The organism is Ruegeria sp. BG3 (assembly GCF_056538485.1).
This window is the reverse complement of sequence record NZ_JBQFTE010000002.1, coordinates 1-57,030: the sequence shown is the minus strand read 5'-3', so window position 1 is coordinate 57,030 and position 57,030 is coordinate 1. Positions and strand designations below refer to the sequence as shown.

Below are 57,030 nucleotides of genomic sequence, written 5' to 3'. Positions count from 1 at the left end.
TCAGCTCCGTCACCCGGTTGCCCTCGCGCGCGGTGACCTCAAACCGGAACCCGTGGAAGGAAAACACCTGACCGACAACAGGGATCATCTGCGCCTCATGTATCACAAGGCCAGCGACGGTGTTCGCCTCTTCATCCGGCAGGGACCAGTCGAGGGCGCGGTTGACGTCGCGGATGGTCATGGCCCCTTCGACCAAAAACTGGCCGTCCTCGGTACGAGTTACGGGAACCTCTTCCTCGATATCGAACTCGTCGGCGATTTCACCAACGATTTCTTCCAGAATGTCCTCGAGAGTGATCAGCCCACGCAGCGAGCCGTATTCGTCGACCACTAGGGCAAAGTGGCTGCGAATGCGCAGGAACTCTCGCATCTGGTCGTCCAGAGTGGTGGTTTCCGGCACGAAATAAGGATCGTTGGCGACTTTGGTGATGTCGAACCCGGCCAAACGGTCCGAGTTGCTTTCGGATCCGCCGACTTGCGCGTACATCGCGCGGAACAGGTCTTTGGCGTGGACCACACCGATGATGTTCTCGGGCTCGTCACGGAAGACGGGCAGGCGGGTGTGGCGGCTTTGCAGGCATTGCTCCAGAATGGCATCCGGCTCTGCATCGGCGTCGATCATTTCGATGTTCGAGCGGTGGAGCATGATCTCCTCAACCGCACGGTCGCCCAGATCAAGCGCGCCTAGAATTCGGTCGCGGTCTTCTTTCTCGACCACGCCTTCGGAATGGCCCAGCTGCAACGCGCCGGCGATTTCCTCGCGCACGGCGAGGATGTTGCTATCGGGGTCGATCTGGACACCGAAAATGCGCAAGACGCCGCGGACCAACAGGCGTACCGCAGCCACAATGGGCGAGAACACGGTGACGACGACGCTGATGATCGGGGCCACGGCAGAGGCGGCTTTTTCCGAATTGGTGATGGCATAGGTCTTGGGCAGAACTTCGGCAAAGATCAGAACCAGTAGGGTCATGACCAGCGTCGCCAACGCCACGCCGCTTTCGCCGAACAGTCGGGTGAACAGGGCCGTCGCCAACGAGGCCGCGAGGATGTTAACCAGGTTGTTGCCTAGCAGGACCGAGCCGATCAGCCTCTCATTGTCATCGGTGATATCGAGCGCCTTTTGCGCCCCGCGAGAGCCTTTGTCGGCCTGTGCCCTCAGCTTTCCTCGGGACGATGCGGTCAGCGCTGTTTCTGAGCCTGAGAAAAAGCCCGAAAGGACAAGCAAAAGCAGGATAGCGCCAGTGGTAAACCAGAATGCGCCGTCGATCAGAGAGGATGTGGGTTCCATCGGTCCTTGGTTGTTCGTGTTTCTGCACCCGTTATGGGGATGCGGACCCTTGCAATCAAGGGGTTAGCCCTTGCTACCCTTGTCTTTCGCCAGCGGGTGATGTTCCAGCACCAGTTCTGACAGCCGTTCATCCAGCACGTGGGTGTAGATCTCGGTCGTCGCGATGTCTGCGTGACCCAATAAGGTCTGGATAGAGCGCAGGTCGGCCCCGTTTGCCAACAGATGGGTGGCGAAGGCATGGCGCAACGTATGCGGTGTGACCTTTTCGGGCGAGACACCGCCCTGAACCGCCAGTTCCTTGACCAGCAGAAAGAACCTGTGCCGGGTCAGGTGTCCGGACTTGCCACGCGACGGGAACAGGAACTTCGAACGGGAACCGCCTTTTTCAACACTTGCATCCTCGGCCTTGTCCCGTTCTTCAAGCCAAACGGCCAGTGCATCGCGGGCCGGAGGAGACAAGGGAACCATCCTCTCTTTGCCGCCCTTGCCCAGCACCAGCAACATGCGGGGATCGCCGCGCGCCGACGAGACGGGCAGGGAGACCAGCTCCGTCACCCGCATACCGGTCGCGTACAGAAGCTCCATCAGGCAGGTGTTACGGATACGGTCGGCCGGGCTGCGTCCGGTCTGGCGGGCGGCCTCCAACAAGCGGTCGACCTCTGGGACGTCCAGCGTTTTGGGCAGCTGCTTTTTGCGACCCGGGCCTTTGATCTGAATGGCCGGGTTCGCTTCGCGCCAGCCTTCTTCGAACGCGAACCGGTAGAGTTGTTTGATCGCCGACAACCGCCGGGCGCGGGTCGCGCGGGACAGGCCCTGCGCATCGCAATCGATCAGATAGGCTTCAATCCTGTCACGATCGGCCTGCTCGAAACTGGTTTTGCGATGCTCCAGCCACGCGGCAAAATCCTTCAGATCGCGCCCATAGGCCAGCAGAGTATTGGTGGCCGCGCCCAATTCGGCGGCCTGCGCCTGCAGAAAGGTCGAAATCCACAGCTCATCTGATGCCGGGCCGCTCATCATCCGCGCTCGTTCAGGATCAGCAAGTTCAGTGCAGCGCGGCGGGCGGTTTCCTCAAGCCCGACACGGCGGAAGGCGGCGATAGCGGCGGTCATGTCGACCAGATTGCCGCGGGCACCGTGGGCAAACAACTGCATCGCCTCCAAAATCGCCTCACCGAGTTGGCCATTGTCCAGCAGGGCCTCGATGTCCGACGGCACCGGCGCGGCCCAGGCGAACCCTTGCGCGACCGCATCTGCCAAAGGCGATGGCGAAACAGCGCGACCAGGATCACCCTGCGCCAAAGCTGCGAGGAACTGCGTCTCAACCGCTGTGTTCGGCGCCTGCATCGCTGCGCGTTCATAGAAATCCGAGAGCATCAGGATACGCCAGCGCAGGGCTTCCACATCGGCCCCCTGCAATTCGACCCTATAGAGGCGTTCGGAAAAGAGATCGGCAAAGGGCACTTCAAGCCCGACGCTGCGCATCTGTTTCCAGACGAGGGGGAGGGTCTTGCTAATCGCCTCGATATTGCCGGTTTCAAGGGCGGTTTCGAACTGCTGCACAGCGGCCACCCGATCCCAAACGGCACCCGAAGCTGCCGGAGAACGTTCGGTGTAAAGACCAAGCAACTGGTTCGGGGTCAGCGCGCCAATTCGGGTCAGGCGTTCGGCGGCTTCAATCTGCGCCTTCCAGCCTGCCACATCGCGCAGGTCGGCATTGGCGAAGGCCCGTGGCAGAGGGGCTGAGGGCAAACGCTCCCCAATGGCCTCAAACAACCTGAAGCTCAGCGGATCCGGGTCCTCGGGCTGGGGCAGGTAAGGCGCGTCCTCAAAAATGTCGGGGTTGAGGAAACGGTCGAGCAGGTCCAGCTCCTCGGGCGGCAACAGCTCTAGCGCATGGGCGGCCTCAAGCGTCAAAGCGGCAGAGGGCCAATCCCCCCGGCGGGCCTTGCAGAAGATCTGGGCCGCATAGTCCTTGGATAGGTTGGGCTGGGCAATCAGCGCCGTGCAGCTGCGATCTTCGTCTCCAGTCAAAAGCGTTGCATCAAACCAGCGTTCGAACCGGGCTTGCGTGTCCGTTGGACCGGCGAGTTGTACCAGTGACTGCGCCGGGTCCGCCGCGCCGAGCTGCATCAGTCGGTCCAGACGCGCCAGCAATAGTGTTTCTTCCCCAGACGCACCGCCGGGCGCGCGGGCCTCGGACAGAAGAAGGGTGAACAGCAGGCGCTGCATGGCCGGGTTGTGCTTGACCGGGATGCGAGCAATCAGTTCTGAAATCCGCTCGGGGTCGCTGCCATGCCAGAGGTCGACGGGTAGCCCGGTTACACTCGACGACACCAGACCGATCGGTTGCGACAGCGCGTCCAGTGGCGTGACCTCAACCGCAGGCTGGCCTCCGTTCTGCGCGACCGGAGGCTCCAGCAGCACCGTGCCCGGCAGGTTCTCGGGCGGGTCGTTCAGCCAATCAATCGCAGTCAGCGGCTGCTGCGCCTGCGCTGCTCCGGCCAGAGACAGCGCGACCAACACATGCTTAATCGACATCCAACGTGACCGGTTCACGGATTTCGCTTTGCGGGGCCGAGAAATCGGCGCCGAAATATGGACCCACATAGGCGTAGGCCACCAGCCCGATGAAGGCCAGGCAAACAATATATATCAGGAACTTGATCAAACGGCCCATGGCGCCACGCTGCCTCAATTTTTGGTTTTGACCAAGTTATAACTGGCATTTTTCTTAAGATCACGTCATTCACGGTGAAATGAGCGAAATTAAGCATAACACACACGCGGCAGGCACACAGGGCGGGTTTGATCTGCACAAAACCGTTGTTCTTGTGGGCATGATGGGGGCCGGAAAGACCGCTGTGGGCCGCGCACTAGCGGCGCGGCTGGGTGTTCCTTTCCTCGACAGCGACGGCGAGATCGAATCAGCCGCCAATATGACCATACCTGAGATTTTCCAGCGCGACGGAGAGCCGTTTTTTCGCGCCAAGGAAACCCAGGTTATCGGTCGCTTGCTGGATGAGCAGAAAGGTATTCTATCGACGGGTGGTGGCGCCTTTCTGTCCGAGGGAAACCGCGATATGATCACCGAACGGGGTGCCTCGGTCTGGTTGCGGGCGGATCTTGACGTGTTGTGGAACCGGGTACGCCACAAGGATACCCGACCGTTGCTGAGGACGGACGATCCCTATGCGACGTTGAAGGCGCTGTACGAGGCGCGTGTGCCGGTCTATGCCGAGGCCGATCTGACGGTGGCCTCGGACGGGGAGACCTCGATCGACAATATGGTAGACCGCGTGGTCGACGCCCTGCTGGCCCGACCCGATGTTTTGGAACGAAAATAAATGCATCAGACCGTACATGTGGAATTGGGCGAACGCTCGTATGATGTCGAGATTGGCCCGGACCTGCTGGCGCAATCCGGCGTACGGATCGCGCCTTTGCTGCACCGTCCGAAGGTTGCGGTTCTGACTGACGAGAACGTCGCCGCTCTTCATCTAGAGGCCCTGCGCGACGGTTTGGCGGCTTCGGGGATCGAGATGTCCTCACTGGCCTTGCCAGCAGGTGAGGCGACCAAAAGCTGGCCGCATTTTGAACGTGCGGTCGAATGGCTTCTGGCCGAAAAGGTCGAGCGTCGGGACATCGTAATTGCCCTTGGTGGCGGTGTGATCGGAGACCTTGCAGGTTTTGCCGCTGCTGTGCTGCGCCGTGGTGTGCGCTTCGTTCAGATCCCGACCTCGTTGCTGGCGCAGGTCGACAGCTCGGTTGGTGGCAAAACCGGGATCAACGCGCCGCAGGGCAAAAACCTGATCGGAGCGTTTCACCAACCCTCCTTGGTGCTGGCCGATACCTCGGTTCTGGGCACCATGACCCAGCGTGATTTCCTGTCGGGTTATGGAGAGGTGGTCAAATACGGGCTGCTCGGCGACGCGGATTTCTTCGAATGGCTAGAAGGGAACGGCACCGATGTCTCCTCAGGCGATATGGACGCGCGGGTGCGTGCTGTCACGCGATCGGTCCAGATGAAGGCAGATATCGTCGCGCGTGACGAGACCGAGCAGGGGGATCGCGCGCTTTTGAACCTCGGGCACACGTTCTGTCACGCGTTGGAGGCCGCGACGGGGTATTCTGATCGGCTGCTGCATGGCGAAGGCGTTGCCATCGGCTGCGCGCTGGCCTTTGAATTGTCGGCACGACTGGGCCTGTGTTCGCAGGAAGACCCAAGCCGAGTGCGGGCGCATTTGAAGGCTATGGGGATGAAAACTGATCTGGCCGATATTCCCGGTGATCTTCCCGGAGCCGAGGCCTTGGTGGACCTGATGGCACAGGACAAAAAGGTGATCGACGGTCAGTTGCGTTTCATTCTGGCGCGAGGGATAGGTCAGGCTTTTGTGACTTCGGATGTCCCGCGTGAGGCCGTCCTGTCGGTGCTGGAAGATGCGTTGGCAACCGCCTGACGAGGGCGGTCAGCGTCCTCGGATCACCATCAGTTCACCGATGTTTTCACGGGTGATATAGCCGATCATAAGCCCGGTGCGATTGATCACGCCGACCGCCGGCGCGCCTTTGTGCAACCCGTCCAAAACCTTTGCCAATCCAGCGGTCAAGCCGACCTGCGGGATGTTACGCTCCATGATCGAAACGGCGGGGTCAGAGCGTGGGTGGTCGCCGGCCAGCGCCTTGAATAGATGATCGCGGGTTACGAAGCCCTGAAGGTGGCCTTTGTCGTCCAAAACCGGAAACTCATGTTGCGTTGTATGGATCACGGCCTGCGCGGCTGTGTTCAACGTGTCCTGAGGCGATAGCGCGTGGAATTCTGTAATCATCGCGTCGCGCGCCAAAACATGCCGCGTGGCCGAGCGAAGCGCCACATCCTGACTTTCTGCATTGGCCGCGAAGAACACAAAAACCGCAATCACGACGAGGATCGGATTGCCCGAGCTGAGTCCATAAAACCCAAGCCCAACGGCAAGCATTTGACCGCTCAGCGCCGCGACGCGCGTGGCTGTAACGCGGTCCAGGCGAAGGCAGAGGAGGGCTCGGAAAACGCGGCCACCATCCATCGGGAAGGCAGGGATCATGTTGAACGCGGCCAGCAGAAGGTTGATGTAGGCGAGACGGTCCAGCATCCCGATATTTGCGGAATCGATCTGGCTGATCGTCTCAAAGGGCATCCCGGCACCAAACCCCACCAGAACCAACCAGATCGCGACATTCACGGCCGGACCGGCGAGGGCCACCCAGACCTCTTGCATTGGTTTTTCCGGCATACGCTCCAACCGGGCCAGACCGCCGATGGGCAACAGGGTGATGTCAGGGGTTTTGATACCGAAGCGGCGCGCCATGAGCGCGTGGCCGAATTCATGCGCCACAACGCAGGCGAATAGCGCCAAAACGAAAATCAGGTTCTCGATCGCGGCGGGCCAACCTCCGCTGGAATAGGCCGCAAATCCGACCCAGGCCAACAACAGGAAAAAGGTGACATGGACCCTCAGTTCGGACCCGAGAAGACGGCCGAGAGCGAAGGACCATGCCATGTTGTGTCTCCGTTTCGTTTAGAACGGAATCTCGTCGTCGTCGATTCCGCCAGATGCAGGGGCAGGAGAGCTGGACGGTGCGCCGTAAGGATCGCCATAGCCGCCACCGGCCTGACCACCGCTATAGCCGCCCGACTGACCGCCACCATAGCCGCCGCCACTGCCTTCGCCGCGGCTGTCCAGCATCGTCAGTTCGCTGCGATAGGGACGCAGGGCAACTTCGGTCGTGTATCGATCCTGGCCCGACTGATCCTGCCACTTGCGGGTTTCAAGCTGGCCTTCGATGTAAACCTTGCTGCCTTTGCGCAGGTATTGTTCTGCCACCCGAACCAGCGGTTCAGAAAATATGGCGACCTGATGCCATTGCGTGCGGTCCCGGCGTTCACCGGTGTTGCGATCTTTCCATGTCTCGGATGTTGCAACGCGCAGGTTGCACACTTTCCCGCCATTCTGGAACGACCGCACCTCAGGGTCGGCACCAAGATTGCCGATCAGAATGACCTTGTTGACTGAACCCGCCATGTAGTTCCCCGCTTTGTTTTCACTTGAATGCGCCGAATCTGGCGCTGAATATGCCAGAGACCCTATACGGCCTGCATCAGGGTGAAAACACGTTGATGACACAGTGTCGGACAAGAATCTGCTTGCCCCGTTCTGCACACTTTTAATTCAAGCGGCGGGACCATATACTCCGCTTGTTTTCGGATCGGGCAGGATAGGCATTTATGCGGTCTTTGGTTTTAGGTTTTGTCGGTGTGTGTCTGCTGCTGACCACGGCCCCGGTGCAGGCCCAGACGCTGTCTACCAAGAATAGAAAAGACATATTCCTCAAGCAATCCAAAGTGTTGGATTCGCGCGCGGCGACGCAGTATCGCGGGTCCGAGCGGCTTAAGCCGAAAGTGGCGCAGGGGCGTTTCGACAAGCGCTATACTGGGAAGTACCGGGGTGAATACCTGACACTTGCCCGTCAGGCAGCCCGCCAGCATAACATCCCGGAAGAGCTGTTTTTGCGTCTGGTGCAGCAGGAAAGTGGCTGGAATCCCACAGCGAAATCTCACAAAGGGGCTTTGGGTCTGGCGCAGCTGATGCCTCAAACGGCCCAGCTTTTGGGCGTCAACCCGCATGACCCCAAGCAGAATCTTGAAGGGGGCGCGCGGTATCTGTCGTGGCAGTATCGCAAGTTCAAGTCGTGGCCATTGGCACTGGCGGCTTACAACGCGGGCCCCAAGGCCGTTGAGAAACACGGCGGCATTCCGCCCTACAAGGAAACCCAGAACTACGTGAAGGTCATCTGGGGCGGCTAAGGCGCTGGTTAGCGCACTTGCGAATTCAAAAAAGGCCGGTCAATGACCGGCCTTTCAAGTTTGTACAAACGCCTATTCCGCAGCGATTTTGATCACAGGCTCCATTCGGGCCAGAACATCTTCGGCCAGGTGACATTTGACCTGATGGCCGTCGGCCAAAGTCTTCACAGGCGGGACATCTGATTCACAACGCCCATCCGGCACCTCGGATTTCCACCGGCAACGCGTCTGGAACGGGCAACCCGGCGGTGGGTTCATGGCCGACGGAATATCGCCCTCCAGCACGATATGCTGCTTCTCGATTGAGGTATCGGCAATCGGAACCGCGCTCAGCAGCGCTTCGGTATAGGGGTGATACGGGGGCGAGAAGACCTGATCGGTTGTGCCCAATTCGACCACGTGGCCGAGATACATCACCATCACCCGGTCGCTGAGATAGCGCACGATCGACAGGTCATGGCTAATGAACAGCAAGGTGGTCTTGTGTTCGCGCTGGATCTCCATCAGCAGATCGGTCACGGCCGCCTGCACGGACACATCCAAGGCCGAGACCGGTTCGTCCGCAACCACAATCCGAGCATCACCCGCAAACGCGCGCGCGATACCGACGCGCTGTTTCTGACCACCAGAGAGCTGTCGCGGCATCCGGTCCGCGAAAGCGCGGGGCAGTTTCACCAGGTCCAAGAGCTCCAGCATGCGCTTCTTACGCTCAGCCTCGGAATTGCCGACCCCGAAAATCTCAAGCGCCCGGATGATCTGACGCCCGACGGTCATCGAAGGGTTCAGAGTGTCAAACGGGTTCTGGAACACCATCTGCACTTCGCCCACGGTCTTTGCGTCGCGTTCCTCGATCGGAACGGCCTCGATATTGCGGTTGTCCAGCAGGATTTGCCCGTCGGTCGCCGTTTCGAGCCCCATAAGAACCTTGGCGAAAGTGGATTTACCGCAACCGGATTCGCCAACGATGGCCAGTGTCTCAGACTCATGGGCTTCGAAACTCAGCGTCTCGTTGGCTTTGACCACTTTGGTCGTACCGCCTCCAAACAGAGCGTTGGCCGCCACCTCATAGTATTTCTTGAGGTTGTCCATCTTCAGAACGGTCCGACCGATCTCGCCCTTTTCCTTTTGCTCTCCAACGGTGATCGGCGCGTTCCAGTCGATCTCTTGGAACTTCAGGCAGCGCGTATGGTGGCGATCATTGCCGGGCACCGCTTCCATGAGGATGTTCTGAGCGTCACAGCGACCTTCTTCGAAATAGTCGCAACGCGGGCCGAAATTACAGCCCGGTGGACGTTCATGCGGCAGAGGGAAGTTCCCCGGAATGGCTACCAGGGGTCGAGCGTTCTTGTCGGCACCGGGCAGGGGGATCGACCGGAACAGCGCCTGCGTATAGGGGTGCTGCATCTCGTCGAACACATCGTGGATCGATCCGCGCTCGACAGCTTCGCCCGAATACATCACGCACAGTCGGTCGCAGGTTTCCAGAACCAGCCCCAGATTGTGTGAGATGAACAGCATCGAGGTGCCGTATTTCTTGCCCAGATCCTTGACCAGTTCGACCACGGCGGCCTCAACGGTCACGTCCAGCGCTGTTGTGGGTTCGTCCAAAATCAACAGGGCAGGCTTCGACATCAACGCCATCGCAATGACGATCCGCTGCTGCTGACCGCCGGACAACTGGTGCGGGAAAGAGTTCAGCATCCGCTCGGGGTCGGGCAGGCGCACATCCGTGACGACCTCCAGCGCGCGCGCATAAGCCTCTTCCTGACCAACGCCTTCATGGATCATCGGCACTTCCATCAGCTGCTTACCGATCTTCATCGCCGGGTTCAGCGAGGCCATCGGCTCCTGATAGATCATCGCGATCTCATTGCCACGAATGTCGCGCAGTTCCTCGGTGGTCATTTCACCCAGATCACGCCCCTTGAACTTGATCGAGCCGCCAACGATGCGCCCGTTCTTGCCCAGATCCTGCATGACACCCAACGCCACCGTAGACTTACCGCAGCCGGATTCCCCCACCAGCCCGACAGCCTCACCTGGCTGCACGCTGACCGAGAAATCCATAACGGCGGGAATTTCCCTCAGCCGGGTGAAAAACGAAATCGAAAGCTTGTCGATCTCTAGAATAGGCCCGTCATAGTCCGCCAGTTTGTTCATCTTGTTACTCCTCGCGAGAGTCCGGGGGTATCCCCTTCATCTGGCTAAAAATACCTCGGGGGTCCGGGGGGCAGAGCCCCCGGCCTTGATCACATCAGTCCTTCAGACTTTCTTCGCGCAGACCGTCTGCCAGCAGGTTCAACCCCAGAACCAGTGACAACAGGGCCAAAGCGGGCGGAAGGGCAGGGTGCAGATAGATCGACAGAAGCTTGCGCCCTTCGTTGATCGTCGAGCCCCAGTCCGGGCTTTCGGGCGGCAAGCCCAGCCCGAAGAAACCCAAGGTCCCCAGAAGGATGGTTGTATAGCCAATTCGCAGACAGAAATCGACGATCAGCGGACCACGCGCGTTAGGCAGGATTTCCCAAAGCATGATGTACCACGGACCCTCACCACGCGTTTGGGCCGCCGCCACATAGTCGCGGGTTTTGATATCCAACGCCAACCCGCGCACGATGCGGAACACCGTGGGAGAGTTCACGAAGACCACCGAAACGAACACGACCAGAATACCGCCCGGAATGTCGAACAAGTCCAGATAGGTCGGCAGACCCCAGACGCGGTAGCTGTCGGTGCTGATGATGTAGCCTCCGGTCGAAATCAGTGACAGGTAGAACCACAGCGCCACGCCCAGAACCCCGATCAGCAGAGGTGTTCGGAAATTCGGACGCGTGTAGTAGCGCGAATTCAGCAGGACACCGAGGAAGATGATCGGGAAGACAAACAGGATGGCTGCCATATAGTTTGGCACACCGGTCGCCACGATCTCGGGTGTCACCAACAGGTAGAACAGCAGAATCACAGGGAAGGCGAGGATCAGGTTCGCCAGGAACGACAAAAGCGTATCCAGACGACCACCATAGTACCCGGCAGGCAGGCCCAGTGTGATCCCGACCATAAAGGCAAACATTGTGGCAAGCGGAGCGATCTGAACCACGATCCACGCGCCCTTGACCATGCGGCTGAATACGTCGCGGGCCAGATTGTCTCCGCCCAGAAGGTACCAGGCGTATTGGCCGTCCTCCAGATTGGGCAGCGGCGTTCCGGGCACCTTGTTCTTCATGCCCGATATCTGCGCAAGTGGGTCATGGGTCACGATCAGATCAAGCGCGCCAAAGATGCCGGTGAAAACCCAGAACATCACAAGGCCAAAGCCGATCATGCCAATAGGGCTGTCGAACAGCTTGCCATAAAGACCAAGCTTGCGTTTGAACGCGATTGACATCGCATACAGGATGATAAGCGACAGCCAGACTGGTAGAAACTGCTGCGAAATCGCACCAATGATCCCGGCGCTGGTACCCATCAGGATGCCCAACACGACATAGGCGACCGCGATCGCGACGCTGGCCATAAAGCTATAGCGCAGCGCGGCCTGTATCATGTTCCGCAGGCCCGAGCTTGAGGTTAAAGTACCGTCCGGGTTCACCGTCATTTGATCCTCGGGCAGCACAATGCTGGCCAGCATCCAGACAACGATGGACAGGGCCATGATCCCAAGTGCCAGCGCGAGTAGCGGGTTGAGGAAGGCGATAGAGCCGGTCCAGGTAAGTGGTTCCATGATCTGACCCTCCCTTATGAAATTCGAATGCGCGGGTTGAGGTAGACGTAGCCGATATCCGAGATCAACTGCGTCACCAGCACCACAAAGACCGACACGACCGAGATCGCCAGCAACAGCTGGATGTCATTGTTCCCCGCCGCCTGCACCAGCGCCCAGCCAAAGCCCTTGTAGTTGAACAGGGTCTCGACGATCACCACACCATTCAGCAGCCATGGGAACTGCAACATGATAACGGTGAACGGCGCGATCAGAGCGTTCCGCAGCGCGTGTTTCATGACGATGTTCGGGAACGAGACACCCTTCAGGCGTGCGGTGCGGATATATTGCGCTGTCATCACCTCGGTCATCGAGGCGCGGGTCATGCGGGCGATATAGCCCATCCCATAAAGCGCGATTGTCAGCACCGGTAAGAAGAAGTTCTCGAACGTCGGGTTCTCCATCGCTTGCGTCGCCGTGCCCTTGAACCACTTTAGGCCCACAGCAGATGACGTGAAGATCGCGATGAAGATCACGCCCGAGACGTATTCCGGCGTCGCGGTGGTTGTAATAGCAAAGGTCGACAGCGTCCGGTCCGTAGCCGACCCCTCTTTCATCCCAGCCAGAATGCCAAGGATCAGGGCCGAGGGGACCATCAGCAGCATCACCCAGAACATCAGCCGCCCGGTCAAGGCCAGACGGGTGCCGACAACGGTGCCGACTTCTTCCTTAAAGACGGTGGAATAGCCCCAGTAGCCCTGAAGGATGCCGCAGAAATTAGGAGACTCTTCAGCGGTTTTGCCCGGTAGAATGCATCGGCCCTGAACTGTGCCGTCCTCATTCGTGTGCCGGTATGAGGGCAGAACGCCCAGCCATTCACCGTATTTTATGGGCGTCGACTGAAGGTATCCGCCTTTTTCCAAAAAGCTCTCGACCTGCTCATCCGACATCCGGAAATTGCCCTGCGTTTTCGCAAGCTTTTCCAGGTTCGGGTAGAGATTGGTGAGGAAAAAAACCAGGAATGTCAGGCACAATGCTGTCAACAGCATAATCCCCACACGCCTTAAAATGAAAAGTCCCATGTTAGCCCCTGTTGGTCGGCTGGCGTGGACGGCATTCCGCCTCACGCGTTGCTATTCTTATGGTCGCCGTATTGAGGACGAAGAGCCGCGCCAGTGCGGCGCGGCCTTTGTGTGTTTTGGGTCAGGAGGTCAGGCCGAACTTGTAAAGCTGCGGCAGGTCCGCGATGTGCTTTTCGACACCGACCATGTTGTCGCGATGATGGCGCATTGCCGTCCGCCAGTATGGCTGAATGACAACACCTTCTTCGATCATGATCGCCTGCAGTTTCGCCATCACCTCGCGGCGCATGTCGACATCAGCGAGCGAGTTTGCCTCGGCCAGAAGCGTGTCGAACTCTTCGTTGGAGAAACCGGATTCGTTCCAAGCGACGCCCGACTTATATGCCAGCGCCAGGATTTGCGTACCCAGCGGGCGGTGGTTCCAGTTGGTCGAGGAATACGGGTACTTGGTCCAGTCATTCCAGAAAGTCGAGCCCGGCAGAACCGTGTGCTTGGCCTTGATTCCTGCGTCGTTCAGCTGGGCCACAACGGCAGCAGTCGTGTTCCGGCGCCAGTCATCGTCGATGGACTGCACTTCGTGCTCGAAATCACCCATCCCCGCTTCGTCCATAAGCGCCTTCGCACCAGCCGGATCATAGGGTATGCGGGTGATCGACGAGTCATATTCCGGATGCATTGGTCCGACATGGCTGTTTTCAGCTGGGATGCCGTAGCCGGACATGCCGAGTTCCAGACAAACCTCGTTATCCACCGCCATGGCAAGGGCCTGACGGACCCGTTTGTCGGCATAGATCTTGTTGCCGTCCGCATCTTCAGCCAGCTGGTTCGGACGGATGACGATTGTAAAGCCCGACGGGATTTCCGAGCGGACAAGACCGATGCCGTCGAAGATGTCGACGAATTCACCGACCGACTCCCAGTTCATGTCGATCTCTTCGGCCTCATAAGCAGCCAAGAAGGCGGCAGGGTCGGTGCCGTAGTCGATGAATTCGATCCGATCGATGTAACCGCCTTTGCCCGCTTCGTAGCCCCACCAGTCGAAGCCCTCGTTGCGGACCAGAACGCCTTTTACGCCGACCTCGTGGCTTTCGGGGATCATGAAGCCTGTGCCAATCGGGTTCGACAGCATGTCATTCGGGTCAAAGCTGCTGTGGACGATAGCACCAGGATAGTCCGCCATGCCGGGGATGATGGTGATGTCCGGCGTGTTGCACTTCAGTTTAACGGTGTGCGAATCGACCACGGTAATGGCGCCATCAGAGGCTTTCTGGGTGCTTTCATCGACCAGCGACGCCATGCGCGAGGCCATCGAGTTGCCTTCTAGTGTCGCGTCACACCAGCCTTCGATGTTGCGTGCCACATCTTCGGCAGTGAAATCGTCACCGTTGTTCCACTTGACGCCTTTGCGGACGTTCAGCGTGTATTCGGTGGCGTCATCATTGGCTTCCCAGCTTTCCAGCAGCATGGGCTTGAACGTACCGTCGTTGTTATACTCGACGAGATACTCCAGCCAGCCCGCGGTGAAGGTCGCAATCTGCGTCCAGTCATAGGTGCGCGGGTCTTTAAGTGCGCGGACTTCCATCTGATAGCGGATGGTACCACCTTGTTGCGGCTCAGCTGCGGCTGCAGGTGATTGCAGACCGATCATGCCGTAGGCGACCGGAGCGGCAACGCCCAGTGCGGTGACGCGGGCCATAAACTCGCGGCGGCTCAGATTGCCGTCGCGGTATTCCTGGGCGTGCATCTCTGCGGCCCAGTGCACCGACGTTCCCTTTGTTGTATGGTTAGTCATGAATGTCTCTCCCTGTGACATATTTGTTTTTTGCATGGAATGAACGAACCTAGCCGGCGTTTTTCAGGCCAAGGCGAAGGTCGAAGGGTTCGGTTTTTTGAACGTTGGAATTCCCCATGTCGGTATTCGGCAACAGAATCCGAAGGACGTCAATGTTCGAATGCGGCATGAAGAGCAAAAAAACGACATGTCTGGGCGGTTGTTGCGCGTCACTTGCCCAGTGTTTCTTACCTATTATCGACGCGGGGCGCGACGCCAACTCATGGAAGCCAAGCGCCGTAAGTACTGGAAATATTGGTTCATTTCGACGGGCGGCCAGATTGGATAACGAGAATCAACCGCGTTTCGTATCAGTTTGATAAATCAAGGTGATTCCACGCTTTCATGCGCGCCCGGAACCATGTGCGCTGGCGTTTGGCAAACTGACGGGTCGAGATCGTGGCCCGTTCGCGCGCCTGCTCCAATGTCATTGAGCCATCCAGATAGGCCATGAGTTCCGGCACCCCGATGGCCTTGCAGGCGGGTAGCAACGGATCATAGCGGTCGCGCATGGCCGCAACCTCGTCCAAAGCGCCGCTCTCTAACATGTGATCGAACCGACGGGTGATGCGGTCCAGCAGCCATGACTTGTCGACGTCAAAAACAATGGGCACTGTTTCCTGCAGGGCCAGCACAGGCGGCGGAGTGTCGTCCTGCCAGGATGCAAGGCTGCGACCGGTTGCCTGCTGAACCTCCCACGCGCGCTGAACGCGGGCGCGGTTGTTGGTGTCCAGCCGGGCCAGGGTTTCGGTATCCACACCCGCCATCAGCTGGGCCAGATCAATCTCATCGGCATCCTGACGTACATGCGGGGGTGTCGGCGGTATCTCGGCCATTCCTTCCGTCAGAGCGTTGAAATACAGCCCGGTTCCACCGACGATAATCGGGCGCCGGCTGCCCGTCAGCAGCGGTGTGACCTCACGCAGCCAGTGGCCCGTGGAATACTCCTGATCAAACGCGACGTGACCATAGAGACGATGCGGGGCGCGGGCTTCCTCGTCCGGCGAGGGACGGGCCGAGATCACTTGCCAGCAGTCGTAAACCTGACTCGCATCCGCGTTTACGATCGCCCCTCCGAACCTTTCAGCAATGCGCAGCGCCAGCTCGGACTTGCCCGAGGCTGTCGGGCCAGCGATCAGAACCGGCTTCTCATCCGGTATCTCGGGGAGTCGGTCCCAAATCGATGCGTTGGGGTGATTGGTCATGGTCCCTCAGTATCCGCATTGAACCTGCGGTCGTTTTGCTTCATTTTGCGCCGGAAAATAAACCCGTGCCAGCCCGGAGCGCAATATGAGCCTGACCTCGTCCCCCGACACCCAAAAAACCAAATATGATCGCGTGATGCTGAAGATTTCCGGCGAGGCGTTGATGGGTGATCAGGGATTCGGCCTGCACCCGCCGACCGTCCAGCGCATCGCGCAGGAGGTGAAATCGGTCCATGATCTGGGCGTTGAGATTTGCATGGTGATCGGGGGCGGCAATATCTTCCGCGGCCTTAGCGGCTCGGCCCAGGGGATGGAGCGGACGACGGCGGATTATATGGGGATGCTGGCTACCGTTATGAACGCGCTAGGGATGCAGTCGGCGCTGGAAGAGATCGGGGTGTTTACCCGCGTGATCTCGGCCATCCGCATGGATGAGGTGTGCGAGCCGTATATCCGCCGCCGCGCCGTGCGCCACCTTGAAAAGAAACGGGTTTGTATCTTTGCCGCTGGTACGGGCAACCCGTATTTTACCACTGATACGGCCGCGACCCTGCGCGCGAATGAGATGGCCTGTCAGGCGATCTTCATGGGCAAAAACGGCGTGGACGGGGTGTATGACAAGGACCCGAAAGAACATGCCGACGCCAAGCGGTATGACACGGTTTCTTACGACGACGTACTGGCCAAACGGCTGCGGGTCATGGATGCTTCGGCCATTGCGCTGGCGCGTGACAACAACCTGCCGCTGATCGTGTTCGGTCTGGATGAGCCGGGCGGTTTCCGGGGCATTCTGGCCGGTGAGGGGACCTACACCAAGGTTGAAGGCTGAGACGCGCACTCAGCTATTGCCGTTCTCTCAACTCATCGAAAGGCCTGGTCATGACAGCGTTGGATATTGAATTCGTTCGGGCTCAGTTCCCGGCCTTTGCCGAACCCAGCCTTCAGGGGCAGGCCTTTTTCGAGAACGCAGGCGGCTCCTACACCTGCCAACCGGTGATCGACCGGCTGACGCGGTTTTACACTCAACGCAAGGTGCAGCCCTATGCACCCTATGAGGCCAGTCGTCTTGCGGGTGCCGAGATGGACCAAGCCCGCGCCCGGATGGCCGCGATTCTGGGGGTTGAGACTGACGAACTGAGTTTTGGTCCGTCGACTACCCAGAACACATACGTTCTTGCACAGGCCTTCCGGCAATGGATGAGCCCCGGCGAAGCAATTATCGTTACCAATCAGGATCACGAGGCCAATTCCGGCCCTTGGAGACGCCTTGTCGAGGCCGGGATCGAAGTGCGCGAGTGGAAGATTGATCCCGAAACGGGATCTCTGAACCCGCAGGATCTGAAAAACCTACTGGATGAAAAAGTTCGGCTGGTCTGCTTCCCGCATTGCTCGAACGTGGTGGGTGAGATCAACCCGGTGACCGAGATCACCGCCATTGCCCACGCGGCGGGTGCGTTCGTGTGCGTCGATGGCGTGTCTTACGCGCCGCACGGTTTTCCGAATGTGGGTGATCTGGGGCCGGATATCTATCTGTTTTCGGCTTATAAAACCTACGGCCCGCATCAGGGCTGCATGGTCATCCGGCGCGCTTTGGGTGAGTTGCTGCCCAATCAGGCGCATTATTTCAATGGCGATACTCTGTACAAACGGTTCACCCCGGCAGGGCCGGACCATGCGCAAATCGCTGCCAGCGGGGGGATGGCGGATTACATCTCGCTGCTCAGTACCCACCATGGCGGCCCAACTTATGGTGCTGCCGCGCAAGGCGCTTTCGCCCATGACCTGATGCGCAATCACGAGGTCGCGCTGCTGCAACCGGTGCTGGATGCCGTCAAAAACCGAAACACAGTACGACTGCTCGGCCCCTCCGAGGCAACGCGGCGCGCGCCCACCGTTGCCTTGGCTTTGGGGCGACCGGCCGCTGCCGTGGCGGCTGAGCTGGCAGAGCATGGCGTCATGGCCGGCGGCGGTGATTTCTATGCCGTGCGCGCCTTGCAGGCGATGGGGGTCGATCCGGATCAAGGCGTGCTGCGGGTTAGCTTTACGCACTACACGTCCCAACAGGAAATTGATCAGTTATTGAATGCACTTGACCGGGTTTTGTGATCCAGTTTTCGATATGCTCCGTAGTGGAAAGAAAACGGCGGGGCGAAAATGGAAGACGGGCAACCTCCGATCATTTTGTGGTTCAGGCGTGACCTGCGGCTAAGCGATCATCCGGCGCTTGCTGCTGCGGCTGCGACCGGTCGCCCTGTGGTGCCGGTGTTCCTGTGCGATGATTTGGTGCAAACCCTCGGCGCGGCCCCGAAATGGCGGCTCGGGCTGGGGCTTGAGGTCTTTGAACGCGCGCTAAACGACATTGGCAGCCGTCTGATCCTGCGACAGGGCGAAGCGTTGGCACAGTTGCAGCGGCTGATCTCTGAAACCGGCGCGACGGATGTGTACTGGTCGCGCGCTTACGATCCGGTCTCGATTGCGCGGGATACAAAGATCAAAACGGTGCTGATAGAGCAGGGGATCGAGGCAAAATCCTTTGCCGGTCATCTTCTGTTCGAACCCTGGACGGTTGCGACCAAGGCCGGACAACCGTTTCGCGTCTTCACCCCGATGTGGCGCGCTGTGCAAGGGCGTGACGTTCCTCTGCCCGAGGCCGCTCCGACGCGATTGGCCGCCCCCGCGCACTGGCCCGCCTCGGACGATCTGGCGACATGGCACCTTGGCGCGGCGATGAACCGAGGGGCGAAGATCGTCAGACACTACGTGCAACCCGGCGAACAAGCGGCGCTTGAACATCTGGAGGGGTTCCTGAACCGGATCGCGAATTACGGCGCTGACCGTGACAGGCTGGATTTGGACGGGACCTCGAACTTGTCCGAATACCTCTCATTGGGTGAAATCGGTCCGCGTACCGCCTGGCATCGCGTGCAACGCGCGGCTTTCGAAGGGACCCAAGGCACGGGTTCATTTCTACGTCAGCTTGTCTGGCGCGAGTTCGCCTATCATCTGATGTACCACACGCCTCAGCTAATTTCGGGCAACTGGAAGCCCGAATGGGACGCTTTTCCGTGGAACGAGGCCCAAGATTCGCCCAGGGTGCAGGCTTGGCTCCAGGCCAGAACCGGCATCCCGGTTGTGGATGCGGGTCTGCGGCAGATGTATGTGACCGGGCGGATGCACAACCGCGCCCGGATGATCGTGGCAAGTTACCTGACCAAGCATCTGATGACCCATTGGAAAATCGGGATGGAGTGGTTCGAGGATTGCCTGATCGACTGGGATCCGGCCTGCAATGCGATGGGCTGGCAATGGGTCGCGGGGTCCGGACCGGATGCGTCTCCGTTCTTCCGCATTTTCAATCCCGATACTCAACAGGAAAAATTTGACCCCAAGGGTGTCTACCTAAAGCAATGGATCGCCGAAGGCAGGCCAAACCCGTCTGCGACGGCCTTGTCCTACTTTGAAGCCACGCCCCGTTCCTGGGGACTGAACCCCAAGGCGGATTACCCGCCACCGGTGGTCGATCTGCCAACAGGTCGCGCCCGCGCGCTGGCCGCGTATGAACGCCGAAAAAACCAGTAAGGAACTGAAAACTTGCCACAAACACAATTGCGTCCTAGCCTGCATCAACCACCGCAGAGGGGAGAGCGGATGATCTTGACAACGACCGAAGGCCAAAAAGGTCTGCCCAGATATTTCGCGCAGGTTTTCAAGATGCTGAGCAAAATGGAAGCCGGGCGCTTGGATATTACTTTGTCCGACGGACGGACCTTCCGTGTTGAGGGCTCAAAGCCAGGACCGGTTGCCGAGGTCGAAATTCACGATCCCGACGTGTTTGCCCGCCTGATCCGGGAAGGTGAGCTTGGATTTTCCGACGCTTATCTGGAAGGCCATTGGAGCACGCCTGATTTGCGCGCCTTCATGGATTTGGTCCATATGGGCAGTGAGACGGCGTACGATGGGTTCACTGGCAAGTTTCTCGTGCAGGCCTATGAGCGTCTGAGGTTTTGGCTGCATCGGAACAATCGTAGACAGGCCAAGAAGAATATCTCGTATCACTACGATCTGGGGAACGATTTTTACGCGCTCTGGCTGGACGATACGATGACTTATTCCAGCGCCATTTTCGAGACAGGGCAGGAAAGTCTCGAGAAGGCGCAGACCGCCAAATACGCCAGCATGGTCGATGAGATGGGCGTCAAACCCGGGGATCACGTGCTTGAGATCGGCTGTGGCTGGGGGGGGTTTGCCGAATATGCCGCGAAAGAGCGTGGCCTGCGTGTGACGGGTCTGACGATCAGTCAAGAGCAGTTGAAGTTCGCACAACAACGCATTGATAAGGCAGGTATATCCGATCTGGTTGATCTGAAACTTCAAGACTATCGCAACGAACAAGGGCAATACGACGGCATTGCCTCGATCGAGATGTTTGAGGCCGTGGGTCAGAAATACTGGCCGGTCTACTTTGATACCGTGCGGGATCGGTTGAAGCCTGGGGCGCAAGCCACGTTGCAGATCATCACCGTGGGCGATCATCGCTGGGACTACTACAAGAACGGCGTTGATTTCATTCAGAAATACATCTTTCCGGGGGGAATGCTGCCATCGCCTACGATCTTGCGACAGCAGATTGATCAGGCGGGGCTGAATGTCGTGCGCTCGAAGGAGTTCGGCAAGAGCTATGACCTGACCCTGCGTCGTTGGTTTGATACGTTCAACGACAAGTGGGACCAGATCTCGGAAATGGGATTTGATGAGCGTTTCCGCCGCATGTGGAATTATTATTTGACGGCCTGCGGCGCAGCCTTTGACACGGGCAATTGCGATGTGACACAGATCACCATAGCAAAGCCTAGTTAACGAACGGAATTCATACATGCCCACCGCCAGTCGCCTTGTCGCCGCCGCTTGTCTTGTGGTGTTGGCGTTCATCGTGTCCAGCATGGTTATCGCAAACGGAGAAGAGGGGAAGGACTACGGGTATTTTACCTGGGTCAATATCGCCTTGGGTTGGATTTGCGGTTGGAAGATCATGGGCAAGCGGGCCGGAAGGGGTTGGACGGCCGGCATCAACAATGGTCTGACTGGCGTGGCCTCATTGGTTTTTTGGGGTCTTTTCGTTCAAGGCACCTATGAAATGTTCCGGCTGGCCATGCGCCACCGCTATGATGGTCCTTTTGAGGCGCTGATTGCCATCTTCAAGATTAGCGTCGAATTCGGCGAACAGCTACTCGCGCCCGAAATCCTGATCACCTTGGGTGTTGGGGCCGTTGCCACCGGTTTGCTGACTGAAATAGCAAGCCGCCGCTGGCGCTGAATGTAAACACTTAACGAAAGCCTGTACTCTCGTGTCCGATTTGTTCTTCTATGGAACCCTGCGGCATGTGCCGCTGTTGGAGGCCGTTCTCGGGCGCTCGTCTTCTGAGCTGTCGCTGACATCTGCCATCCTGCCAGACCACATCGTTTCTGCGGTTCAGGGGCAGGACTTCCCAATGATTCAATCTGAAAGCGGTGAGCAGGCCTTGGGATTGTTCGTGCAAGGCCTGACGCAAGCGGATTTGGATCGACTGGCCTACTATGAGGGCGGGTTCGACTATGATCTGAGGCCGTTGGCAGTGACGCTAGAGGGTGGAACCCAAGCGCAGGCTCAGGTGTTTTTTCCTGAACCGGCGGCTTGGGTTCCAGATGGGCCTTGGTCTCTGGACGCGTGGGTTGAACGCCTCGGTGACGTCACCGCGCTCGCCGCCGAGGAGGAAATGAGCTATTTCGAGCGGGTTGCGCCTTCGGATATGGCGCGCAGCATGCGGGCGATTCAGACACGGGCCTGGGCAAAACTCTTCGCGCGGCAGCGGCAAACGGGGGATGCGCGCGATGTGTCCAAGGACGTGATCGTGCATCGCCATCACCGCGCCTATGTCAACTACTTCGCGATGGAAGAGATCGACCTGCAACACCGCCAGCATGACGGAACCATGGGGCCGGTTTTGCGCCGGGCCAGCCTGATGCAGGGCAGCGCTGTGGCGGTTTTGCCCTACGACCCCGTGCGCGACACGGTTCTGCTGGTCGAACAATTCCGCCCGCCGGTGTTTTTGCTGGAAGACCCCGAACCCTGGCTGTGGGAGGCCGTGGCCGGAATGATCGACCCCGGCGAAACCCCTGAGCAGGCAGCCCATCGCGAGGGGATGGAAGAAGCGGGGATTACGTTCGACGTGTTGCACTATGCCGGTGGTGGCTATTCTTCCAGCGGCTCCTCGACGGGTTATCTGTATTTCTATGTGGGGCTGGCCTCACTGACCGAGACGACAATGGCCGGAGGGTTGGAGACCGAAGGCGAGGATATCCGTTCTCAGATCCTTCCGTTTGAGACCTTCATAGACATGGTGGATCGCCATGTTTTCAAAGATTTGCAACTGTTGAACCTGGCCCATTGGCTGGCGCGCCATCGCGACCGCCTGCGCGGGTGACTATCGCGCTTGTGGTTGGCGCAGAGCGGCTGTAAATCTGCAGTGTTACGTAATGAAATGAGGGTGCCATGCGCATTGCACGAGATCTTGCCGACGCAGTCGGAAAAACGCCGCTGATCCGGTTGAAGCGCATCAGTGAAGAAACCGGGTGCGAGATCCTCGGCAAGGCTGAATTCATGAACCCCGGCCAGTCGGTCAAGGACCGTGCTGCTCTCTACATCATCCGCGACGCGGTTGCGCGGGGTGAGTTGAAGCCCGGTGGCACCATAGTGGAAGGCACCGCAGGTAATACCGGTATCGGTCTTGCTCTGGTTGGTGCGTCGATGGGATTCAAGACGGTGATCGTGATCCCGGAAACTCAGTCGGAAGAGAAGAAAGACATGCTGCGTCTTGCAGGCGCGCAATTGGTTCAGGTTCCGGCGGCACCGTATCGCAATCCCAACAACTTCGTTCACTACTCGCGCCGTCTGGCCGAGGAACTGGCGCAAACCGAACCCAATGGCGCGATCTGGGCTAACCAGTTCGACAATGTTGCCAACCGTCAGGCCCATGTGGAAACCACCGGCCCCGAGATATGGGAACAAACCGGCGGCAAGGTCGATGGTTTTGTCTGCGCGGTCGGCTCGGGCGGAACACTGGCGGGCGTGGCCGATGCGCTGCAGCCCAAGGGCGTGAAGATTGGCCTGGTCGATCCGATGGGTGCGGGGCTGTATTCCTATTACACAACCGGCGAAATCGCGATGGAGGGCGGCTCGATCGCAGAAGGCATCGGACAGGTGCGGATCACCAAGAACCTCGAAGGGTTCAAGCCGGACTACACTTATCAGGCGACCGACAATGAGGCCTTGCCTTACATCTTTGATCTGCTGCGCGAAGAAGGTCTGGTCATGGGCGGTTCGACCGCGATCAACATGGCTGGTGCGGTGCGTTTGGCCAAAGACCTTGGGCCGGGGCATACGATTGTGACCATCCTGTGTGACTATGGCACACGCTATCAGTCCAAATTGTTCAATCCCGAGTTCCTGCGCGAAAAAGAACTACCGGTGCCCGATTGGATGACAGACGCCCCGCGTAAGATACCGGGCGTGTTCGAGGACGTCTGATGCTGCGACAGGTCCGCCTGTTTCTGACAATTGCTGCGCTTATCTTAGTCGGGTTGGCGGGGGTAGCCTCGGCGCAACTGACTGATCGACAGAGCGAGTTCTATAAGGGCTGGCTCAGCACTGCGGACCGTGCCGAAAGTGTAGTTGAAGCCGACAGGGCGTCGGACGCCGCGATGGAGCAGTTGCGAACCGAGATCGACGGTTATCGCAACACGTTCAATTCGGCTCGCAACGCAAACGCCGACCGCATCCAGACGCTGGAAAGCCAGGTCAAGGCGCTGGGTCCCAAGCCTGAAGAAGGGGTCACGGAGCCGGAGGATATCGCACAACTTCGCGAGCATCTGGACGAACAGCTCAACGCCTTGCGGGTGCCGCGGATTATCTCCGAAGAGGCCTTTAGCCGCGCCAACGGTCTGATCAGCGAAATTGATCGTATCCTGCGAGAACGTCAGAGAAAGCAGTTTCTGGAACGTGGTCCATCGCCGCTGAACCTGTCGACATGGCCCGCCGCATGGTCAGATATCCGCGAGGCTCTGTTCGGATTGTTCAACGAGACGTCGGCCAATCTGACATCGGACGTCACTAAAGAGCGCGTGCAAAATCAGGCCCCCGCGATACTGGCCTTGGTGGCGCTGGCCGTCATCCTACTGGTTTACGGGCGCCGTTGGTCTGAACGCGGAGGCGACTATCTGCGTCGTTTCGGTGGGCGCGGAACCGGTGCGTGGACCTTTGTGATTTCCTTGCTGCGCATCATCCTTCCCTGGATTGGTGTGGTGGCTCTGACGGCTGCGATTGACCTGACTGGTGTACTTGGGCTGCGCGGCACGCTTTTGCTGCAGCAGGTGCCGTATTGGGCGGCGATCGTGCTTGTTTTCGACTGGGTGGGACGGCAGGTCTACCTGATGGCCGCGGCACAGAATTTCCGAAGATTCTCGGCGGGGCAGATCACCGAGATTCGTATCTACGTCGATATTCTGGCAGTGATGCTGATCCTGCATGACTTGATCGGTCTGTTCGAGAGGATTGAGAACATAGCGGAGTCCACCCGCGCTGTTGTGGTCTTTCCGGTCATTGTCGTCACCTCACTTCTTCTGCTGCGCATTCGTCAGATCCGACGGTCAGATCCAGCAACCGAGGGCGGCGAGGTCCAACGCGTCAGCGGGTTTTCACAGGTTGTTGAGGTTGTCCGGCGCATCGTGTTGCTGCTTGGTGTCAGCGCGCCTGTTCTGGCCTTGTTGGGCTACACAAACGCGGCCGAAGCGATTGTGTTTCCTGCAGTCAATACGCTGATCCTGATAGCCATTCTTGTGATCGTGCAGCGCTTTATCAGCTCGCTATACGGCTGGTTTACGGGGCAGGGGGACAACGCTCGCGATTCTTTGTTCGCGGTTCTGGTGGGTTTCTTCCTAGCCTTGGTTTCGATCCCTATCCTGGCCCTTTTCTGGGGCGCGCGCGAAGCGGATCTGAGCGAGATCTGGTCGCAGATCCTCCAAGGGTTCAGCTTGGGCGGGGTTACGATCTCTCCATCCAACTTCCTGACTTTTGTTGCCGTGTTTGCTATCGGATATGGCCTGACGCGACTGCTACAGGGGGGCTTGCGCAATTCGCTGCTGCCCAAGACAAGTATTGATCCAGGCGGGCAAAATGCGATCGTATCGGGCACTGGCTACGTCGGTATTTTCCTCGCTTCGCTGGTTGCAATCACGGTGGCTGGCTTTGACCTCTCATCGCTGGCGATTGTCGCCGGTGCCCTGTCCGTCGGGATCGGTTTTGGTCTGCAGACCATCGTTTCGAATTTCGTTTCGGGAATCATTCTTCTGGTCGAGCGTCCCATCTCGAAAGGGGATTGGATCGATGTGAACGGCATGATGGGCTACGTCCGCGATATCTCGGTCCGATCCACGCGGATTGAGACGTTTGACCGGACGGATGTCATTGTTCCGAATTCGGATCTGATCAGTGGCGTTGTCACCAACTATACGCGTGGCAACACGATTGGCCGGGTGATCGTGCCGGTGGGTGTGGCCTACGGAACCGACACGCGCAAGGTCGAGACCATTTTGGGAGAAATCGCGAATTCTCATCCTATGGTGTTGGCGAACCCAGCCCCCAGCGTGGTGTTTCAGGGGTTCGGCGCGGATTCGCTGGACTTTGAAATCCGGGGTATTCTGCGGGACGTGAATTGGGTTCTGTCGGTCAAATCCGACATGAACCACGAAATCAATCGCCGGTTCGTGGAAGAAGGGATCGAGATTCCATTCGCACAACGAGACGTTTGGCTTCGTAACCCCGAAGCCCTGCGCACTGAATCACAAGACCCAACCGCGACAGCCCCGGAGCAACGAGCACCCAGCACCGAACCGGCAGCCATGACCGAGGGAGATCTGGACGGCGACGGAGGGGACGAAGTCTGACCATTGCTCGCGTAGGGAATGGTCCGCAAACTAATGTGCAAACGGGCGTGAATTCACGGAATTGGGGCCTTGCAAATCCCTTTGCATTGCGTCACATATCGCGCTCACGGAGAGGTGGCCGAGTGGTCGAAGGCGCACGCCTGGAAAGTGTGTAGGCGGGAAACCGTCTCCAGGGTTCGAATCCCTGTCTCTCCGCCACAATCCCCCTGATCAGTGTACGTCGCACCTAGATATGAGCGTTCTGTGTGGCGAGATCTGGCTGCATTGTATCAGTTCCATGACAGCCATATAGTGCCGTTCGACGCGAATTTTCTGCACAGGACAGACGGACGAACATGATTGACCTGACCGGGCAGGTGCCTCTGCGTACAAGCCAGAATTATGAGATTTTCCAACATCCCGAAATGGATGGCGCCCTGTTGAAAGTCCGCGTGGATGAGCCGAAGCGAAACCACCTCATACCGCGCTATGCGGAATGGCGTTACGGCAATTTGCGACAGTGGAACCGCGAAGCGAACGAATACCTTGCCGCGCTGCACCGTGGCTGCCCCGAGATCGAGCGTCTGGCGAAGTTTATGGGCTATGCGCCAACCTCGCGGGGACCTGCAATCGTGGTAGAAAAGATGACCGGCCCTGATGGAAATCTTGCGCCGTCCCTGCATGCCGAAATGGTTGCTGCGAATGGAGACCCCGATGTGCTTCAGAAGCTGCGGGCCGACTTGCTGGAGTTGCTGGACGATCTGGAGCGCGGACGCATCATCGTCGGTGACATGGGGATCGGAAACATTGTGCGCGCGCAAGAGCGCGGTGGCAAACTTGTCGTCATTGACGGGTTGGGTGAAAGGGTCCTGTTGCCTCTGACATTGTTCAGCGATTGGGCATTTCGCAAATCCATGGCGCGGCGGCGTGCGCGCATGGCGGGCTAGTTGCGTCAGAATGGACCGATTTGAGCATTGGCCGCTGTCCTGTATTTGCTTTATGTCTGGCGATGTTAGGTGCAAGACAGCCCAAATTGGCGGAGGTGCTAAGTGAAACTCTCAACCCCAAATTTCCCGGCTCCAAGTGATGCCGAGGACCGCAAGGCCATCCGCCCAGTAATCTGCTATCCGCCAGAGACTCTGCCCAGTCCTGATCTGGATCGGTTGACCCGCTTGCGGGACACATCCGTGAAAACTGCCGAAGTCACCGCCGCGCCGCGCGATGCCGCTTGCATCGACGTGCCAGCCGGTGCTTTTTTCCGCATCACATCCGTCGAAGGCGCGCAGGTAGGCGATCTAAACCTGTGGAACAAACACGATCTGACCGAACGTTTCTATTCCGGTAAAACCCGCGCCCTGCACGGAACGCATCTTTCGACCGGAGACCGCATGTGGTCGACCTTCCCAAATATGCGGCCCTTGGCGACGATCACGGCTGATACGCTGGACTGGTACGGCTTTGATGCTTTTGGGGGCTCCGTTCATGACGTGATCGGCACCCGCTGCGACCCATATACCGGGCGGTTGCTGTCGGGGGATGACTACCACTATTGCTGTCATTCGAACCTGACCCGGGCTTTGGCGCAGCATTGCGATCTGCCTCTGCACGAGGCGGAGACCCATGTGCATGACGTTCTGAACGTCTTCATGTGTACCGGTTTCACGCGCGATACCGGCCAGTATTTTATGAAGGCCAGCCCGGTGCGCCCGGGTGACTACCTTGAATTCCACGCCGAGATCGACCTGATCGTCGGCCTCTCAGCCTGTCCGGGTGGGGATTGTTCCTCCGAGCATTCCTCGGATACCGCCGCATGCTATCCGTTGCTGATCGAGGTCTTTGATCCGGGGGAAGCCGCGCGGCAGTCGCATGTTCAGCCAAGTGTCTCGGCCTATGACCGGTCGCATGGCGCATAGAAGGCAGCGAAAGGAAAACGCGTGACGCAAGCGGACAAGCAGCTGGAGAAAGCTGTGTTCTACATAAACCTTGACCGGGTTCCCGAACGCCGCGCGTTCATGGAGGCGCAGTTCGCAAAAGCTGGCGTGACCGACCCGATCCGTTTTAGCGCGGTTGATGCACGTCAGGCGGATGCTCTGGAGGGGAATGGGTATGTGCCGGGCGTTGGCTCTCGCTGGGGTTTGAAGCAAAGCGAGATCGCCTGTTTCGAGAGTCATCGCGCCGTCTGGCAGCAAGTGGTTGATCAAGACCTGAAGGCGGCTGCGATTTTCGAAGATGATGTCGAGATGTCGCCCCGACTGGGGCAGGTGATCGAAGGCCTTGTGGAGAACGCGGACAGGTTCGATTTCGCAAAGATGGACTACTCGCCGCGTAGCCTGCGTTTTAGCGCCGAAGAAGAGTTAGGCGGCGTCACAGTTCGCCCTCTGCTGGAAATGGCCCCGAGTGCTGCGGCCTATGTTCTGTCGCAGGAGGGGTGTCGCAAACTGCTGGCCTGGTCTCAGCAGTACTCGGACCATCTCGATGATTTCGTTTCGATCCCTCGGCCAGATTGGCGGATGTATCAGGTGTTCCCGGCTGTGGGTGTGCAGATGATCTGGTCGAAGCAGCAGCAAGATCTCGAACAGGTCAAGACAAGCGAGCGGGAAGGTGATCAATCCACCAATGCAGGCTTGGACAAAGGCCCGTTATGGTTCCGCGCGCGACGCGAGCTGTTGGCGGCAAAACGCAAGCTTGGTTGGCGCTTTGGAGGGCAAAAAAAATTGCTCGACCATGGTGGGTTTGTTGGGTTCATTCCAACTGATACAGACCTTCTTGTCTGAAGCCTGTTTCGAGCACCCTAGTGGAAAACCGAGGCCTAAGACCTCAAGTTTTCAAAAGCATTAACAAAAATACCAATTTGATATAAGGTTGTGGCGTTATTTCTGGTTATTGACTGGGTGTTGGGGTGTCACAAACGCTTTACGAGAAATACGGCGGCTTCAAAACCATCAGCCGTGTGGTGATGAGTTTCTACGAAATAGCGCTTGAGTCCGACGAAATCGGGCATTTCTTCGAAGATATCGACATGCCGCGCCTGATTGACCATCAGACCAAGTTCGTCTCTTCCCTGGTCGGTGGTCCCGCAGCGTTCAGTGACGACAGGATCGAGGCCGTGCATCGGCATCTTGGCATTTCACATGACCATTTCGATGTTATGGCAGAGCTATTCGGCGAAGCGCTCGAGATGCATGGCATGTCCGAGCGCGATATCAAAACGGCCCTTGGCGCGATTGAAGGCAAACGCTCGATCATCGTCAGCCGTGACGCGGCATGAGCATCCTTGCCATCAATGAACAGCTTCTGCGTGCCATCGGCGTTGGGGTTGCGGTTGTGCGGGCCTCTGATCTCCAATTCGTTTTTCACAACAGTCCTTTCGCCGAATGGTTTGGCAAGCCCGAGAAAAAGCAATCTCTGTTGGATATCCTACCTGATCTAGACATCAAGGAGCTGGAGGACGTCAAACAATCCGGCCTGCGGTATTCGGTCGAGCTTCAGATCAAACCCAAGCGCCGGACTCTGATCTTTGCGGTCACTGTCTCACTGGCCAGTGGGTTGTCGGAACAGGTGCTGATCGTGGAATGCCAGAACATCACGCGCATTCGCGAGCTGGAGAGCATGATCGACAGCTACTCGACCATGGTCGAGCGCAACACGCGTGAATTGGAGCGCGAGAAGGAGAGGGTGGAACGCCTCTTGCTGAACGTGATGCCCCGCGCTGTGTATGAAGAATTCAAGACCTTTGGCGTCGTGACCCCTCAGCTGTTCGACGAAGTCTCGGTGGTGATGTTGGATTTCGTCGGGTTCACGGACTTTGCCGCCAAAACCGATCCGACGGTCACGTTGAGCGAGTTGAATGATATCTTCACGGCGTTCGACCGGATCGTCGAGCAATACGGTTGCGAGCGGATCAAAACGATTGGGGACGCCTATCTGGCCGTCTCTGGCATGCCGGATGCAACGCCCGACCATGCCACGGCTGTCGCCCATTGCGCGGTGCGCTTCTTGCGGTATCTGGAACGTCGAAACGAAAGCCATCCGCATAAATGGCAGGCCCGGATCGGTTTAGGTATGGGGCCGGCTGTCGGGTCGGTCGTGGGCATTCAGAAATATGTCTATGACGTGTTTGGCCCAGCCGTGAACATCGCCGCGCGCCTGCAGGTCTTCGCAAACCCGATGAACATCGTCGCGCCGGAGGCGATGAAATACGCGTTGATCGATGAGTTTCAGGTCTCAGACCTGGGGCGGGTCGAGATCAAAGGGATGGGAGAGATGGATTTGATCAACGTCTCGTCAGGCCTCAGCGCCAATCAGGGAAGCCGATTGTTCTGAGGATCAGTCGTCTTGCGGCACCAGACCCAGCCCACGCAGGTAAATCCCAATCCCGCTTTCCAGAAGGTCCTCGGGCGAAAAGGGCGAGGTCGCACCGGTCGCGTTGCGTGCATAAAGTTCGACCACACCGTGACTCATCGCCCAGATATGGGCCGAGAACATTGACGCAGGTGGGCGCTTTTCCGGTGGGATATGTTGCGACAGGTCCGCAGCTGCCTTCTCCAGAACCGTTTTGGCCCGGTTTGACGCCAAAGACAGCTCGGGCGTACGGTTCGGGGAAATCCCACTTTCGAACATGGCGATGTAGTGGCCGGGATGCTTTCGGGCAAAGGCCAGATAGGCGCGCCCGGTGGCCTCAAACGCGGCCAGAGCGGATGGCTGACCCTCGTCATAGGCATATTGCATCAGGTCGGCGAACATCTCGAACCCTTGGCGGGCGGCTTCGGCAATCAGGTCCTCACGCCCGTGATAGTGCCGATAGACAGCAGCCGGAGTGACCCCGGCGGTCTTGGCGGCCTCGGACAGGGTGAAACCAGTGGGGCCCTTCTCTTCGATCAACGACAGCGCGGCCTCGATCAAGGCCTGCTTCAGGTTTCCATGGTGATACCCGCGCTTCGTCATTCTGGCCTCAGGTTATTGGTTTTTCACGTGTTCGGGTGCCAAGAGATAGTCCAATTTCAGCGAATGGTCCAACGTCCAAGCAATCAATTCTTGCCCAGACCTTTTTTATGTCAGGACTCCCAAACATCCGGCCCGCCGCAGATATTCGGATCATTCTCGCCGATGGCTTTTTCGTCTTTTTCATCGTAATCCAAAGCCAGCAGCACCGTTCGGATCGCTGCAAGGCGCGCGCGTTTCTTGTCGTCAGACCGCACGATGGTCCAAGGACAGTTTTCCGAATGTGATCGGGTCAGAGTTTCAGAAATCGACTGAGTGTATTCATCCCATTTTTCCAATCCGGCGATATCGATTGGGCTGAGTTTCCACTGTTTGAGCGGATCCGTCTCACGCGCCAAAAAGCGGTTCAGCTGTTCCGCCCGGCCGACATTCAGCCAGAACTTGAACAGACTTATCCCGTCGTTCACGAACCCGGTTTCCAGCGGTAACACCTGACGGAAGAACCGTTCGCGCTCCTCCTGATTACAGAACCCAAAGACGTTTTCCACGACACCTCGGTTGTACCAGCTGCGGTCGAAAAAAACGATCTCACCGGCCGAGGGCAGGTGCTGGATATAGCGTTGGAAATACCACTGGCTGCGCTCGGAATCTGAGGGCTTACTGAGCGCAACATTCCGCGCCCCGCGTGGGTTCAGGTTCTCGCGGAACCGCTTGATGGTGCCTCCTTTTCCCGCCGCATCTCTACCTTCAAAGATGATCGCGACGCGTTGGCCGGTTTCTTTGACCCAGGATTGCATTTTGACCAGTTCGATTTGCAGCGCTTCGATCTGCTGCTCATAGTCTTTGGTCTTCATTTTTTCGGCGTAAGGATAGCTTGGATTCAGGATGTCGCCCTTGTTAGCCTTTTCGATCATTTTGCGCACGTCGCCGGGCGCTTTCTTGCGGTAATACTTCTCGATTGCACCTTTTTCTGACCGGGCCATGAGCTACCTCGCGATAAAATCCATATCTTACTATGGATTAGGTGCTGGCCTAACGCAAACCCGCCCGTTGTGCGGCGCGGTCTATGGCGGCGGCGACCTCTTCGGCTGCGACGACCTGGGGCATATGGCCAATGCCCCGCAACTCGATCAGCTCGGCACCGGGGATTTGTTCGATCAAGCGGGTTGAGTGCCAATCCAGCTTGACGGTCGTGTCTGCCGTGCCGTGAATGATTTCGGTAGGTACAGAGATTTCACCGTATCGGGGCTGCAGACGCTCAACCTCTTCCAAGAGCCGAACCCGTTGTTTTGCGTTGGCATGCATCGAGGCGCGGCGCATCGTCAGGGCGGGGCCGAAATGCTCGGCATAGCCTTCGGGCGCAGTTTGCGGGGCAAACACTTTGTCGAGGGCCGTTTCGACATAAGACTCCGGCAGGTAGGAGGTGATCAGGGGCAGGGCAAGCGCATTGCCAAGGTCCGTCGCGGCCAGCCGGTTGAAATTGTCTAGCGGTGTCTCCCACGGGATCGCGGCCGGGGCGATCAGCACAAGGGCCGAGAGGTTTTTGGGACGGGTCACCGCCCAGGCCAGCGCCACCGACCCTCCAAGGCTTTGCCCGGCGACGATGGGTTTCTCTGCGCCAAGTTTGGCGGCTGCACGCTGGAGAATATCCGCCTGTTCCTGAATGGTCTCACCTTCGGGATTGAAACTGTCGGAATAGCCAAGGCCGGGACGGTCAAACACGATCACGCGGTAGTTTTCGGCCAAAATAGGGGCCAAGGCGAAGGTCATGTCGCGGGTATTGCCGCTGGAGCCGTGGATCAAGACCACATCAGGTCCATTCCCCATGACAACCGCGTGCACGGCAATTCCTTCTACGTCGAGTATCTGGCCTTCGGGCGGAAACGCCTGCGCGGCGCGGGCCTCGCTCTGGGCAGCGCGCCACAGGGTAAACGCTGCAAAGCCGATCAGGCCCAGCGTCAGAAGTATCCAGATTTTAACGGCCAATTTCACTCATATCGAATGGTGTGGACTGATATATTTCATTGATCCAGTTACCATAGAGCAGATGCGCATGGCTGCGCCACCGGTTCTGCGGCGCCTGCGTCGGATCATCATCCGGATAGTAGTTCATCGGCACGTTGATCGGTGTGCCATTGGCGATGTCCCGATCATATTCCTGCTTCAACGTATCGCTGTCATATTCGAAATGGTTGAAGATATAGAGCGCACGATGCGCCGGGTCCTCGACAAGGCAAGGACCTGCTTCATCGCTGCCAAGCAAGGTGACGAGGCCGTTCGCGGCGTCGATCTCGGCCTGTTTCATCTCGGTCCAGCGGCTGACGGGAATAACGCAATCATCCGAAAAGCCCCGCAAAAACGGCGAGGACGGGAGGAGGTTCCGATGCCGGAAACAGCCAAAGGCCTTGGCGTCCAGCATGTGTTTTTTCACACCGTGGAAATGGTTGATCATCGCCATACCGCCCCAGCAGACCCCGAATGTGGAATGGACATTGGTCTGAGTCCACTCAAACACCTCGCGGAGTTCTTCCCAATAGGTGACATCATCGAATTCCAGATGTTCGATCGGCGCACCGGTGATGATCAGGCCGTCGAACTTCTGGTCCTTCACGTCCTTGAACGGCTGATAGAACTCAGCCATGTGCGCAGCGGCGGTGTTCTTGGTCCGATGTTCGGTCATCCGGATCAGAGACAGGTCAATCTGCAGTGGAGTGGCCCCGATCAGACGCGCGAACTGGTTCTCGGTCTGGATCTTCTTGGGCATCAGGTTCAGCAGCCCGATCCGCAGGGGGCGAATATCCTGCCGCATTGCCTGATCCGCAGCCATGACCATGACGCCTTCCTGGGTCAGGACGTCAAAGGCGGGCAGTTCGGATGGGATTTTGATCGGCATTGGGTCAGACTTCTGAATAGGTTAGGATGAGGTAGTTAGGCGCGATCGCGCCCGGTCTCAAGGGTGCGCTCGATCAACTCATCGAAATCAGCCGCATCGCGCACCTTTCCGATATCCTTGGCCGTTATCGTAACGCCCCAGTTTCTCGCCATCGCCTCGTACCGGGGCTGACGATGAGCAAGCGCCTGAGCGTAGGTCCACCGGATGAACGCGTCGGGGTCTACGTCACCCTCATTGCAGCCGTGTTGATCCAGATATTCAGTCCAGACTCGGGTCAGGAATTCAGCCTGATAGGACATCGGCTTAGGGGCCTTGTCAAAGCGTCGGACCAGCTCGGCCGTGTGGTCGTCGTCGCCCTTCAGCCAGATCATCAGCGCTTGTTTTGACAGCTCGGACATCAGTTGATCCGCTGGATCATCCGGGTCGACCCACTCGCAAATCGACCCGCCAGTGTCGCAGATGAAATGCGGATAACCATAGAGACGCTCTGCTCGATCCACGAAGTATTCGGTGTCGAGTAGGGCGTGAATTTCTGCCAGTCGGAATTGCTCCTGTCGGCGGCGGTACTCGGACATCTCCAAACCGCCAAGCGCCGGATTGCCGGGTTTGCCAAGGTAGGATGCAACTGGGGTCAGGTTTTCGAACGAGATGTTCGAGCCGATATATATCGAATCCGACAGCAGAAGATCCCTCAGGAACGGGACTTTCATCGCCTCAGCCTTGGCGTTATCGGCGATGTATTCGCCCATGTAGCGGGTACCGATCCGGTAGTCGACCGAGTAGTGAAACCAGCCGCCGCTGTCCCGCAGGATGTTGGATACATAGGTCTTGCCCAGCCCCGACATGCCGAAAAACAGCACCTTCTTGCGTGCAGCCCCACGCCAATCTCTTGCCGAGCTGTAGATCATATTGCGCTGTCCCTTGTTTTTGCCTTTGCTAAATCGGGTAGGCGGCGGCGTCAATCGCGTGGGGAGGCTCGGTTGAGGATCAATAGTCCCGCGGCCAGCACGGCAAAGCCGATATAGGCGCGCGGATCCAGTGCTTCGTCTCGTAACAAGGCGCCCAAAACGATCGCGACAGGTGGGATGATGAGGGTTACGAGTAACAGATTGCCACTGCCCGCCATTGCAAGGACCCGGTAGTAGAGAAGATAGGCACCCGCCGTTGCTATCAGAGAATAATACGCGATTGCCGCCCATGTGGCAGCAGGCAGGTTGAGACTTGGGATGCCGTCCGTCATGAGTGCGATAGGGATCATGAAGAGGGTCGAGCCGGTCAGCATCCCTGCAGCCGCGACAATCGGGGGCAGGGAGCTTAGGTGTTTGCGCGCCCAAACGCCGGCAAATGCATAGGAGATAGTGCCCGCCAGGATGGCAAGTTGAGCTGTGTTTTGCAGGCTGAAGCTGGTGAGGTTGCCGATACCGATTGCGATTGAGACGCCAATAAAGCCCAGTCCAGCGCCGAGAATGCGCGGTGGTGTCAACCTCTCGTCGGAAAAGAAGAGGGCAGCAACGAGAACACCAAAGATAGCCGTTGCCGCGTTCAAAATCGCCGCCAGGCCGGTATCAATGTACAACTGTCCCCACGCCATCAGCGAGAATGGAATCACGTTGTTGAGCAGTCCCATGACCAGAAAACCCAACCAGAGGCGCGGTGAGGTCGGAACATTCAGGCCCTTGAGCCAAACGACCAACCACAAGGCCAGCATTGCCCAGAATGTTCGATGCAGCACCGAAGTCATCACTGGTATCGTGTCCAGCGCAATCCGAATTGAAACGAAAGAGGCGCCCCAGATGATACCCAGCAGCGAAAGTTCAGCCCATGCGCGGGGGGACAGGTGTTTTTGTTGTTCCATGAACAGGTTGTGGCAGCTTTGAGTTCATGCGGCGACCCGAAAGATGCGGAAACAAAAAGACCCCACCGAAACGGCGGGGTCTGATTGGTTTTTGTCTGGGGTTGATTAGTCCAGTGCGTAGGTGATCTGGAAACCGACACTCCAAGCGCTGTTGCCTGTGAAGTCAGCAGTCACACCACCAGCGCCATCTGCAGTAGCATCCCCAATGTCAGTGTATCGAACACCAGCTGAGATTTTGGCTTTTTCAAGCGAGTATGTCCCGCCGACCCCAATGCTCCAAAAACCGTCAGTTGGTCCCAAATTGGAAACTGGTTCGCCTTCGTCGGTTTCGTAACCCAAAGTTACAGCACCAGAAAATTCTTCCGAAAATTGGTAGCCCAACCCCAGCGTGTACGTGTACGTGGCGTTGTCGTAGTCTACGAGCGGCGAAGTCGGCGGGTAGTTTGGCGGATTGTAGACCAATTGCGGCCAGTCAACCCAGCGAATCGAGCCAAACAACAGAGTTTTTGGGGCCACTCCGGTTTGAAAATCCAAGTTTACAGATTGAGGTGTTTCAATCTCTGACGAGGATTCAACCACTGTTCCGCCGATGGTTTCGGTCTGGGAAAGATCGTGGGAAATCTTTGAGTTGTAGGTCAGTGCCACCCGCGCAGCAATTTCAGGCTTTTCCCAAGCCACGCCAACAACATATCCAAAATCAATTTCGGCATCAGTGTCGACAGTGTAGTTACCTGCTATGGGTACTCCAACATTTGCCTGTACCCGTTGTGCCCTGATCCCGCCAATAGCACTGAAACCGTTGTCGAATTTGTATCGCAACAAAGCTGTGATTGCGTCAGTGTCCGCTGTCGCTCTCAATACGTCACTCGGTGTGCCGCCCTGAGATAGCGGGTAGTCAGGCGAGTAAGCGATATCTGCACCAAACGGCTGGTCATACATAATCGCGAAATCAAGTTGATCGGTCAGCGACGTTTTGTACCCCAAGTGAGGGGTAAAAAAGTCGTTCGCGACGTTTCCGGAGTCGATAGGCTCCAACGACCCGAATATGTTTGGCATTGTCCCGCTAACGCTTGGGTCAGTGTAACCCAACCGAAATTGCGCGACCGATCCTTCCTCAAAAATCAGGTTGATGCCCTGACCGCTTCGGTCCAGACCGCCAGCGTACCCGGTCGTTGCCCCCACGCAAAGCGCGCACGCTGATAGTAGCGCCTTTCTCATGTATTCCTCCCTTACTGTCCCTTGAAGGCCTGTATGGCATCGTGTGAGTGTACGGATGCCGACCCGCTCGATTTGAATGCCCGATACTGTCTCGGTGTCTATTTTATCGTCAACTAGTGACCGTGCGTTACTTCTTATGAGTGTCGGCACGAACTGTTGCTAAACTGTTACGATTTTCGGACCAAACATTCAGAAAGATACCTGAAAAGATCACGGCTGCTCCGAGCAGCGTCCAGTGATCCAGTGGTTCATGATAAAGAAGCATACCGACAACTGCGATCGTCGGCAGGCGGGCAAAGTCGAACGGCACCACCACGGTCGCGGGGGCGATTGCAAGCGCGTTTGTGATACAGAAGTGCGCCAAAAGACCGGCCAGACCAACCAGCAACAAAAAGGGTGCCGTCTGCAGTGTTGGCAATGCGATCTGCTGGTCTACCCCTGCCGCAATCGTGCCCAGAACAGCCTGCATCACAGTCAGCCAAAATACGATACATCCGATACTTGCATGGTGGGTGAGTTGTTTCGTCGTGATTGTTGTAAACGCGAAGAAAATCGCGCTTCCAGCAGCCATTAGAATGCCCGGCGAAAGGCTTGAGGTTCCGGGTCTTGTCACCATCAGAACGCCAGCAAACGCGATCAGTGCCGATGTCATGCGGATAGCGGTCAGGCGCTCTTTTAACAGCAGCGGAGAGAGCAGGATTACCCAGATCGGCTGGGTGAACTCAAGCGCAAAGACCTGCGCCAGAGGAGCCACTCCGACCGCGTAGAACCAGAGGTTTTGGCCAGTGAAATGGAACGTGTTGCGTAGGGCGTGCAAACCAAGACGCTCGGTCGTGACCTGATGCCATTTGCGGGTCGTCGTCAGTACTAGCGCTACGATGATCACGCCGACAAAACTGCGATACATCATGATCTCGAAAGTATCGTGATGCAGGCTCAGTTCTCGACCGGCGACTGCCATTGAGGAGAACGAGGCAATAGCGCCGGTCATCCACAGAGCGGCCTTGCCAATCGAGCCAGACGCTTCCCTCAATCTCTTTCCTTCAGTTTGCGGCGAACATCTTAGGCTTTTGTGGCGAGGGCGTAGATGGACTGATAGTCCCTTTCAGCAAGATCAAGCTCCGGATCGAACCCCCGTTTTTCGACAGTTTCGAAACCACCTTTCTTGAGGATAGCCAAGAGGTTTTCCTGATCAAACATATACTTATGTTCGTCGTTCATGTAAGCAATGTAGTTTATCTGATCCATGTTGGACCCTGTTGAGACGACGGCAGGCTGAAATTGACCTTCTTTGGGCTCAAACTCCCGGTTCTCCATATAGGCCTCGATGAAGAGGCGGAAATTGGGAACGCAGACCGAGAAAGTACCACCGGATTTCAGAACGCGGTGGCATTCGGGAATGAACGTGCAGAGATCTTTGTAGCTCAGGTGTTCCAGGAAGTGAGACGCATAGAGTGCAGAAACTGAGTTGTCTGGAAGCGGGATGCCATTGCGCAAATCATAGCGAAAGTCGCAGGGCGCGGTGTCTACGGTTGTCCAACCATTTGTTCCGTTTTTCTCTCCGGAACCCAGTTCCAGTTTGATATCTTTTTGTTGCTTTAAGGCCCGCCATTGCTTCCAAGATGCAATTGTCTTGCCGATCCTAGGCTTATTCCAGGAGATCATGCGCGTTGTAATCCGAAAACTCTGCGAATATTGGGAGTCGGAATTTGACATTTTTAGCAACCATTTCATTGTTCTAGCGGCGTGTCGCGAATCCCGTGACTGACCACTTGATTTATATGTTTACGTATCCGTAGCCCAGGGGCATCCGCTCAATCGGACTATTCCCACTCGATCGTTCCCGGAGGTTTCGAGGTGATATCGTAGGTGCATCGGTTGATGCCTTTGACCTCGTTTATGATCCGCGTGGCGGTTTCGCCCAGGAACTCGTGGCTGAAGGGGTAGTAATCGGCTGTCATTCCGTCAACTGACGTCACGGCACGCAGTGCGCAGGCGTAGTCATATGTACGGCCATCGCCCATGACACCGACGGTTCGGACGGGGAGAATCGCTACAAAGGCCTGCCAGATTTCATCATAGAGCCCGTGTTTGCGAATCTGGTCGATGTAAACTGCATCCGCTTCCCGCAGGATTTCGAGCTTCTCACGGGTGATCTCACCCGGGCAGCGAATGGCCAGACCCGGTCCGGGGAAGGGGTGGCGGCCGATGAAGCCGTCGGGCAGGCCCAGTTCGCGACCCAGCGCGCGAACTTCATCCTTGAACAGCTCACGCAGGGGTTCGACCAGCTTCAGGCCCATCTTCTCGGGCAGGCCACCAACATTGTGGTGCGACTTGATCGTGACCGAAGGGCCTCCGCTGAAAGAGACGGACTCGATGACGTCAGGGTAGAGCGTGCCCTGGGCCAGGAACTCGGCCCCGTCGATGGTATCGGCGTGTTTCTGGAAGACGTCGATAAACAGTTTGCCGATGATCTTGCGCTTGGTCTCGGGGTCGCTTTGACCGTCCAGTTCGCCCAGGAATAAATCGCTCTCATCCGCATGGATCAGCTGAATATTATAGTTGTCGCGGAACATGCCGACGACTTCCTGCGCCTCGTTCTTGCGCAGCAGCCCGTGGTCAACAAAGACGCAGGTGAGTTGATCACCGATCGCCTCGTGGATCAGGATCGCGGCCACCGAGCTGTCGACGCCGCCAGACAGGCCGCAGATGACTTTCTTGTCACCAACCTGCTTGCGGATCTTCTCGATCATCTGTTCGCGATAGGCACCCATCGTCCAGTCGCCGCTGAACCCGGCGAGCTTCACAAAATTTTCGTACAGTTTCGCGCCCTTGGGGGTGTGATGCACCTCGGGGTGGAACTGCACAGCGTAGAAATGGCGCTTGCTGTCTGCGGTGATGGCAAACGGCGCGTTGGGGGAGGTGCCGTAAACCTCAAACCCCGGAGCAATTTCGCTGACATGGTCGCCGTGGCTCATCCAGACCTGTTCATCACCATCCGCGAACCAGTCTTTCAGAATATCCAGCTGACCTTTCGGAGTGACAAAGGCGCGGCCAAACTCGGCGGTGCCATGGCCGCTTTCGACCTTGCCGCCCAGTTGGTGCATCATCACCTGCTGGCCATAGCAAATGCCCAGGATCGGAACGCCATAGTCGAAAATCTCTTGCGGCGCGCGCGGAGAACCCTCACGCGTGACACTGTCCGGCCCGCCCGAAAATATCACCGCTTTGGGCGCCATTTCGCGCACAAATTCCATGTTGACGTTCTGGTAGGGATGGATTTCGCAATAGACATTCAGCTCGCGCAGACGGCGTGCAATCAGCTGTGTAACCTGGCTGCCGAAGTCGATGATCAGAAGGCGGTCGTGGGATGTATCACTCATGTGCGGGCCATAGGCCAAGCGTGACGAATTCGCAAGAGAAAGGTCTTTGCTGAAGGGCAGATACCTGCATTTCTGGGAAACTGCGCTTCGGCTATTGTAAAAGTTTTGTAACAAAAATATGACGATCTTTCCGTCTGCGTTATGCGGACACTCGGAACAGGAGAGATGCGTTTGCCCATAGCTGTTGAACTTGCCGCTTTGAATCTGGCGTTGGCCATGTTCTGCGGGGCGCTGATCGGGTCCGAGCGTCAGGTGCGCCAACGGATGGCGGGGTTGCGCACCAATGCGCTGGTGGCCCTGAGCGCTGCGGCTTTTGTGGTGTTCTCGGCGCTCTATCCGGATGAGGTGAGCCCGACTCGCGTGGCCGCGCAGGTCGTATCGGGGATCGGGTTTCTTGGGGCAGGTATCATCTTTCGGCACGGGTTCACCATTCACGGCCTGAATACGGCCGCGACCTTGTGGTGTTCAGCGGCTGTGGGGATGATGGCCGGAAGTGGGGCCTGGATCTTTGCGATCATGATGACGGGGTTCGTCATTTTCGTGAATCTGGGGCTGCGGCCTTTGGTGAAATGGTTGAAAAAAACGACACGTGCCGGGGTTCCCTTGACGCAGGAGTTCCGCATCCTCGTTCAGTGCGCGGCGGATGCGCAGGCCGAGGTTCGGGCGGCGGCACTACAGGCTTTGGCGCAAAACGGGGTGCGCATTGTCGGGTTCCAAAAGGGAGATGCAGACGACAAAGGTCTGCAAACACTTGAGATTCTCGTTTCCACCGAAGATCATCCCGAAAGTGTTCAGCACAAGATCGCCGCGCCTCTGATCCTCGAGCCGGGCATTCAGAGCGTTGAGTGGGAGGATGTGAGCGAGACGTGAGATATCGTTCCAAATAGGCGCGTCATGGCCGCGAGATGTCGCTTTTATGTGCCAATAGCCGTTATCCTCCAACAGATGAGGGTGTTGTCGGGGTAGAGAGGGTCCCAATCAAGACATCCAGAGTATGGTGAGGGAAAATGGCTGAAGCATCAGCACGTCGTCGAGGTCGCGGTGGTGGCGGAGCCGCCCGCCGGGCAGAACGCACTGCGGTTCGGATCGACACCGCAAAGTACATTGAGCGGAACATTCCGAACTTTGAGGTCCTCAACGAAGAAGCGTTGGAGATCATCGAGTACAACGCGGAAACGATTCTGGAAGAGGTTGGCGTCAACTTTGTCGACAATCCCGCCGCGCTGGAGCGTTGGCGCAATGCAGGTGCAGATGTTGATGGTGAACGCGTGCGCATCCCGCGTGGTCTGGCGCGTCAGCTGATCAAAACAGCCCCAAGCCAGTTCACTCAGCACGCCCGCAACCCTGAGAAATCGGTGGTGATCGGTGGCCGTAACCTGGTTCTGGCGCCTGTCTATGGCCCTCCGTTTGTGCGTGATGCGCAGGGTGGTCGTCGCTATGCGACCATGGATGACTTCAACAAGTTCGTGAAGCTGGCCTACATGTCCAAGTGGCTGCACCACTCGGGCGGTACCGTTTGCGAACCGACCGATATTCCGGTGAACAAACGCCACCTCGATATGCTGATGGCCCATATGAGCCTGTCGGACAAACCCTTCATGGGTTCCGTAACCGATCCCAGCCGCGCGCAGGATTCGGTTGAGATGTGCGAGATTCTGTTCGGTAAGGATTTCGTTCAGAACAACACCGTGATGACCTCACTGACCAACATCAACTCGCCGATGACCTTCGACGATGTGATGATGGGGTCGCTAGAGGTTTATGCGAAGAACAATCAGGCTTGCATCGTCTCGCCTTTCATCGTCGGTGGTGCGATGGCGCCGGTGTCGGTTGCAGGGACGCTGACGCAGGTTCTGGCCGAGGTTCTGGCGGGCATCGCCTATAGCCAAATCATCCGTCCGGGTGCACCCGTGATCTTTGGTGCGTTCGTGACTTCGATCGACATGAACTCGGGCGCGCCGACCTTTGGTACACCCGAGGCCGCGCATATCACCTATGGTGCAGGCCAGCTGGCACGTCGTCTGAACTTGCCTTACCGCTCTGCGGGGTCGTTCTGTGGTTCTAAACTGCCGGATGCGCAGGCGGCTTACGAGACCGCGAACTCGCTGAATATGGGTCTGATGTCGGGCGTGAACTTCATGCTGCACTCGTGCGGCTGGCTCGAAGGCGGTCTGGTTGCGGACTTTGAAAAGTTCGTCATGGACGCCGATCAACTGGGTGTTCTGCACGGTCTGGCCAAAGGCGTAGCCTACGACGAGAACGCACAGGCGATGGGTGCAATCCGCGAAGTTGGGCCGGGCGGTCACTATCTTGGCTGCGAGCACACGCAGGCCAACTTCAAGGAAGCCTTCTGGAAAACTGAGGTGCTGGATTACAAACCGTTCGAGACCTGGCAGGACGAAGGTTCGCGCGATACGCGTCAGCTGGCCTCGGCCCGGGTCGAGCATCTGCTGGCCAACTACCAGCAGCCGCAGATGGACCCGGCCACCAAAGAGGCGCTCGAGGCTTATATTGCCGACAAGAAAGCCTCGATGCCGGACGCGTTTACCTGATCACTCGAACTGTGCGGCGCGGCTGGCTTGGTACAGCTGCGCCTCACCCAAAAGCGCAATCAGAAGATCAAGATGCCGGACCAGAGAATAGGCGGCATCCTCTTCTTTTCGCTGCGTATTCTGTTCTCTCTCCATATCCATAAGCCGCATCAGAGCGGCCCCATTTCCGGGCAGTCGACCATAGCCCAGGATGCGTTGAAGATGCCGATCACGGTTGTAATCCTGCGCCCCGAATTTTGCAGCACGCGCCAATAGACGGGGGCGGCGCAGGGTCGTGATCATGGTCATCAGGTCTTGCATTTCAGGTGCCTCTTGTTCGGGGAATTGACGCCCTGTTTGTCACACAACCTAAGCGGGTGTTGCGCCCTTACGGGTCGCCCCGAACGATGGTTTCACGACTGTTTATCTTTTTGAATCAAATCTGGTTGCTGCGCTTCGGGGTTAACGAACGAGTAACGAAACCACCTCTAGTTAGATTTGGTTAACTTTAATTTCGGGGGGCAAAAGTGGCAGTCTGTTTTGTCGACGAGGGCAAATGAATATGGAAAACAACGTGGCATTCTCTATTCCGGCATGGGTTCCTGAGGGGGCACAGCGCTACCTTGCGCACACGGAAACCGGTCAGTCGATCCGGGATATCGCAAGATCGGCCGGGTGCCATGCCTCGACCATTCTCAGACAAATCCGCCGGGTCGAAATGCGCCGCGATGATCCTTTGGTCGATGCAGCCCTGCAATCGCTGGCCGAGACGCATTTCTCGGTCTCGGAGCGGACGCGCCGTTTTGACGTCAGCGGACAGGACGATCAAGAGGACGGCTCATTCGAGGGTGAAGCGCTGCGTGTGCTGCGGCGCTTGTGTGAGACCGGATCGGTTCTGGCGGTGGCCGAGGATATGGATAAGGCCGTGGTCGTGCGTGACACCGGTGAGGCCGGGACCACAAGGACGGCCGTTGTTGATTGCAAGATCGCACAGGCGCTTGCCTTGCAAGACTGGATTTCCTGCGACAATCCGGGCCGTATTTCCCGGTACCGGATCTCAACTTCCGGGCGCGCGGCGCTTAACCGGTTGGTGGCTGAGGCGGAAAACAAAGCCCGGTCGCGCAATGAATTTGGCATGGCCGAGGCACAGGCGGCGTTTCAGCCGAAGTCTAATGGAGACGCTCCGGAACGCACACGACGTATGCGCTATAGTGCTGCGGAAAGCCCGTTGATCGCTTTGGCGCGGCGGCGGGACCGGGACGGCAAACCCTTTCTCGATGAAACGCTTGTCCGCGCCGGGGAACGTTTGCGCGAAGACTTTGAACTTGCGCAGATCGGTCCGCAAGTTGCGCAGAACTGGGATCGCTTTCTGACCGGGGGCGGGCGCGGCAGTTTCGACAGTGAATCTCACGGTGGGCGAGGGGCCTCCGAAGCAAAGGACCGTGTGGTGCGCGCGTTGTCGGACCTTGGTCCAGGGCTGAGCGACGTCGCGCTACGCTGTTGTTGCTATCTTGAGGGGCTGGAGTTGGCCGAAAAACGCATGGGCTGGTCCGCGCGCTCAGGCAAGATCGTTCTGCGCATTGCTTTGCAGCGCCTGAAACGACACTATGAGGAACTTTCTGGGCAAGATCGCATGATTGGCTAGGTATAAGTCTCTATTGTGGTTTCGGCCCTTGGTGATAATCAGAGGCTATGAATTTCACACTCAAACAGTTGCAGTACTTTCAAGCCGTGGCCGAGCAGCGCAATTTTGGCCGCGCCGCGCAGGTCTGCAACGTGTCGCAACCTGCGCTGTCCGTTCAGATCAAGTCTCTTGAGGAAACGCTGGGTGGTGTTCTGTTCGAGCGTCAGGCGCGGGACATCCTGCTTACGCCGCTGGGGCGAGACGTTCTGGAGCATGCGCGTCTGGTACTGGGGGCAGCAGTACGGTTGGACCAGTTCACGCGGGATCATTCTGGCGGCCATCGGTCGTTGTCGATCGGGATCATCCCGACAATTGCTCCGTATCTTCTGCCCGGCGTTCTGGCTGGTCTACGCGCCGCAGATGTTTCGCTGCGTGTGCAGATCCGCGAGGCGAGGACCGAACGGTTGCTATCATTGCTCCGCGAAGGTGAGATCGACGCTGCAGTTCTGGCCCTGCCGGCGGGCGGCTCGGAATTCCGCGAAACGCCGTTGTTCCAGGATCACTTCCTGCTGGCAGGCAGCGCCGCTCGGCTGCAACGTGTGAAAACCAGCCCTGAGATGCTGCGCCCTCTGGATTTGCAATCGGCGCAGTTGATGTTGTTGGAGGATGGCCATTGCCTGACGGATCAAGCACTTGAGGTCTGCGGGCAGGACCGGGGCAGTGGGCAGATCAACATGGGGGCCTCTTCGCTTGCGACGCTTTCCCGGCTGGTTGCCGAGGGGTTCGGCCTGACCCTGATGCCCGAACTGGCCGCGAAATCGGAATCAGAGGCGGTTCCAGGCATGAAGCTATTGCGTTTCGGCGCCCCGCAACCGGCGCGCATGGTGGGGCTTGTTCGGCGTGCATCAACAACAGACGACGGATGGGTGGATCGTTTGGCTCAGGTGATACGGGATGTGGGGGAACAGATCGTATCGGCCACGCGGATATGAAAAGGCCCGCCAGAAGCGGGCCTGTATTCAGCGCTTAAGCAAGAGATTTACGCCAACGCGGGCTCGGCGGCGGCTTCCAGATGCTGGATCAGAGTCTCGGGCGAGGACACGCCATAGGGGTCTTCGGGGCAGTTATCCATCAGGCCGGGCTCTTCGAACCAGGCTTCGACAACGCCGTCATTGATGATGGCCGCATAGCGCCACGAGCGCATGCCAAAGCCCAGATTGTCCTTGTCGACCAGCATGCCCATCTTGCGGGTGAACTCACCCGAACCATCAGGGATGACCTTGACGTTTTTCAGGCCTTGATCCTGTGCCCATTTGTTCATGACAAAACTGTCATTGACGGACATGCAGTAGATCTCGTCGATACACTTGGCGGTGAAATCGGCGTAACCGTTTTCAAATCCGGGCAGCTGGTAGGTCGAACATGTGGGGGTGAAAGCGCCGGGCAGCGAGAACAGGATCACCCGTTTGCCAGCGAAATAGTCGGCGGTAGTCTTGTCTTCCCAGCGGAACGGGTTGGGGCCTTCGACGGCCTCGTCGCGGACGCGCGTGTGGAAGGTCACATCGGGCAATTTTGCTCCGGTCTTCATGTTCAAGTTCCTGTGATTCAGTTGTGACTTTCTGGCGATTTAAATCAGTTCTAAATTGCCTGCAATCCATGAAATGCTGCATCTGCAAGATAGGTTTGATTGGCTTGTCTATTGATTTTTCGTGCGAAAAATATAGTTTAAGGCTAAACTAATTTGGCGCTCGCGAGATACGTGCATAGCGGCTATGCGTCGCTGGTGTAACAGGCGTGAGTGTTTTATGTTATGGGTACACAAAGTTGACCCAAAGTTAGGAAAACTGCCCGTGCGCGATCTGAAAATCCCAGAACAACGTCACCCCGAAAAGGCGCATCGCCCGGACAACGCCCAGCCTAAGAAGCCGAAATGGATCAGGGTTAAGGCGCCCGGCGGCAAGGGTTATGCCGAGACGCATAAGATCATGCGTGAAAACAATCTGGTGACGGTGTGCGAAGAGGCCGGATGCCCCAACGTGGGCGAGTGCTGGAGCCAGGGTCACGCTACCATGATGATCATGGGTGAGATTTGTACCCGTGGCTGTACCTTCTGCAACATCGCCACGGGACGTCCGGACTCGCTGGACGCGTTTGAGCCGGGTCGTGTAGCGCATGCGGTGCAAAAATTAGGTCTGAACCACGTCGTGATCACCTCGGTTGACCGGGACGATTTGAAAGACGGCGGAGCGGATCATTTCGCGCAGACTATTCGCGCCGTCCGTCACCGCTCGCCGAAGACAACGATCGAGATTCTGACGCCGGACTTCCTGAAATGTGAACCCGAAGTGCTTGAGACCGTGGTCGAGGCCAAGCCGGATGTGTTCAACCACAACCTCGAAACCGTACCGGGCCTTTATCCTGAGGTTCGCCCCGGCGCGCGGTATTTCCACTCACTGCGCCTGTTGCAGCGGGTGAAGGAACTGGACCCGTCGATCTTCACCAAATCCGGCATCATGGTCGGTCTGGGTGAGGACAAGCAGCAGGTCGGTCAGGTCATGGATGACATGCGCGCCGCTGACATAGATTTCCTGACCATTGGTCAGTATTTGCAACCGACGCCCAAGCACCATGCGGTGGACCGTTTCGTGACGCCTGAGGAGTTCGCCTCCTATGAAAAAGCCGCCTATGGCAAGGGTTTCCTGATGGTCTCGGCGACACCGCTTACGCGCTCGTCCTACCACGCAGGGGATGATTTCGCGCGTTTGCGTGCGGCACGGCAGGCGAAGCTGGGGCAAGCGTGACGCCTGATAGATTGGCGCAGCTGACAGCGCTGCGCCACAGTTTGCATCAACATCCCGAACTTTCTGGGCAAGAACGTGAAACCGCCAAGCGTATGGCTGATGAGCTGCGTCGCGCAGGGGCGGATTCCGTGCTGACCGACCTCGGCGGGCACGGAGTTGCGGCGGTCTTCGACAGCGGCACAACCGGTCCCACCGTCGCCATTCGGTGCGAGCTGGATGGGTTGCCGATCAAGGAACTCTGTGAGCTGCCGTATGTCTCGACCGTGCCGGGTAAAGGGCATCTGTGCGGGCATGACGGCCATATGTCGATGGTTCTCGGTGTGGCACTTACGTTGCAGGGACGGCGCCCCGCGCACGGACGGGTGGTTCTGATTTTCCAACCTGCTGAAGAAACCGGGCAGGGGGCCAGGGCGTTCCGCGACGATCCTGCGTTCGCTAAGCTTGCGCCGGATTACGTGTTTTCTCTCCATAACTTGCCGGGACTGGAACTCGGCGAGGTTGAGCTGTGCCAGGGGCCAACAAACTGCGCCTCTCGCGGTATGCGGATTGCATTGACCGGAAAGACCTCTCATGCCGCCGCGCCGCAGGATGGGGTTTCTCCGGCGGGCGCTTTGTCTGTATTGATCCCGGAACTCACCCGGCTCGGCACGGCAGGCGCGCTGAACGCCGACTACGCGCTGACCACGATCACCCATGCCAGCCTCGGAGAGCGGACCTTTGGTGTCGCCCCCGGTCAGGCCGAGCTTTGGGTGACATTGCGCACCGTGTCTGACGACCGGATGGCAAAGCTCATTGCCGATGCTGAAGCCTTGGTTCAGCAGGTCGCCAAGTCCGAGAACCTTAGCGCCGAGATCACCTATGAGGATGTCTTCGAGGCCTGCACCAACGACGCTGAAGCGGTGACTGTGCTGGCCGAGGCCTGTGCGGATCAAGCCGTTCCATGCAAGCTGAGCGACGAGCCGCAAAGGTTCTCGGAAGATTTCGGTCAGTTCGGTAAAAGCGCAAAATCGGCGATGTTCTGGTTGGGAGCAGGGCAAGACCACCCCCAGCTTCACAATCCTGACTATGATTTCCCAGACGCGCTAATTCCAGTTGGCACAGGTGTCTTTTTGGCGGCGATCCGACAGATGCTGGGCTGAGGCCGTGTTCAGGTAAACCGAACCTTGCCGATGAACGGCAAGTTGCGATTGCGCTGCGCGTAGTCGATTCCGTAGCCCACAACGAACTCGTCAGGGATTTCGAACCCGATCCAATCCGAACGAAAATCAACCTCGCGCCTGCTGGGCTTGTCCAACAGGGCAATGGACTTCAGCCGTTTCGGCTTACGACTGCGCAGCAGGTTGGTGACGTGGTTCAGCGTGTGGCCCGTATCGACGATATCTTCGACGACCAGCACGTCGCGACCTTCAATCGCTCCGCGCAAGTCCTTGAGAATTCGCACTTCCCGGCTGCTCTCCATCGCGTCGCCGTAAGAGGAGGCCTCAAGGAAATCCACCTCGATCGGCAGGTCCAACTCACGGACCAGATCAGCGATGAACACGAAAGAGCCACGCAGCAGGCCAACGACGACCAGCTTGTCGGTATTGCCGAATTCTTCGGTAATCTCGCGGCAAAGCTCTTCGATTCTGGCTGCAATTGCCTTGGCCGAGATCATCTCATCTATCACATAAGCGCGGTCAGTCATCGCAGCCCCCTTGATCTTTGGCGCGCAACATACGACATGACGCGCCATTGTCACCTTCTAATGCCGGATTGCCATGCCTATCCACTCGGAAACGCGCCACCTGCCTTATACGGCTCAGCAGATGTATGATCTGGTTGCTGATGTGGCGAGCTATCCCAAGTTCTTGCCCTGGTGCGCCGCCGCACGTATCCGCAAGACCTATGCGGCTGGCGAGGCCGAGGTGATGGAGGCGGACCTGGTGATCTCGTTCAAGGTGTTCCGCGAACGGTTTGGCAGCCGGGTGACCTTGTTTGCGGGTCAAAAGAAGATCGACACTGAATATCTGGACGGCCCGTTCAAATACATGAAATCAGACTGGCAGTTTGAAGACGCTCCTGAAGGAGGGTGCAACGTCTCCTTCCACGTGGATTTCGAGTTCAAGAACGCCATTCTGCAAGGGATCATTGGTGTTGTCTTCAACGAGGCCATGCAGCGCATCGTGCGCGCATTCGAGGCGCGCGCCGCCGAGCTTTACAGCTAAGGCTTTACCAACGACCGGCGCGCGCTAGACTGCGCGCCATGTCTGGATTCACCTCAACGCTTGCGAGTTTTGCCGCCAGCCCCGTCAACACAACCGCGCAGGCGCGGGCCATTACGTCTCTGTCCGTTCTCGACTGGATCGCCGTGGGTCGTGCCGGTGTGTCCGAGCCGGTGTCGGTTGCCGTCCGGGACATGGTGCAGGAGGAGGGCGGCGCAGCGCAGGCCCATCTGTTCGGCGGCGGGGCAGCACCGCTGCGCGCGGCCGCACTGGTCAATGGAACGGTGTCCCACGCGCTGGACTATGACGACACCCATTTCGCCCATATCGGCCATCCGTCGGTTGCCATCCTGCCTGCGGCCTTGGCGGTTTCGGAATGGGATGACCGTATCCTTGTTGATCTGTTGGAGGCGGCCTTGATCGGGATGGAGGTTTCGATCCGGATCGGTTTGTGGCTCGGCCGAGATCACTATCAGGCCGGGTTTCACCAAACGGCGACTGCGGGGGCCTTTGGGGCGGCGGTTGCAGCGGGTCGGGTTCTTGGGTTTGATGCGAACCAGATGCAGCAAGTTCTGGGCCTGACATCCACGCGCTCGGCCGGCCTGAAAGCTCAGTTCGGCACCATGGGCAAACCCTACAATGCAGGATTGGCCGCATCAGCCGGGGTCGAGGCCGCGTTGCTGATCAAACGGGGCTTTGAGCCCAATGCGAGTGCGCTAGAGGGCCAGTACGGCTTTGGCGCCACCCATCAGGGCGCGGCGGATGCGTCGACGGCGTTGGACGGGTTGGGGGAGGAATGGCTGTTCGAATCGGTCAGCCACAAGTTCCACGCCTGCTGCCACGGTTTACACGCCGCGCTTGAGGCTGCTCTACGTCTTGATATTGCCGAACCCGAAGTGGCTGAAATCAAGGTCAAAACCCATCCACGCTGGATGAGTGTCTGCAACCAGATGTCTCCGACCACAGGGCTGGGGGCGAAGTTTTCCTATCGCACGGTGATCGCTATGCAGGCGCTCGGCTACGACACCGCTTTGCCAAGCAGTTACACCGAAAAGGTCTGCGCTGATCCTCGCATTCGCTCTTTTCGAGACCGCATCACGGTCGAGGCGGATGAAACCCTCACCGAGACCCAGGCCCATCTGGAGCTGCTGCGGCGCGACGGCGTGCGACGCGAGGTCACGCATGATCTGATGGCCCCGATTTCTCTGGCGGATCGGGAAGACCGCGTCCGGGCCAAAGCGTCGAAACTCATTGGGGGGGACGAGGCAGACGCGATCTGGTCGATGCTGCGCACCGGAGGTCGCGCCCGCGATCTGGCTGCAAAACTGGCGGGTTAAACCACGCGCCAGTGCAGGGGGAAGCCGGGGTCGAATACGGTGACGGGGCCGTCGCCACTTTCGATCTTCGACGGGTATTCGACCGGGTCACCCTTGGTCAGCGTGATCGAACTTTCGTTCACCGGCAGGCCATAGAAGGCCGGACCATTCAACGACACGAATCCTTCCAGCTTGTCCATGGCACCTTCGCGGTCGAACATCTCGGCCACCAAGGACATAGTGTTGGTCGCCGTGAAACAACCCGCGCAACCACAGGCCATTTCCTTGTTGTCATCCGTGTGCGGCGCGCTGTCAGTGCCCAGGAAATAACGCGGATCACCCGAGGTCGCGGCCTTCAGCAACTCCAACCGGTGCTCTTCACGTTTGGCGACGGGCAGGCAGTAGTAATGCGGTTTGATCCCACCGACCAGAATGTGGTTGCGGTTGATGATCAGGTGATGTGCCGTGATCGTCGCGCCCAGATCGGTGTCATTGGCTTTGACATACTGAACACCGTCACGGGTCGTAATATGCTCCATCACAACGCGCAGGCCGGGTGTCGCCTTGCGGATCGGATCAAGAATGCGGTCGATGAACACGGCCTCGCGGTCGAAAATGTCGATCTCGGAATCGGTGACCTCGCCATGAACGCACAGGGGCAGACCGATCTCGGCCATTTTCTCCAGCACCGGACGCACATTGTCGAAATCCCGTACGCCCGAATGCGAATTGGTCGTCGCACCTGCCGGGTAGAGCTTGACCGCCTTAACCAACCCGCTTGCATGCGCAGCGGTAAGGTCTTCTGGATCCGTATCTTCGGTCAGATACAGGGTCATCAGCGGCTCGAACGTCATCCCTTCGGGCAGCGCAGCCATGATACGCTCGCGATAGGCGGCGGCGTGCGCGCCGGTCACCACCGGGGGTACCAGATTTGGCATGATGATCGCACGGCCAAAATGGCGGGCGGTTTCGGGCAGGACGGCCTGCAACATCGCGCCATCGCGCAGGTGCAGATGCCAGTCGTCGGGGCGGCGGATCGTGATGCTATCGGTCATGCGCTCCCGCTAGCACAGAGGCCGCCGTCGGAAAAGCCCTTGTCAACTCGTGCGAACGTCGTAGCTCGGAAACGGGTGATGGCCTTGACGCACAGGCGCGGCCATGACCTTTTGTGGCAAGGGAGAATTCAGCACATGACACAGCCAGATTCCATAGATGCGGTTCAAACAATGCTGAGCGCACAGGGCTACGTTTGCGGCCGTGCGCTGGCAACGGTCGTCTTCCTGTCGCTGAAACTCGGCCGGCCGCTGTTTCTGGAAGGCGAGGCCGGCGTCGGCAAGACCGAGATCGCCAAGGCACTGGCCGCAGGCCTTGGTCGCCGCCTGATCCGCCTGCAATGCTACGAAGGGCTGGACGCATCCTCTGCCGTCTATGAATGGAACTTTCCTGCGCAGATGGTCGCGATCCGAACCGCCGAAGCTGCGGGCGGCGCAGACCGTTCTGCCCTGCAGACCGAGCTGTTCTCGGATGACTATCTCGTCGAACGCCCATTGCTACAAGCCATGAGGCCCGATGAAAACGGCGCGCCAGTGCTGCTGATTGACGAGCTTGACCGCACCGATGAACCCTTCGAGGCCTTCCTGCTGGAAGCGCTTAGCGATTTTCAGGTCACAATCCCGGAACTCGGCACCGTCAAAGCCCCCGAACCGCCGGTTGTGATCGTCACCTCAAACCGCACGCGCGAGGTACATGATGCCCTCAAACGCCGCTGCCTTTACCACTGGGTCGACTACCCGGATTTCGACCGGGAGATTGAAATCCTGAACGCTCGCGCGCCCGAAGCGGCCCAATCGCTTAGCCGCGAGGTCGTGGCCTTCGTGCAGCGTCTGCGCACCGAAGACCTGTTCAAGAAACCCGGCGTGGCTGAAACCATCGACTGGGCCAAATGCCTGCTGGCGCTCGACGTGATCAACCTCAGCCCCGAAGTGATCGGAGACACCCTCGGCGCAATCCTGAAATATCAAGACGACATCCAGAAGCTGCAAGGGTCCGAGGCCAAACGCATTCTTGACGAAGCCAAGGCCGATTTAGAACCGGCCTGATGCTTCTTCTGTTTGAAAATACCTCGGGGGTATGGGGGCAGAGCCCCCATGAGCGCTGATGGCCGAACAGATCCCGCTCGACATTCCTGAAAACCCGAAGCTGGCGCAGAACATCACTCACTTTGCCCGCGCCCTCCGTAAGGCCGGGTTGCCCATCGGTACCGGTCGCGTGGTGGATGCCATCCGGGCGGTTGAGGCCGCAGGCTTCACCGAAAAGCAGGATTTTTACTGGACCCTGCACGCCTGTTTCGTGAACCGACCCGAGCATCGCACCGTCTTCGCGCAGGTCTTTCGCCTTTATTGGCGCGACCCAAGGTATCTAGAACACATGATGTCCATGATGCTGCCCGCCATTCGTGGGGTGCAGGAAGAACGCAAAGCCGACGCAGGTGAAAAACGCGCGGCTGAGGCCTTGCTTGACGGGGTTGAACGCGATCAGCCTGAAACCTCCGAGGAGCAGGAGGGCGAGACCGAGCTTGAGATCGACGCCTCGCAAACCGCCTCGTCCGAGGAACGTCTGCGCAGTCTGGATTTCGAACAGATGAGTACCGATGAGATCGCTCAGGCCAAGCGCCTCCTGTCGCGCCTCAGCCTGCCGGTGAAACCGATCGAAAGCCGCCGCAGCCAGGCCAGCCATATCGGCCACCGGATCGACCGGGCGAGAACCCTGCGCGCCGCCATGCGTCAGGGCGGAGAGTTGCACGATATCGCGAAACAAAAACCCCGGCCGCGCTGGCCCAATCTGGTCGTTCTCTGCGATATCTCCGGCTCGATGAGCCAATATAGCCGCCTGATCCTGCATTTTCTGCACACGGTCTCGAACGCCAAGGGGGCCGGCTGGGCCAAGGTCCATGCCTTCACCTTCGGCACCCAACTGACCAATATCACCCGTCACCTGCACCAGCGCGATGTGGATGCCGCCCTAGCAGCCGCCGGGGCCGAGGCGCAGGATTGGGAAGGGGGCACAAGGATCGGAGATTGCCTGCACGCCTTCAACCGGGACTGGTCGCGGCGCGTCATGGGGCAGGGTGCGGTGGTTCTGCTGATCTCGGACGGGCTGGATCGCGGCGCGCCCGAGGCCCTGGCGAAAGAAACCGAGCGCCTGCATCTTTCGGCCCGGCGTCTGATCTGGCTGAACCCGCTGCTGCGTTGGGATGGGTTCGCCCCCAAAGCGCAGGGTGTGGCCGCCATGCTGCCCCATGTCGACAGCTTCCGCGCAGGCCATTCGATTGCGTCACTCGAAGACCTCGCCACGGTCATTTCTGCTCAGGACGACGTCGGAGAGAAAGCGCGGCTCATGTCCGCGCTTTCCGGCTAAGACTTAACCCAGCTGCTTTTCGTTGCACTCACGGGCCATCTCCATGGCCTTGTAAGTTCCGGTTAGATCAACGGTGAACGCAAATTCCTTTTCGGGGAAGACGATCATGACCTGCTTCTTGGCCAGATCATCCGCAAATTGTGGGTCGTCGGATAAGACATAGCCTCCGGAATAACCCTTGGTGATGTTGCCCTTCATGCCCGTGGCTTCACCCACATACAGATTATCACCCAGCAGGATTGCCACGGCTTCTTTTTCACCGCGTTTGATATTGGTTTCTGCCTTGGTGAAAACGCCAACGTAGCCCACACCGCGATCCTCGGTCAGGCCCATCTGAACAACATTTTCCGCGTCATCCACGGCCTCAATCAGACAGGATTTCTTTTCATTGTCGATGAAGACTTTCCAGCCTTCAACTTCACCGTAGCGTTCGAATGTATCAGCCCATGCAGCGGTCGAGGCCAACAGGCCGAGCGCCGTTCCCAGTGTAAGAATGCGTTTCAACTCTTCGTCTCCGTTGAGAAATTTATTGAGAGCGCCCAATCCAAATTCAGGCACGGTTTCAACTTAAGACGTGGGGTATTCGCAATCAATCCTTTGAGAGTGTGAATATCAAATCGGCCTTTTACTGCTCACATAATGGCGAATTGACCGGCGTCTCCGACTAACGTTCGCTTTTCATTGGTCCAAGGCTGCCTATGTTGGTTTGCAACAAGCCAGGAGGATTCGATGGATCGATTCGACAGCAGCCCGGAACGCGCTTTGGAATGGCATCGCAGTGGTCGCGGTGCCGCGCTGGCCACTGTTGTCGAAACCTGGGGCAGCGCACCGCGCCGTGTGGGGTCTCAGCTGGTGATTGGTGGGGATGGGCGGATTGAAGGGTCGGTCTCGGGCGGTTGCGTCGAAGGCGCCGTAATCGTCGAAGCCATTGAAGCAATTGACGAGGGTGAGGCGCGCCTGCTTGAATTCGGTGTCAGCGACGAAGACGCATTTGCCGTCGGTCTGGCCTGCGGCGGCACGATCCGGGTTTTGGTCGAGCCGGTCGGCTCTGTCCTGCCTGAACCGATGCTGGCCGAGCTGGTCGCCGCCCGTGCGCGCCGCGAACCGCTGGCCTATGAAGTGAATACAGACAGCGGACACAGGGCCTTGCGCCGCAATGCTTATGCGGATCGGTTGCGCATGGACCGGTCCGGGTTCGAGGAAGACGGCAAGACCTTCGTCGCCGTTCACAACCCGCCTTTGCGGTTGATCATCGTCGGTGCGGTTCACATCGCGCAGGCCTTGGTGCCGATGGCGCGGATTACGGGTTACGACTCGGCCATCATCGACCCGCGTGAGGCATTTGCCTCAGACAGCCGCTTCCCCGGAGAGACTTTGTTGACCGATTGGCCGGATGAAGCAGTCGCCAAGCTGGGTCTGGATCAGCGCACGGCCATTGTCCTGTTGACCCACGATCCAAAGCTGGATGATCCGGCCCTGCAGGCCGCGTTGGATGCGGATGTGTTCTACATTGGCGCCCTCGGGTCGACCCGCACCCATGCCAAAAGGGTTGAGCGGATGACTGAGGCGGGGTTCACCCAAGCTCAGATCGCGCGCATTCATGGGCCGATTGGCCTTGATATCGGCGCGGCAGGCCCCTCCGAAATTGCCGTGGCCATTCTGGCTCAGATGACCGCCGTTCTGCGAGGTAAGGCATGAAATTCGGCCCTGTGCCCGTGACCGAAGCCGCCGGAGCTATTCTTGCGCATTCCGTCAAAGTCTCGGATCAAAAGCTGCGCAAAGGGCTCATGCTAACTGCCGAGCATGTCTCGCAATTGTCTAGCGCGGAGTTTGACGAGGTCATCGTCGCCCGTCTGGAGCCGGGCGATTGTCATGAGGACGAGGCCGCCGAGATGTTGGCCCGCGCTCTGGTCCCTGACCCCTCCGGCGCCAATTTGCGTCTGACCGAGGCGTTCACCGGTCGCGTGAACCTTCTGGCCGAGGGGCCCGGCGTGGTGGTGCTGGATGTGGCGGCGCTCGAGCAGTTCAACCGCGTCAATCCGATGATCACCGTCGCAACGGTACCGCAGCATCAGCAGATGACAGCGGGCGGTATGGTTGCCACGATCAAGGTGATCTCCTACGCCGTTCCCAAAGCCGATGTTGAACGCGCGGCGGGTTTGGCGCAGGCCTCGGTGCGCCTTGTCGCGCCGGTCTATCGCAGCGCGGGATTGATCGTAACGGACATCGCCGGAGGGCCGCCAAATGAGAAGGGAATCGCGGCCATGCGCGGGCGTGTCGAAGCTCTGGGCATGGACCTGTGCGATGTGCAGATCGTCCCGCATAAAACCGATCAACTTGCATCGGCCATTGATCGTGCCGAAGGCGATGTGCTGATGATCCTGACGGCCTCGGCCACGTCGGATGTGAACGACGTGGCCCCGTCCGCCGTGCGCGCCGCGGGTGGGGATGTTGACCGGTTCGGCATGCCGGTCGATCCGGGCAATTTGCTGTTTCTGGGGGCGCTGAACACACGCCCTGTGATCGGCCTGCCAGGATGCGCGCGCTCTCCGGCGTTGAATGGCGCCGATTGGGTTTTGTCGCGGGTCGCCTGCGGGGTTGAGACCACTGGTGCTGATATTGCTGCGATGGGTGTGGGCGGTCTGCTCAAGGAAATCCCGACCCGGCCGCAACCTCGCGCGCAACGGAAGAAATAGTTCAGAGGCCCACAGGTGGCGCCGATGAGTTTATGGCATCGGCCTTTTGCGTCCCTCTGGTGTCAAAAAGCGACAAATTCCTGTTCTCAAGTCAGACCTCCCGTGTTTAACTCGCCCCAAGCGAATGAGCTAAAGAAGGGGAGGTCTTATGCCAAATATATCGCTGACTGTGAATGGCATGTCTGTGAGCGGTGAAGTTGAGGGTCGGACGTTATTGTCTGGTTTTTTGCGGGATCATTTGTCTTTGA

54 protein-coding genes and 1 tRNA gene (1 of these 55 only partly in view) are annotated in these 57,030 nt (G+C 58.2%); 29 read left to right on the top strand and 26 right to left on the bottom strand.

Annotated elements, in window-relative coordinates:
* The 4 genes from ACR0AI_RS03915 to ACR0AI_RS03900 all read right to left on the bottom strand — a co-directional run.
* A protein-coding gene (locus ACR0AI_RS03915; RefSeq protein ID WP_170376728.1) for an HlyC/CorC family transporter crosses the window boundary here: on the bottom strand, positions 1 to 1,291 show its 5' portion. Its footprint begins 17 nt before the window's first position; only the first 1,291 of its 1,308 coding nucleotides appear in the window; the start codon lies at positions 1,289 to 1,291; its stop codon lies beyond the left edge, outside the window.
* A 63-nt stretch (positions 1,292 to 1,354) separates the two neighbouring features.
* A complete protein-coding gene (locus ACR0AI_RS03910) occupies positions 1,355 to 2,308 on the bottom strand; it encodes a tyrosine recombinase (protein WP_170677764.1) in 954 nt (317 codons plus the stop codon).
* Complete coding sequence (locus ACR0AI_RS03905; RefSeq protein WP_480671734.1) at positions 2,308 to 3,831, bottom strand: hypothetical protein; 1,524 nt, start codon at positions 3,829 to 3,831, stop codon at positions 2,308 to 2,310. Before ACR0AI_RS03905 ends, ACR0AI_RS03910 begins: the two co-directional genes overlap by 1 nt.
* Positions 3,821 to 3,970 (bottom strand): hypothetical protein, encoded by a 150-nt coding sequence (locus ACR0AI_RS03900; RefSeq protein ID WP_170376734.1) that lies wholly within the window; start codon positions 3,968 to 3,970, stop codon positions 3,821 to 3,823. The genes ACR0AI_RS03905 and ACR0AI_RS03900 overlap by 11 nt, the downstream gene beginning before the upstream one ends.
* Positions 3,971 to 4,049: 79 nt before the next feature.
* Here ACR0AI_RS03900 and ACR0AI_RS03895 point away from each other — a divergent pair, with 79 nt between their 5' ends.
* Both ACR0AI_RS03895 and aroB read left to right on the top strand, forming a co-directional pair.
* On the top strand, positions 4,050 to 4,637 hold the full coding sequence (locus ACR0AI_RS03895; protein ID WP_480671732.1) for a shikimate kinase: 588 nt from the start codon (positions 4,050 to 4,052) through the stop codon (positions 4,635 to 4,637).
* Entirely contained in the window at positions 4,638 to 5,750 is a 1,113-nt protein-coding gene (gene aroB, locus ACR0AI_RS03890; protein ID WP_480671730.1) for a 3-dehydroquinate synthase, read from the top strand. It abuts the gene before it with no gap.
* A gap of 9 nt (positions 5,751 to 5,759) precedes the next feature.
* On the opposite strand, the gene ACR0AI_RS03885 is transcribed toward aroB, so the two are convergent.
* Together ACR0AI_RS03885 and ssb are read right to left on the bottom strand one after the other, a co-directional pair.
* The gene (locus ACR0AI_RS03885) at positions 5,760 to 6,830 is read right to left on the bottom strand and encodes a site-2 protease family protein (protein WP_480671728.1); all 1,071 of its coding nucleotides are present in this window, start codon (positions 6,828 to 6,830) and stop codon (positions 5,760 to 5,762) included.
* Between the two features lie 18 nt (positions 6,831 to 6,848).
* Positions 6,849 to 7,352 carry a single-stranded DNA-binding protein gene (ssb, locus tag ACR0AI_RS03880; RefSeq protein WP_170677777.1) on the bottom strand — a complete coding sequence of 168 codons (504 nt, stop codon included), beginning with the start codon at positions 7,350 to 7,352 and terminating at the stop codon, positions 6,849 to 6,851.
* 203 nt (positions 7,353 to 7,555) lie between these two features.
* On the opposite strand from ssb, the gene ACR0AI_RS03875 reads away from it, so the two are divergent.
* Positions 7,556 to 8,134 carry a lytic transglycosylase domain-containing protein gene (locus tag ACR0AI_RS03875; RefSeq protein ID WP_209250627.1) on the top strand — a complete coding sequence of 193 codons (579 nt, stop codon included), beginning with the start codon at positions 7,556 to 7,558 and terminating at the stop codon, positions 8,132 to 8,134.
* 72 nt (positions 8,135 to 8,206) lie between these two features.
* Here ACR0AI_RS03875 and ACR0AI_RS03870 read toward each other — a convergent pair whose 3' ends face one another.
* The 5 genes from ACR0AI_RS03870 to miaA form a co-directional block, all read right to left on the bottom strand.
* Positions 8,207 to 10,294, bottom strand: coding sequence for a dipeptide ABC transporter ATP-binding protein (locus tag ACR0AI_RS03870; RefSeq protein WP_170551194.1), 2,088 nt, complete (start codon positions 10,292 to 10,294; stop codon positions 8,207 to 8,209).
* A gap of 94 nt (positions 10,295 to 10,388) precedes the next feature.
* A complete protein-coding gene (locus ACR0AI_RS03865; protein WP_480671725.1) occupies positions 10,389 to 11,852 on the bottom strand; it encodes an ABC transporter permease in 1,464 nt (487 codons plus the stop codon).
* A gap of 14 nt (positions 11,853 to 11,866) precedes the next feature.
* Entirely contained in the window at positions 11,867 to 12,913 is a 1,047-nt protein-coding gene (locus tag ACR0AI_RS03860) for an ABC transporter permease (protein ID WP_170376750.1), read from the bottom strand.
* A gap of 121 nt (positions 12,914 to 13,034) precedes the next feature.
* Positions 13,035 to 14,705 carry an ABC transporter substrate-binding protein gene (locus ACR0AI_RS03855; RefSeq protein WP_480671723.1) on the bottom strand — a complete coding sequence of 557 codons (1,671 nt, stop codon included), beginning with the start codon at positions 14,703 to 14,705 and terminating at the stop codon, positions 13,035 to 13,037.
* A 350-nt stretch (positions 14,706 to 15,055) separates the two neighbouring features.
* On the bottom strand, positions 15,056 to 15,949 hold the full coding sequence (gene miaA / locus ACR0AI_RS03850; protein WP_480671721.1) for a tRNA (adenosine(37)-N6)-dimethylallyltransferase MiaA: 894 nt from the start codon (positions 15,947 to 15,949) through the stop codon (positions 15,056 to 15,058).
* Between the two features lie 85 nt (positions 15,950 to 16,034).
* Between miaA and pyrH the strand changes: the two genes are divergently transcribed.
* The 14 genes from pyrH (at position 16,035) to ACR0AI_RS03780 (ending at position 30,229) form a co-directional block, all read left to right on the top strand.
* On the top strand, positions 16,035 to 16,778 hold the full coding sequence (pyrH, locus tag ACR0AI_RS03845; protein WP_480671719.1) for a UMP kinase: 744 nt from the start codon (positions 16,035 to 16,037) through the stop codon (positions 16,776 to 16,778).
* 50 nt (positions 16,779 to 16,828) lie between these two features.
* Positions 16,829 to 18,055 carry an aminotransferase class V-fold PLP-dependent enzyme gene (locus tag ACR0AI_RS03840; protein WP_480671717.1) on the top strand — a complete coding sequence of 409 codons (1,227 nt, stop codon included), beginning with the start codon at positions 16,829 to 16,831 and terminating at the stop codon, positions 18,053 to 18,055.
* A 48-nt stretch (positions 18,056 to 18,103) separates the two neighbouring features.
* Entirely contained in the window at positions 18,104 to 19,528 is a 1,425-nt protein-coding gene (locus ACR0AI_RS03835) for a cryptochrome/photolyase family protein (protein WP_480671715.1), read from the top strand.
* 69 nt (positions 19,529 to 19,597) lie between these two features.
* On the top strand, positions 19,598 to 20,806 hold the full coding sequence (locus ACR0AI_RS03830; RefSeq protein ID WP_480671713.1) for a class I SAM-dependent methyltransferase: 1,209 nt from the start codon (positions 19,598 to 19,600) through the stop codon (positions 20,804 to 20,806).
* A 16-nt stretch (positions 20,807 to 20,822) separates the two neighbouring features.
* Positions 20,823 to 21,263: a TrgA family protein gene (locus ACR0AI_RS03825; RefSeq protein WP_480671711.1), complete on the top strand. Its 441-nt coding sequence runs from the start codon at positions 20,823 to 20,825 to the stop codon at positions 21,261 to 21,263.
* Between the two features lie 31 nt (positions 21,264 to 21,294).
* Positions 21,295 to 22,410 (top strand): NUDIX domain-containing protein, encoded by a 1,116-nt coding sequence (locus ACR0AI_RS03820; RefSeq protein WP_480671709.1) that lies wholly within the window; start codon positions 21,295 to 21,297, stop codon positions 22,408 to 22,410.
* 68 nt (positions 22,411 to 22,478) lie between these two features.
* Positions 22,479 to 23,513, top strand: a complete 1,035-nt coding sequence (locus tag ACR0AI_RS03815) for a cysteine synthase A (protein WP_170376768.1) — start codon at positions 22,479 to 22,481, stop codon at positions 23,511 to 23,513.
* Positions 23,513 to 25,927, top strand: coding sequence for a DUF3772 domain-containing protein (locus ACR0AI_RS03810; RefSeq protein ID WP_480671707.1), 2,415 nt, complete (start codon positions 23,513 to 23,515; stop codon positions 25,925 to 25,927). The genes ACR0AI_RS03815 and ACR0AI_RS03810 overlap by 1 nt, the downstream gene beginning before the upstream one ends.
* Before the next feature lie 108 nt (positions 25,928 to 26,035).
* Positions 26,036 to 26,125: transfer RNA gene (locus ACR0AI_RS03805), tRNA-Ser, on the top strand.
* Between the two features lie 137 nt (positions 26,126 to 26,262).
* Positions 26,263 to 26,853, top strand: a complete 591-nt coding sequence (locus tag ACR0AI_RS03800) for a YrbL family protein (protein ID WP_480671705.1) — start codon at positions 26,263 to 26,265, stop codon at positions 26,851 to 26,853.
* A gap of 102 nt (positions 26,854 to 26,955) precedes the next feature.
* Positions 26,956 to 27,819 carry an urea carboxylase-associated family protein gene (locus tag ACR0AI_RS03795; RefSeq protein ID WP_480671703.1) on the top strand — a complete coding sequence of 288 codons (864 nt, stop codon included), beginning with the start codon at positions 26,956 to 26,958 and terminating at the stop codon, positions 27,817 to 27,819.
* A 21-nt stretch (positions 27,820 to 27,840) separates the two neighbouring features.
* Positions 27,841 to 28,680 carry a glycosyltransferase family 25 protein gene (locus ACR0AI_RS03790; RefSeq protein WP_480671701.1) on the top strand — a complete coding sequence of 280 codons (840 nt, stop codon included), beginning with the start codon at positions 27,841 to 27,843 and terminating at the stop codon, positions 28,678 to 28,680.
* A 125-nt stretch (positions 28,681 to 28,805) separates the two neighbouring features.
* Complete coding sequence (locus tag ACR0AI_RS03785; RefSeq protein WP_170376778.1) at positions 28,806 to 29,174, top strand: group I truncated hemoglobin; 369 nt, start codon at positions 28,806 to 28,808, stop codon at positions 29,172 to 29,174.
* On the top strand, positions 29,171 to 30,229 hold the full coding sequence (locus ACR0AI_RS03780; RefSeq protein WP_480671699.1) for an adenylate/guanylate cyclase domain-containing protein: 1,059 nt from the start codon (positions 29,171 to 29,173) through the stop codon (positions 30,227 to 30,229). Before ACR0AI_RS03785 ends, ACR0AI_RS03780 begins: the two co-directional genes overlap by 4 nt.
* A gap of 3 nt (positions 30,230 to 30,232) precedes the next feature.
* Here the strand turns inward: ACR0AI_RS03780 and ACR0AI_RS03775 are convergent, their stop codons facing one another.
* The 10 genes from ACR0AI_RS03775 to guaA form a co-directional block, all read right to left on the bottom strand.
* Entirely contained in the window at positions 30,233 to 30,850 is a 618-nt protein-coding gene (locus ACR0AI_RS03775; protein WP_170487400.1) for a TetR/AcrR family transcriptional regulator, read from the bottom strand.
* A 110-nt stretch (positions 30,851 to 30,960) separates the two neighbouring features.
* A complete protein-coding gene (ppk2, locus tag ACR0AI_RS03770; protein WP_170638853.1) occupies positions 30,961 to 31,830 on the bottom strand; it encodes a polyphosphate kinase 2 in 870 nt (289 codons plus the stop codon).
* A 49-nt stretch (positions 31,831 to 31,879) separates the two neighbouring features.
* Positions 31,880 to 32,833, bottom strand: coding sequence for an alpha/beta fold hydrolase (locus ACR0AI_RS03765; RefSeq protein WP_480671696.1), 954 nt, complete (start codon positions 32,831 to 32,833; stop codon positions 31,880 to 31,882).
* Complete coding sequence (gene metA / locus ACR0AI_RS03760; RefSeq protein WP_480671694.1) at positions 32,823 to 33,740, bottom strand: homoserine O-acetyltransferase MetA; 918 nt, start codon at positions 33,738 to 33,740, stop codon at positions 32,823 to 32,825. The genes ACR0AI_RS03765 and metA overlap by 11 nt, the downstream gene beginning before the upstream one ends.
* A 35-nt stretch (positions 33,741 to 33,775) precedes the next feature.
* Positions 33,776 to 34,648, bottom strand: a complete 873-nt coding sequence (locus ACR0AI_RS03755; RefSeq protein WP_480671692.1) for an ATPase — start codon at positions 34,646 to 34,648, stop codon at positions 33,776 to 33,778.
* Between the two features lie 50 nt (positions 34,649 to 34,698).
* Positions 34,699 to 35,595: a DMT family transporter gene (locus ACR0AI_RS03750; RefSeq protein ID WP_480671690.1), complete on the bottom strand. Its 897-nt coding sequence runs from the start codon at positions 35,593 to 35,595 to the stop codon at positions 34,699 to 34,701.
* A 105-nt stretch (positions 35,596 to 35,700) separates the two neighbouring features.
* Complete coding sequence (locus tag ACR0AI_RS03745) at positions 35,701 to 36,813, bottom strand: OmpP1/FadL family transporter (protein ID WP_480671688.1); 1,113 nt, start codon at positions 36,811 to 36,813, stop codon at positions 35,701 to 35,703.
* A gap of 127 nt (positions 36,814 to 36,940) precedes the next feature.
* Positions 36,941 to 37,846 carry a DMT family transporter gene (locus ACR0AI_RS03740; RefSeq protein ID WP_480671686.1) on the bottom strand — a complete coding sequence of 302 codons (906 nt, stop codon included), beginning with the start codon at positions 37,844 to 37,846 and terminating at the stop codon, positions 36,941 to 36,943.
* A 29-nt stretch (positions 37,847 to 37,875) separates the two neighbouring features.
* A complete protein-coding gene (locus ACR0AI_RS03735) occupies positions 37,876 to 38,478 on the bottom strand; it encodes a class I SAM-dependent methyltransferase (protein WP_480671684.1) in 603 nt (200 codons plus the stop codon).
* Positions 38,479 to 38,636: 158 nt separating this feature from the next.
* Positions 38,637 to 40,196 carry a glutamine-hydrolyzing GMP synthase gene (guaA, locus tag ACR0AI_RS03730; RefSeq protein ID WP_480671683.1) on the bottom strand — a complete coding sequence of 520 codons (1,560 nt, stop codon included), beginning with the start codon at positions 40,194 to 40,196 and terminating at the stop codon, positions 38,637 to 38,639.
* Between the two features lie 165 nt (positions 40,197 to 40,361).
* Between guaA and ACR0AI_RS03725 the strand changes: the two genes are divergently transcribed.
* Together ACR0AI_RS03725 and ACR0AI_RS03720 are read left to right on the top strand one after the other, a co-directional pair.
* Positions 40,362 to 41,066, top strand: coding sequence for an MgtC/SapB family protein (locus ACR0AI_RS03725; RefSeq protein ID WP_480701255.1), 705 nt, complete (start codon positions 40,362 to 40,364; stop codon positions 41,064 to 41,066).
* A gap of 137 nt (positions 41,067 to 41,203) precedes the next feature.
* Positions 41,204 to 42,748: a trimethylamine methyltransferase family protein gene (locus ACR0AI_RS03720; protein WP_480671679.1), complete on the top strand. Its 1,545-nt coding sequence runs from the start codon at positions 41,204 to 41,206 to the stop codon at positions 42,746 to 42,748.
* On the opposite strand, the gene ACR0AI_RS03715 is transcribed toward ACR0AI_RS03720, so the two are convergent.
* Positions 42,749 to 43,048, bottom strand: a complete 300-nt coding sequence (locus ACR0AI_RS03715; RefSeq protein ID WP_480671677.1) for a DUF6477 family protein — start codon at positions 43,046 to 43,048, stop codon at positions 42,749 to 42,751.
* A 241-nt stretch (positions 43,049 to 43,289) separates the two neighbouring features.
* Between ACR0AI_RS03715 and ACR0AI_RS03710 the strand changes: the two genes are divergently transcribed.
* The gene (locus tag ACR0AI_RS03710; RefSeq protein ID WP_480672367.1) at positions 43,290 to 44,372 is read left to right on the top strand and encodes a DUF6456 domain-containing protein; all 1,083 of its coding nucleotides are present in this window, start codon (positions 43,290 to 43,292) and stop codon (positions 44,370 to 44,372) included.
* A gap of 47 nt (positions 44,373 to 44,419) precedes the next feature.
* A complete protein-coding gene (locus tag ACR0AI_RS03705) occupies positions 44,420 to 45,343 on the top strand; it encodes a LysR substrate-binding domain-containing protein (RefSeq protein WP_480671675.1) in 924 nt (307 codons plus the stop codon).
* Positions 45,344 to 45,390: 47 nt separating this feature from the next.
* Here the strand turns inward: ACR0AI_RS03705 and ACR0AI_RS03700 are convergent, their stop codons facing one another.
* Positions 45,391 to 45,939, bottom strand: a complete 549-nt coding sequence (locus tag ACR0AI_RS03700) for a redoxin family protein (protein ID WP_480671673.1) — start codon at positions 45,937 to 45,939, stop codon at positions 45,391 to 45,393.
* A 262-nt stretch (positions 45,940 to 46,201) separates the two neighbouring features.
* On the opposite strand from ACR0AI_RS03700, the gene lipA reads away from it, so the two are divergent.
* A complete protein-coding gene (lipA, locus tag ACR0AI_RS03695) occupies positions 46,202 to 47,152 on the top strand; it encodes a lipoyl synthase (protein WP_170551141.1) in 951 nt (316 codons plus the stop codon).
* Positions 47,149 to 48,291 (top strand): amidohydrolase, encoded by a 1,143-nt coding sequence (locus tag ACR0AI_RS03690; RefSeq protein ID WP_480671671.1) that lies wholly within the window; start codon positions 47,149 to 47,151, stop codon positions 48,289 to 48,291. The genes lipA and ACR0AI_RS03690 overlap by 4 nt, the downstream gene beginning before the upstream one ends.
* A gap of 8 nt (positions 48,292 to 48,299) precedes the next feature.
* On the opposite strand, the gene hpt is transcribed toward ACR0AI_RS03690, so the two are convergent.
* The gene (hpt, locus tag ACR0AI_RS03685; protein WP_170376813.1) at positions 48,300 to 48,836 is read right to left on the bottom strand and encodes a hypoxanthine phosphoribosyltransferase; all 537 of its coding nucleotides are present in this window, start codon (positions 48,834 to 48,836) and stop codon (positions 48,300 to 48,302) included.
* 73 nt (positions 48,837 to 48,909) lie between these two features.
* Between hpt and ACR0AI_RS03680 the strand changes: the two genes are divergently transcribed.
* Positions 48,910 to 49,356, top strand: a complete 447-nt coding sequence (locus tag ACR0AI_RS03680) for a type II toxin-antitoxin system RatA family toxin (RefSeq protein WP_170376815.1) — start codon at positions 48,910 to 48,912, stop codon at positions 49,354 to 49,356.
* A 38-nt stretch (positions 49,357 to 49,394) separates the two neighbouring features.
* Positions 49,395 to 50,690 carry an MmgE/PrpD family protein gene (locus tag ACR0AI_RS03675; RefSeq protein WP_480671669.1) on the top strand — a complete coding sequence of 432 codons (1,296 nt, stop codon included), beginning with the start codon at positions 49,395 to 49,397 and terminating at the stop codon, positions 50,688 to 50,690.
* Here the strand turns inward: ACR0AI_RS03675 and pyrC are convergent.
* Positions 50,687 to 51,724 (bottom strand): dihydroorotase, encoded by a 1,038-nt coding sequence (gene pyrC / locus ACR0AI_RS03670; RefSeq protein ID WP_480671667.1) that lies wholly within the window; start codon positions 51,722 to 51,724, stop codon positions 50,687 to 50,689. The two genes, ACR0AI_RS03675 and pyrC, sit on opposite strands and share 4 nt — an antisense overlap.
* 135 nt (positions 51,725 to 51,859) lie before the next feature.
* Here pyrC and ACR0AI_RS03665 point away from each other — a divergent pair, with 135 nt between their 5' ends.
* The gene (locus ACR0AI_RS03665; protein ID WP_170483861.1) at positions 51,860 to 52,768 is read left to right on the top strand and encodes an AAA family ATPase; all 909 of its coding nucleotides are present in this window, start codon (positions 51,860 to 51,862) and stop codon (positions 52,766 to 52,768) included.
* A 58-nt stretch (positions 52,769 to 52,826) separates the two neighbouring features.
* On the top strand, positions 52,827 to 54,086 hold the full coding sequence (locus ACR0AI_RS03660; protein ID WP_170483863.1) for a vWA domain-containing protein: 1,260 nt from the start codon (positions 52,827 to 52,829) through the stop codon (positions 54,084 to 54,086).
* A 3-nt stretch (positions 54,087 to 54,089) separates the two neighbouring features.
* Here ACR0AI_RS03660 and ACR0AI_RS03655 read toward each other — a convergent pair whose 3' ends face one another.
* Complete coding sequence (locus ACR0AI_RS03655; protein ID WP_170376825.1) at positions 54,090 to 54,590, bottom strand: hypothetical protein; 501 nt, start codon at positions 54,588 to 54,590, stop codon at positions 54,090 to 54,092.
* Positions 54,591 to 54,815: 225 nt separating this feature from the next.
* On the opposite strand from ACR0AI_RS03655, the gene ACR0AI_RS03650 reads away from it, so the two are divergent.
* Both ACR0AI_RS03650 and ACR0AI_RS03645 read left to right on the top strand, forming a co-directional pair.
* On the top strand, positions 54,816 to 55,784 hold the full coding sequence (locus ACR0AI_RS03650) for an XdhC family protein (RefSeq protein ID WP_480671664.1): 969 nt from the start codon (positions 54,816 to 54,818) through the stop codon (positions 55,782 to 55,784).
* Positions 55,781 to 56,782: a molybdopterin-binding protein gene (locus ACR0AI_RS03645; protein ID WP_480539834.1), complete on the top strand. Its 1,002-nt coding sequence runs from the start codon at positions 55,781 to 55,783 to the stop codon at positions 56,780 to 56,782. The genes ACR0AI_RS03650 and ACR0AI_RS03645 overlap by 4 nt, the downstream gene beginning before the upstream one ends.
* Positions 56,783 to 57,030 lie beyond the last annotated feature (248 nt).

Coding starts and splice junctions, on each gene's coding strand:
- ACR0AI_RS03910 (WP_170677764.1), bottom strand. CDS start 2,308: ATGAGCGGCCCGGCATCAGATGAGCTGTGGATTTCGACCTTTCTGCAG.
- ACR0AI_RS03905 (WP_480671734.1), bottom strand. CDS start 3,831: ATGTCGATTAAGCATGTGTTGGTCGCGCTGTCTCTGGCCGGAGCAGCG.
- ACR0AI_RS03900 (WP_170376734.1), bottom strand. CDS start 3,970: ATGGGCCGTTTGATCAAGTTCCTGATATATATTGTTTGCCTGGCCTTC.
- ACR0AI_RS03895 (WP_480671732.1), top strand. CDS start 4,050: ATGAGCGAAATTAAGCATAACACACACGCGGCAGGCACACAGGGCGGG.
- aroB (WP_480671730.1), top strand. CDS start 4,638: ATGCATCAGACCGTACATGTGGAATTGGGCGAACGCTCGTATGATGTC.
- ACR0AI_RS03885 (WP_480671728.1), bottom strand. CDS start 6,830: ATGGCATGGTCCTTCGCTCTCGGCCGTCTTCTCGGGTCCGAACTGAGG.
- ssb (WP_170677777.1), bottom strand. CDS start 7,352: ATGGCGGGTTCAGTCAACAAGGTCATTCTGATCGGCAATCTTGGTGCC.
- ACR0AI_RS03875 (WP_209250627.1), top strand. CDS start 7,556: ATGCGGTCTTTGGTTTTAGGTTTTGTCGGTGTGTGTCTGCTGCTGACC.
- ACR0AI_RS03870 (WP_170551194.1), bottom strand. CDS start 10,294: ATGAACAAACTGGCGGACTATGACGGGCCTATTCTAGAGATCGACAAG.
- ACR0AI_RS03865 (WP_480671725.1), bottom strand. CDS start 11,852: ATGGAACCACTTACCTGGACCGGCTCTATCGCCTTCCTCAACCCGCTA.
- ACR0AI_RS03860 (WP_170376750.1), bottom strand. CDS start 12,913: ATGGGACTTTTCATTTTAAGGCGTGTGGGGATTATGCTGTTGACAGCA.
- ACR0AI_RS03855 (WP_480671723.1), bottom strand. CDS start 14,705: ATGACTAACCATACAACAAAGGGAACGTCGGTGCACTGGGCCGCAGAG.
- miaA (WP_480671721.1), bottom strand. CDS start 15,949: ATGACCAATCACCCCAACGCATCGATTTGGGACCGACTCCCCGAGATA.
- pyrH (WP_480671719.1), top strand. CDS start 16,035: ATGAGCCTGACCTCGTCCCCCGACACCCAAAAAACCAAATATGATCGC.
- ACR0AI_RS03840 (WP_480671717.1), top strand. CDS start 16,829: ATGACAGCGTTGGATATTGAATTCGTTCGGGCTCAGTTCCCGGCCTTT.
- ACR0AI_RS03835 (WP_480671715.1), top strand. CDS start 18,104: ATGGAAGACGGGCAACCTCCGATCATTTTGTGGTTCAGGCGTGACCTG.
- ACR0AI_RS03830 (WP_480671713.1), top strand. CDS start 19,598: ATGATCTTGACAACGACCGAAGGCCAAAAAGGTCTGCCCAGATATTTC.
- ACR0AI_RS03825 (WP_480671711.1), top strand. CDS start 20,823: ATGCCCACCGCCAGTCGCCTTGTCGCCGCCGCTTGTCTTGTGGTGTTG.
- ACR0AI_RS03815 (WP_170376768.1), top strand. CDS start 22,479: ATGCGCATTGCACGAGATCTTGCCGACGCAGTCGGAAAAACGCCGCTG.
- ACR0AI_RS03810 (WP_480671707.1), top strand. CDS start 23,513: ATGCTGCGACAGGTCCGCCTGTTTCTGACAATTGCTGCGCTTATCTTA.
- ACR0AI_RS03800 (WP_480671705.1), top strand. CDS start 26,263: ATGATTGACCTGACCGGGCAGGTGCCTCTGCGTACAAGCCAGAATTAT.
- ACR0AI_RS03780 (WP_480671699.1), top strand. CDS start 29,171: ATGAGCATCCTTGCCATCAATGAACAGCTTCTGCGTGCCATCGGCGTT.
- ACR0AI_RS03775 (WP_170487400.1), bottom strand. CDS start 30,850: ATGACGAAGCGCGGGTATCACCATGGAAACCTGAAGCAGGCCTTGATC.
- ppk2 (WP_170638853.1), bottom strand. CDS start 31,830: ATGGCCCGGTCAGAAAAAGGTGCAATCGAGAAGTATTACCGCAAGAAA.
- metA (WP_480671694.1), bottom strand. CDS start 33,740: ATGCCGATCAAAATCCCATCCGAACTGCCCGCCTTTGACGTCCTGACC.
- ACR0AI_RS03755 (WP_480671692.1), bottom strand. CDS start 34,648: ATGATCTACAGCTCGGCAAGAGATTGGCGTGGGGCTGCACGCAAGAAG.
- ACR0AI_RS03750 (WP_480671690.1), bottom strand. CDS start 35,595: ATGGAACAACAAAAACACCTGTCCCCCCGCGCATGGGCTGAACTTTCG.
- ACR0AI_RS03745 (WP_480671688.1), bottom strand. CDS start 36,813: ATGAGAAAGGCGCTACTATCAGCGTGCGCGCTTTGCGTGGGGGCAACG.
- ACR0AI_RS03735 (WP_480671684.1), bottom strand. CDS start 38,478: ATGATCTCCTGGAATAAGCCTAGGATCGGCAAGACAATTGCATCTTGG.
- guaA (WP_480671683.1), bottom strand. CDS start 40,196: ATGAGTGATACATCCCACGACCGCCTTCTGATCATCGACTTCGGCAGC.
- ACR0AI_RS03725 (WP_480701255.1), top strand. CDS start 40,362: ATGCGTTTGCCCATAGCTGTTGAACTTGCCGCTTTGAATCTGGCGTTG.
- ACR0AI_RS03720 (WP_480671679.1), top strand. CDS start 41,204: ATGGCTGAAGCATCAGCACGTCGTCGAGGTCGCGGTGGTGGCGGAGCC.
- ACR0AI_RS03715 (WP_480671677.1), bottom strand. CDS start 43,048: ATGCAAGACCTGATGACCATGATCACGACCCTGCGCCGCCCCCGTCTA.
- ACR0AI_RS03710 (WP_480672367.1), top strand. CDS start 43,290: ATGGAAAACAACGTGGCATTCTCTATTCCGGCATGGGTTCCTGAGGGG.
- ACR0AI_RS03705 (WP_480671675.1), top strand. CDS start 44,420: ATGAATTTCACACTCAAACAGTTGCAGTACTTTCAAGCCGTGGCCGAG.
- ACR0AI_RS03700 (WP_480671673.1), bottom strand. CDS start 45,939: ATGAAGACCGGAGCAAAATTGCCCGATGTGACCTTCCACACGCGCGTC.
- hpt (WP_170376813.1), bottom strand. CDS start 48,836: ATGACTGACCGCGCTTATGTGATAGATGAGATGATCTCGGCCAAGGCA.
- ACR0AI_RS03680 (WP_170376815.1), top strand. CDS start 48,910: ATGCCTATCCACTCGGAAACGCGCCACCTGCCTTATACGGCTCAGCAG.
- ACR0AI_RS03675 (WP_480671669.1), top strand. CDS start 49,395: ATGTCTGGATTCACCTCAACGCTTGCGAGTTTTGCCGCCAGCCCCGTC.
- pyrC (WP_480671667.1), bottom strand. CDS start 51,724: ATGACCGATAGCATCACGATCCGCCGCCCCGACGACTGGCATCTGCAC.
- ACR0AI_RS03665 (WP_170483861.1), top strand. CDS start 51,860: ATGACACAGCCAGATTCCATAGATGCGGTTCAAACAATGCTGAGCGCA.
- ACR0AI_RS03660 (WP_170483863.1), top strand. CDS start 52,827: ATGGCCGAACAGATCCCGCTCGACATTCCTGAAAACCCGAAGCTGGCG.
- ACR0AI_RS03650 (WP_480671664.1), top strand. CDS start 54,816: ATGGATCGATTCGACAGCAGCCCGGAACGCGCTTTGGAATGGCATCGC.
- ACR0AI_RS03645 (WP_480539834.1), top strand. CDS start 55,781: ATGAAATTCGGCCCTGTGCCCGTGACCGAAGCCGCCGGAGCTATTCTT.